Origin of the sequence: Streptomyces sp. NPDC058685, assembly GCF_042714725.1 — a bacterium.
Taxonomy (GTDB): Bacteria; Actinomycetota; Actinomycetes; order Streptomycetales; family Streptomycetaceae; genus Streptomyces.
Genome location: NZ_JBHXSL010000026.1, coordinates 1 through 55,819 on the forward strand (window position 1 = coordinate 1; position 55,819 = coordinate 55,819).

General features: G+C 72.2%; 52 protein-coding genes, 1 other RNA gene and 1 riboswitch (1 of these 54 cut by a window edge). Of the genes, 26 read left to right on the plus strand and 27 right to left on the minus strand.

The window, feature by feature from the left end:
- Positions 1–43 precede the first annotated feature (43 nt).
- Positions 44–994, minus strand: a complete 951-nt coding sequence (locus tag ACFWU3_RS21090; RefSeq protein ID WP_384439561.1) for a BTAD domain-containing putative transcriptional regulator — start codon at positions 992–994, stop codon at positions 44–46.
- A 259-nt stretch (positions 995–1,253) separates the two neighbouring features.
- A complete protein-coding gene (locus tag ACFWU3_RS21095) occupies positions 1,254–1,874 on the minus strand; it encodes a MerR family transcriptional regulator (RefSeq protein ID WP_384439564.1) in 621 nt (206 codons plus the stop codon).
- Positions 1,875–1,960: 86 nt separating this feature from the next.
- Between ACFWU3_RS21095 and ACFWU3_RS21100 the strand changes: the two genes are divergently transcribed.
- Complete coding sequence (locus ACFWU3_RS21100) at positions 1,961–2,386, plus strand: DUF3291 domain-containing protein (RefSeq protein ID WP_384439566.1); 426 nt, start codon at positions 1,961–1,963, stop codon at positions 2,384–2,386.
- Positions 2,387–2,456: 70 nt separating this feature from the next.
- On the opposite strand, the gene ACFWU3_RS21105 is transcribed toward ACFWU3_RS21100, so the two are convergent.
- Together ACFWU3_RS21105 and ACFWU3_RS21110 are read right to left on the minus strand one after the other, a co-directional pair.
- A complete protein-coding gene (locus tag ACFWU3_RS21105; protein WP_384439569.1) occupies positions 2,457–3,128 on the minus strand; it encodes an O-methyltransferase in 672 nt (223 codons plus the stop codon).
- 108 nt (positions 3,129–3,236) lie between these two features.
- On the minus strand, positions 3,237–4,349 hold the full coding sequence (locus tag ACFWU3_RS21110; protein ID WP_384439572.1) for a DUF2330 domain-containing protein: 1,113 nt from the start codon (positions 4,347–4,349) through the stop codon (positions 3,237–3,239).
- Positions 4,350–4,639: 290 nt separating this feature from the next.
- Here ACFWU3_RS21110 and ACFWU3_RS21115 point away from each other — a divergent pair, with 290 nt between their 5' ends.
- Positions 4,640–6,643: a bifunctional glycosyltransferase 87/phosphatase PAP2 family protein gene (locus tag ACFWU3_RS21115; protein ID WP_384439575.1), complete on the plus strand. Its 2,004-nt coding sequence runs from the start codon at positions 4,640–4,642 to the stop codon at positions 6,641–6,643.
- 192 nt (positions 6,644–6,835) lie between these two features.
- Here ACFWU3_RS21115 and ACFWU3_RS21120 read toward each other — a convergent pair whose 3' ends face one another.
- Entirely contained in the window at positions 6,836–8,092 is a 1,257-nt protein-coding gene (locus ACFWU3_RS21120; RefSeq protein WP_384439579.1) for a cytochrome P450, read from the minus strand.
- A 274-nt stretch (positions 8,093–8,366) separates the two neighbouring features.
- On the opposite strand from ACFWU3_RS21120, the gene ACFWU3_RS21125 reads away from it, so the two are divergent.
- Entirely contained in the window at positions 8,367–9,536 is a 1,170-nt protein-coding gene (locus tag ACFWU3_RS21125; protein WP_313946608.1) for a steroid 3-ketoacyl-CoA thiolase, read from the plus strand.
- Positions 9,537–9,548: 12 nt separating this feature from the next.
- Here ACFWU3_RS21125 and ACFWU3_RS21130 read toward each other — a convergent pair whose 3' ends face one another.
- The 6 genes from ACFWU3_RS21130 to ACFWU3_RS21155 all read right to left on the minus strand — a co-directional run bounded on the left by ACFWU3_RS21130 (position 9,549) and on the right by ACFWU3_RS21155 (position 16,888).
- Entirely contained in the window at positions 9,549–10,490 is a 942-nt protein-coding gene (locus ACFWU3_RS21130) for an ECF transporter S component (protein ID WP_384439583.1), read from the minus strand.
- On the minus strand, positions 10,487–12,241 hold the full coding sequence (locus ACFWU3_RS21135) for an ABC transporter ATP-binding protein (RefSeq protein ID WP_384439586.1): 1,755 nt from the start codon (positions 12,239–12,241) through the stop codon (positions 10,487–10,489). Before ACFWU3_RS21135 ends, ACFWU3_RS21130 begins: the two co-directional genes overlap by 4 nt.
- Positions 12,238–13,416: an energy-coupling factor transporter transmembrane component T gene (locus tag ACFWU3_RS21140; protein ID WP_384439589.1), complete on the minus strand. Its 1,179-nt coding sequence runs from the start codon at positions 13,414–13,416 to the stop codon at positions 12,238–12,240. Before ACFWU3_RS21140 ends, ACFWU3_RS21135 begins: the two co-directional genes overlap by 4 nt.
- Positions 13,413–14,081, minus strand: coding sequence for an SCO2322 family protein (locus tag ACFWU3_RS21145; RefSeq protein WP_384439592.1), 669 nt, complete (start codon positions 14,079–14,081; stop codon positions 13,413–13,415). The genes ACFWU3_RS21140 and ACFWU3_RS21145 overlap by 4 nt, the downstream gene beginning before the upstream one ends.
- Positions 14,081–15,346: a prenyltransferase/squalene oxidase repeat-containing protein gene (locus tag ACFWU3_RS21150; protein ID WP_384439595.1), complete on the minus strand. Its 1,266-nt coding sequence runs from the start codon at positions 15,344–15,346 to the stop codon at positions 14,081–14,083. Before ACFWU3_RS21150 ends, ACFWU3_RS21145 begins: the two co-directional genes overlap by 1 nt.
- Positions 15,347–15,476: 130 nt before the next feature.
- A riboswitch (cobalamin riboswitch) is annotated at positions 15,477–15,549 on the minus strand.
- A 304-nt stretch (positions 15,550–15,853) separates the two neighbouring features.
- A complete protein-coding gene (locus ACFWU3_RS21155; RefSeq protein WP_384439598.1) occupies positions 15,854–16,888 on the minus strand; it encodes an MBL fold metallo-hydrolase in 1,035 nt (344 codons plus the stop codon).
- A 236-nt stretch (positions 16,889–17,124) separates the two neighbouring features.
- Here ACFWU3_RS21155 and ACFWU3_RS21160 point away from each other — a divergent pair, with 236 nt between their 5' ends.
- On the plus strand, positions 17,125–18,585 hold the full coding sequence (locus ACFWU3_RS21160) for an aldehyde dehydrogenase (protein WP_384439601.1): 1,461 nt from the start codon (positions 17,125–17,127) through the stop codon (positions 18,583–18,585).
- Positions 18,585–18,818, plus strand: coding sequence for a ferredoxin (locus tag ACFWU3_RS21165; protein WP_384439604.1), 234 nt, complete (start codon positions 18,585–18,587; stop codon positions 18,816–18,818). Before ACFWU3_RS21160 ends, ACFWU3_RS21165 begins: the two co-directional genes overlap by 1 nt.
- A 35-nt stretch (positions 18,819–18,853) precedes the next feature.
- On the opposite strand, the gene ACFWU3_RS21170 is transcribed toward ACFWU3_RS21165, so the two are convergent.
- Positions 18,854–19,474, minus strand: coding sequence for a TetR family transcriptional regulator (locus ACFWU3_RS21170; RefSeq protein ID WP_313946617.1), 621 nt, complete (start codon positions 19,472–19,474; stop codon positions 18,854–18,856).
- A gap of 198 nt (positions 19,475–19,672) precedes the next feature.
- On the opposite strand from ACFWU3_RS21170, the gene ACFWU3_RS21175 reads away from it, so the two are divergent.
- Genes ACFWU3_RS21175 through ACFWU3_RS21185 form a run of 3 tightly spaced genes read left to right on the plus strand, consistent with a single transcriptional unit; the run spans position 19,673 to position 22,847 of the window.
- Positions 19,673–21,028 (plus strand): glycosyltransferase family 4 protein, encoded by a 1,356-nt coding sequence (locus tag ACFWU3_RS21175; RefSeq protein WP_384439607.1) that lies wholly within the window; start codon positions 19,673–19,675, stop codon positions 21,026–21,028.
- Complete coding sequence (locus ACFWU3_RS21180; protein WP_384439610.1) at positions 21,022–21,753, plus strand: methyltransferase domain-containing protein; 732 nt, start codon at positions 21,022–21,024, stop codon at positions 21,751–21,753. The genes ACFWU3_RS21175 and ACFWU3_RS21180 overlap by 7 nt, the downstream gene beginning before the upstream one ends.
- Positions 21,750–22,847 carry a prenyltransferase/squalene oxidase repeat-containing protein gene (locus tag ACFWU3_RS21185; RefSeq protein ID WP_384439613.1) on the plus strand — a complete coding sequence of 366 codons (1,098 nt, stop codon included), beginning with the start codon at positions 21,750–21,752 and terminating at the stop codon, positions 22,845–22,847. Before ACFWU3_RS21180 ends, ACFWU3_RS21185 begins: the two co-directional genes overlap by 4 nt.
- A 42-nt stretch (positions 22,848–22,889) precedes the next feature.
- Here ACFWU3_RS21185 and ACFWU3_RS21190 read toward each other — a convergent pair whose 3' ends face one another.
- The 5 genes from ACFWU3_RS21190 to ACFWU3_RS21210 form a co-directional block, all read right to left on the minus strand.
- Entirely contained in the window at positions 22,890–23,183 is a 294-nt protein-coding gene (locus tag ACFWU3_RS21190; protein ID WP_384439616.1) for a hypothetical protein, read from the minus strand.
- Between the two features lie 91 nt (positions 23,184–23,274).
- On the minus strand, positions 23,275–24,285 hold the full coding sequence (locus ACFWU3_RS21195) for an LLM class F420-dependent oxidoreductase (RefSeq protein WP_384439619.1): 1,011 nt from the start codon (positions 24,283–24,285) through the stop codon (positions 23,275–23,277).
- Positions 24,286–24,393: 108 nt separating this feature from the next.
- Positions 24,394–25,233: a hypothetical protein gene (locus tag ACFWU3_RS21200; RefSeq protein ID WP_384439622.1), complete on the minus strand. Its 840-nt coding sequence runs from the start codon at positions 25,231–25,233 to the stop codon at positions 24,394–24,396.
- A 149-nt stretch (positions 25,234–25,382) separates the two neighbouring features.
- Positions 25,383–26,342, minus strand: a complete 960-nt coding sequence (locus ACFWU3_RS21205) for an N-acetylmuramoyl-L-alanine amidase (protein WP_384439625.1) — start codon at positions 26,340–26,342, stop codon at positions 25,383–25,385.
- A gap of 60 nt (positions 26,343–26,402) precedes the next feature.
- Positions 26,403–27,047, minus strand: a complete 645-nt coding sequence (locus ACFWU3_RS21210; RefSeq protein WP_384439628.1) for a class I SAM-dependent methyltransferase — start codon at positions 27,045–27,047, stop codon at positions 26,403–26,405.
- Positions 27,048–27,175: 128 nt separating this feature from the next.
- Between ACFWU3_RS21210 and ACFWU3_RS21215 the strand changes: the two genes are divergently transcribed.
- The 3 genes from ACFWU3_RS21215 (at position 27,176) to ACFWU3_RS21225 (ending at position 32,063) form a co-directional block, all read left to right on the plus strand.
- Positions 27,176–29,341: an acyl-CoA dehydrogenase gene (locus ACFWU3_RS21215; protein WP_384439631.1), complete on the plus strand. Its 2,166-nt coding sequence runs from the start codon at positions 27,176–27,178 to the stop codon at positions 29,339–29,341.
- Between the two features lie 11 nt (positions 29,342–29,352).
- On the plus strand, positions 29,353–30,543 hold the full coding sequence (locus ACFWU3_RS21220) for a lipid-transfer protein (protein ID WP_384439634.1): 1,191 nt from the start codon (positions 29,353–29,355) through the stop codon (positions 30,541–30,543).
- Between the two features lie 83 nt (positions 30,544–30,626).
- Positions 30,627–32,063 (plus strand): MFS transporter, encoded by a 1,437-nt coding sequence (locus ACFWU3_RS21225; protein ID WP_384439637.1) that lies wholly within the window; start codon positions 30,627–30,629, stop codon positions 32,061–32,063.
- A gap of 52 nt (positions 32,064–32,115) precedes the next feature.
- On the opposite strand, the gene ACFWU3_RS21230 is transcribed toward ACFWU3_RS21225, so the two are convergent.
- Both ACFWU3_RS21230 and ACFWU3_RS21235 read right to left on the minus strand, forming a co-directional pair.
- Positions 32,116–32,748: a response regulator gene (locus ACFWU3_RS21230; protein ID WP_384439808.1), complete on the minus strand. Its 633-nt coding sequence runs from the start codon at positions 32,746–32,748 to the stop codon at positions 32,116–32,118.
- 85 nt (positions 32,749–32,833) lie between these two features.
- Entirely contained in the window at positions 32,834–34,033 is a 1,200-nt protein-coding gene (locus tag ACFWU3_RS21235; protein WP_384439640.1) for a sensor histidine kinase, read from the minus strand.
- 454 nt (positions 34,034–34,487) lie between these two features.
- Here ACFWU3_RS21235 and ACFWU3_RS21240 point away from each other — a divergent pair, with 454 nt between their 5' ends.
- The 3 genes from ACFWU3_RS21240 to ACFWU3_RS21250 are packed head-to-tail and all read left to right on the plus strand — an operon-like array spanning position 34,488 to position 37,456.
- The gene (locus ACFWU3_RS21240) at positions 34,488–35,351 is read left to right on the plus strand and encodes a MaoC/PaaZ C-terminal domain-containing protein (protein ID WP_384439643.1); all 864 of its coding nucleotides are present in this window, start codon (positions 34,488–34,490) and stop codon (positions 35,349–35,351) included.
- A gap of 32 nt (positions 35,352–35,383) precedes the next feature.
- Positions 35,384–36,460 (plus strand): Zn-dependent alcohol dehydrogenase, encoded by a 1,077-nt coding sequence (locus ACFWU3_RS21245; RefSeq protein WP_384439646.1) that lies wholly within the window; start codon positions 35,384–35,386, stop codon positions 36,458–36,460.
- 33 nt (positions 36,461–36,493) lie between these two features.
- The gene (locus tag ACFWU3_RS21250; RefSeq protein ID WP_384439649.1) at positions 36,494–37,456 is read left to right on the plus strand and encodes a 3-oxoacyl-ACP reductase; all 963 of its coding nucleotides are present in this window, start codon (positions 36,494–36,496) and stop codon (positions 37,454–37,456) included.
- A gap of 105 nt (positions 37,457–37,561) precedes the next feature.
- Here ACFWU3_RS21250 and ACFWU3_RS21255 read toward each other — a convergent pair whose 3' ends face one another.
- Positions 37,562–37,720 (minus strand): hypothetical protein, encoded by a 159-nt coding sequence (locus tag ACFWU3_RS21255; protein ID WP_384439652.1) that lies wholly within the window; start codon positions 37,718–37,720, stop codon positions 37,562–37,564.
- Between the two features lie 75 nt (positions 37,721–37,795).
- Positions 37,796–38,941, minus strand: coding sequence for a hypothetical protein (locus ACFWU3_RS21260; RefSeq protein WP_384439655.1), 1,146 nt, complete (start codon positions 38,939–38,941; stop codon positions 37,796–37,798).
- A 223-nt stretch (positions 38,942–39,164) separates the two neighbouring features.
- Between ACFWU3_RS21260 and ACFWU3_RS21265 the strand changes: the two genes are divergently transcribed.
- The 5 genes from ACFWU3_RS21265 (at position 39,165) to ACFWU3_RS21285 (ending at position 44,042) form a co-directional block, all read left to right on the plus strand.
- Complete coding sequence (locus ACFWU3_RS21265) at positions 39,165–40,199, plus strand: ABC transporter substrate-binding protein (RefSeq protein ID WP_384439658.1); 1,035 nt, start codon at positions 39,165–39,167, stop codon at positions 40,197–40,199.
- Between the two features lie 81 nt (positions 40,200–40,280).
- Positions 40,281–41,120 carry a Nif3-like dinuclear metal center hexameric protein gene (locus tag ACFWU3_RS21270; protein WP_384439662.1) on the plus strand — a complete coding sequence of 280 codons (840 nt, stop codon included), beginning with the start codon at positions 40,281–40,283 and terminating at the stop codon, positions 41,118–41,120.
- Complete coding sequence (locus ACFWU3_RS21275; protein WP_384439811.1) at positions 41,117–41,860, plus strand: zinc ribbon domain-containing protein; 744 nt, start codon at positions 41,117–41,119, stop codon at positions 41,858–41,860. Before ACFWU3_RS21270 ends, ACFWU3_RS21275 begins: the two co-directional genes overlap by 4 nt.
- Positions 41,860–43,110 carry a bifunctional RNase H/acid phosphatase gene (locus ACFWU3_RS21280; RefSeq protein ID WP_384439667.1) on the plus strand — a complete coding sequence of 417 codons (1,251 nt, stop codon included), beginning with the start codon at positions 41,860–41,862 and terminating at the stop codon, positions 43,108–43,110. The genes ACFWU3_RS21275 and ACFWU3_RS21280 overlap by 1 nt, the downstream gene beginning before the upstream one ends.
- Positions 43,107–44,042 carry a GNAT family N-acetyltransferase gene (locus ACFWU3_RS21285; protein ID WP_384439669.1) on the plus strand — a complete coding sequence of 312 codons (936 nt, stop codon included), beginning with the start codon at positions 43,107–43,109 and terminating at the stop codon, positions 44,040–44,042. The genes ACFWU3_RS21280 and ACFWU3_RS21285 overlap by 4 nt, the downstream gene beginning before the upstream one ends.
- Before the next feature lie 236 nt (positions 44,043–44,278).
- On the opposite strand, the gene eda is transcribed toward ACFWU3_RS21285, so the two are convergent.
- A complete protein-coding gene (eda, locus tag ACFWU3_RS21290; RefSeq protein WP_384439672.1) occupies positions 44,279–44,896 on the minus strand; it encodes a bifunctional 4-hydroxy-2-oxoglutarate aldolase/2-dehydro-3-deoxy-phosphogluconate aldolase in 618 nt (205 codons plus the stop codon).
- Between the two features lie 74 nt (positions 44,897–44,970).
- Positions 44,971–45,771: a peroxide stress protein YaaA gene (yaaA, locus tag ACFWU3_RS21295; protein WP_384439675.1), complete on the minus strand. Its 801-nt coding sequence runs from the start codon at positions 45,769–45,771 to the stop codon at positions 44,971–44,973.
- Between the two features lie 102 nt (positions 45,772–45,873).
- Between yaaA and ACFWU3_RS21300 the strand changes: the two genes are divergently transcribed.
- On the plus strand, positions 45,874–47,316 hold the full coding sequence (locus ACFWU3_RS21300) for an RNB domain-containing ribonuclease (protein ID WP_384439678.1): 1,443 nt from the start codon (positions 45,874–45,876) through the stop codon (positions 47,314–47,316).
- Here the strand turns inward: ACFWU3_RS21300 and ACFWU3_RS21305 are convergent.
- Entirely contained in the window at positions 47,261–47,896 is a 636-nt protein-coding gene (locus tag ACFWU3_RS21305) for a hypothetical protein (RefSeq protein ID WP_384439681.1), read from the minus strand. The two genes, ACFWU3_RS21300 and ACFWU3_RS21305, sit on opposite strands and share 56 nt — an antisense overlap.
- Positions 47,893–48,675, minus strand: a complete 783-nt coding sequence (locus ACFWU3_RS21310) for a MerR family transcriptional regulator (RefSeq protein ID WP_384439684.1) — start codon at positions 48,673–48,675, stop codon at positions 47,893–47,895. The genes ACFWU3_RS21305 and ACFWU3_RS21310 overlap by 4 nt, the downstream gene beginning before the upstream one ends.
- A gap of 161 nt (positions 48,676–48,836) precedes the next feature.
- Between ACFWU3_RS21310 and rnpB the strand changes: the two genes are divergently transcribed.
- Positions 48,837–49,246, plus strand: an RNA gene (gene rnpB / locus ACFWU3_RS21315) — RNase P RNA component class A.
- A gap of 41 nt (positions 49,247–49,287) precedes the next feature.
- Complete coding sequence (locus tag ACFWU3_RS21320) at positions 49,288–50,163, plus strand: 3'-5' exonuclease (RefSeq protein WP_384439687.1); 876 nt, start codon at positions 49,288–49,290, stop codon at positions 50,161–50,163.
- A gap of 62 nt (positions 50,164–50,225) precedes the next feature.
- Here ACFWU3_RS21320 and ACFWU3_RS21325 read toward each other — a convergent pair whose 3' ends face one another.
- Positions 50,226–50,564, minus strand: coding sequence for a MazG-like family protein (locus ACFWU3_RS21325; RefSeq protein ID WP_384439690.1), 339 nt, complete (start codon positions 50,562–50,564; stop codon positions 50,226–50,228).
- A gap of 166 nt (positions 50,565–50,730) precedes the next feature.
- Between ACFWU3_RS21325 and ACFWU3_RS21330 the strand changes: the two genes are divergently transcribed.
- The 3 genes from ACFWU3_RS21330 to ACFWU3_RS21340 all read left to right on the plus strand — a co-directional run bounded on the left by ACFWU3_RS21330 (position 50,731) and on the right by ACFWU3_RS21340 (position 53,544).
- The gene (locus ACFWU3_RS21330; protein WP_384439693.1) at positions 50,731–51,054 is read left to right on the plus strand and encodes a nuclear transport factor 2 family protein; all 324 of its coding nucleotides are present in this window, start codon (positions 50,731–50,733) and stop codon (positions 51,052–51,054) included.
- A gap of 184 nt (positions 51,055–51,238) precedes the next feature.
- Entirely contained in the window at positions 51,239–52,273 is a 1,035-nt protein-coding gene (locus ACFWU3_RS21335) for an aldo/keto reductase (protein ID WP_384439696.1), read from the plus strand.
- Positions 52,274–52,341: 68 nt separating this feature from the next.
- Entirely contained in the window at positions 52,342–53,544 is a 1,203-nt protein-coding gene (locus ACFWU3_RS21340) for a cytochrome P450 (RefSeq protein ID WP_384439699.1), read from the plus strand.
- Positions 53,545–53,872: 328 nt separating this feature from the next.
- On the opposite strand, the gene ACFWU3_RS21345 is transcribed toward ACFWU3_RS21340, so the two are convergent.
- Entirely contained in the window at positions 53,873–54,625 is a 753-nt protein-coding gene (locus tag ACFWU3_RS21345; protein WP_384439702.1) for an SDR family oxidoreductase, read from the minus strand.
- Between the two features lie 133 nt (positions 54,626–54,758).
- On the opposite strand from ACFWU3_RS21345, the gene ACFWU3_RS21350 reads away from it, so the two are divergent.
- Positions 54,759–55,819 carry the 5' portion of an alkaline phosphatase D family protein gene (locus ACFWU3_RS21350; RefSeq protein ID WP_384439705.1) on the plus strand. 562 nt of this gene lie beyond the right edge of the window, so 1,061 of the gene's 1,623 nt are visible here — the first part of the coding sequence; the start codon lies at positions 54,759–54,761; its stop codon lies off the right edge, out of view.

Below are 55,819 nucleotides of genomic sequence, written 5' to 3' on the forward strand. Positions count from 1 at the left end.
CCGGAGAATCCCTCGCGGATTCTCCGGGGCGTTCTCGCGTCTTTCACACACCACCCGAGTGCAGCGCCTGGCCGCTGAGGAGTTCGGTCAGGAAGCCCATCACCGAGCGTGCCGCCGAGTCCTCCTGTTCGATGCGCTTCACCGTGAAACGCGTCCGTGTGAACTCGCGCGTGCCGGTCGGAGGGGGTTCCGCTTCGAGGCGGGCGCGGGCGTCGGGGGTCTCCGCCTCGGCGCCGTACAGCACGGGGGACTGCACACTGATCTGCTCCAGGCGCGCGGACAGCAGTGGGGTGTGGCCGTGTTCCGCGGTGAGCCGGTGGCGTGCGCGGGTGTAGACGCCGATCGCGTCGCCGCCGCGGCCGGAGCGGCACAGTGCCAGCATCAGCTGGTCGTGGAAGCGCTCGCGCAGCGGATGGGCGGCGGTGACCTCCTCCAGCTCCGGGATGATCCGCCGGTGCCGGCCCGTGCGCAGCGCGGAGTCGAAGAGGATCTCCAGCGCCTGCTGGCGTTCCTCCTCCAGACGGGCGACCAGCGCGGCGCAGACCGGGCCGTGCGGACCGCCCTCCAGGGCGGTGCCGCGCCAGAGGCCGAGGGCGCCGCGCAGGGTGGCGTACGCGCTCTGCGGATCGATCCGGTACATCCGCTGGGCCTGATCCACGGCGAGGCAGAACTGGCCGCTGTCCATCTCCGTGCGGCGGGCCTGGAGCAGGTAGCCGGAGGCGTGGGCCACCAGACGTGGGGTCGCGGCCCGTTCCGGTTCCGCTTCCGCGAGCGCCTTGCGCAGTCCCGACACATGGGCGTTGAGCGTGTTACGGGCCTTCTTCGGCGGCAGCGCGCCCCAGAGTTCGCGTACCAGCCGTTCCCGCGGGACCGGGGAATTCGCGCGGGCGAGCAGTGCGCCCAGCAGCATGCGCTGCTTGGGACTCGTCAGCGGAATGCGCCGGTGCCGTTTCTCGTCGTACAACTCGGGCGCGCCCAGAATTCTGAACTGCATGCTCTTGCCTCCCCGTGCGCGGTGCACGGTATTCACCGTGCTGCATTCAGCACACGAGGAGACCATTCGTAGGACCGGGCGGGCTTGAGTTGCGGCTACTCACTTCACCCCTCCCACTCCGGTGTTCCGCGCCGTATGCGGAGCGGGAGTTCCCCATCGGGGTGAGTACCGATCACTCATGTGTCCGTCACACACACCGTGATGGCATGGACGCACACGTGGGTCCGGTCGATTCCCGGAACGCGGCGGACCGTTCGGGTCAGCCGCGGTGCCGGATCGTCGACTCGGCCTCCTGGGCGAGCCGGCGCAGTGCCAGCAGCGCGGGTTCCAGCAGGAAGGTCAGCAGTACGGCCCGCTCGGCCTTTTCGAGCGGATCGTCCGGTCCCTGGAGCTGGTCGAGATCGAGCACGGCCGTCTTCTCGGCGAGTTCGGCGTACGGGACGAGATCGTGCCAGTCGTAGTCCATGCCGAGGGAGCGCAGCGTGTGGAGAGTCTGGGTGATGACCTGGCGGGCCGGATTGTGCTCGCTGACCTTCCAGCCCATCTCGGAGACCAGCGCCGCCACACCGGAGTGGTCCTCCTCCGCGGCGCCCTCGTCCTTTCCGCCGGCCGGCCACACGCCGAAGACGAGACCCAGCAGCTCATGGGTGTCGGAGTTGCCCTCGGAGATGGTGTCCAGGACGTCCTTGGCGGCGCTCACCGTCAGGCCCCGGACGCCGATGAGGGCCCGGATCAGCCGGAGGCGGCGCACATGCGACTCGCCGTACTCCGCCTGGGTCGCGGCTGTGGCGCGTCCGGGCGGCAGCAGCCCTTCGCGCAGGTAGTACTTGATGGTCGCGGTGGACACTCCGCTGCGGCGGCTCAACTCGGAAATTCTCACCCTGATCCCGCTTCCCACTGGCAATTGGGCAGCACTGCTGTCTAATATAGATACTGCCACTCACCAACTGTGGATGCGAGGATACCGTGCCGACTCTTCCCTGGGCGACGCCGAACCCGGCCCGGCCCGACACCACCGCCTTCGTCATGGCCTCGCGTCTCGACGTGAGGTCCGCCAAGGACGTTCCGCGCTTCTTCCTGAAGTCGCTCTCCGCCTGGGGCCAGGTGCGCAAGGCGCCGGGCGCCCTCGGGGCCTCCCTGGAGGCCCAGCTCCTGAAGGGCGTCTTCTTCACCCTCTCCGCGTGGGAGGACAAGGAAGCCCTCTACACCTACGCGCGGACCGAGCCCCACAAGAGCATCATGACCGGGCTGCGCTCCGTCATGAGCGAGTCCACGTTCACCTTCTGGGAGGTCCCGGTGGCGGAGCTGCCGATCGACTGGAAGGACGCCAAGCGGCGCATCGAGGACCAGGCGCGCACGGACGCCGCGAGCGGCGGCAGCGCCCCGCGCTGACCCACCGACTCCCGGCCCGGGGCCTCCCCCGTCCCCGGGCCGGGGCAATTCCCGGCCGCCGCCGGGCCCGTCAGGAGACGACGCGCGCCAGCAGGAAGCCGTCGTAGCCCTTGGTGCCCACCGTCTGGACCGCCGTGGCGTCCAGCCGCGGCTCGTTCGCCACCAGTTCGTACATACGGCGGGTGCCGGCGATCGCGGGATCGGTGCTGTTCTCGTCCACCACGGCACCGCCGCGTACCGCGTTGTCGACGATGATCACGCTGCCGGGGCGGGACATGGTGAGGGCCCACTCCACGTACTGCGGATTGTTCTTCTTGTCCGCGTCGATGAAGATCAGGTCGAACGGGCCCGCGCCCGGCTCCTTCGCCAGCAGTGGCAGCGTGTCCAGCGCCGCCCCCGTCCGCACCTCGGCGATCTTGTCCAGGCCCGCGCGGGCCAGGTTGGTCCGCGCCACCTCCGCATGCTCGGCGCTGTACTCCAGCGAGATCAGCCTGCCGCCCTCGGGCAGCGCCCTGGCCAGCCAGATCGTGCTGTAGCCGCCCAGTGTCCCGATCTCCAGCACCGTCCGCGCGCCCTGGAGGCGGGCCAGCAGATGCAGCAGCTTGCCCTGGTTCCCGGCGACGGCGATGGCGGGGAGCCCCGCGCTCTCGCTCTCCGTGAGGGCCGCGGCGAGTGCCTCGTCGTCGGGGGCGAGGAGGTCGGTGATGTAGCGGTCGACGGCGTTCCACTGCTCCTGAGTCATACGTCCAACCTATTCCAGGCAGGGACCTTCCCGTCCGGACCAGCTTCCGCAGGAAGGTCGCCCGTCAGGTCTGCTCCCGTCAGGCCCCCGCCCGGTGGGGCGCGGCGCTCAGGACAGCGGCGGCGGCGCGTGAACGGGCGGCGGCGGGATCACCGGCCGACGGCGATGGGCCCGGACCCGCAGAACGACGATCACGGCCACCAGCGCGAGCCCGCCGCCGACGGTCAGCAGCCACGCGGGAACACCGCCGACGGTCAGCAACTCGTCCTCGTACACCACCCGCCGGAAGGGTGTGTCCTGCTCCGCGGCCCGTAGGACGTGGTCCCCGTTGATCCGGTCCGGCCGCGGGAACTCCTGCTCCAGCGCGGTCAGGAACCTCCCGCCGCCGCCCGTGAAAGCGTCGAGGGCCGCGCTCCGCTCCGCCGCGCCGGCGAACAGCACCTCCGGCTCGTCGCCGCCGATGGCGCTCTGCGGCTCCATCCGGTGTGCGGCCAGGACGAACAGCCCGAGCGACTGCGGGTTCTTCGCCAGCCGGGACAGCCGCATCGGATAGACCGGCCGGTCGCTCGCGAAGCGCAGCGTCAGCGGATCCAGCGTGCCGCGCAGCACGGCGTCGTCGGCATCCGGCGCCAGCCGCACCGCCACGTACTCCCACTGCTGCCGCACATACGGGCGCAGCTCGGTCTCCAGCCCGTCCGGCAGCTCGAAACCATTGGTTTTCAGCCAGCTTCGCAGCGCCTCGGGGTCGGTCGCCGTCAACCGGGCGACATCGAAGTCGCCGAGCCTCTCGCGTCCGACGACCCCCACCCCGGGAGCACCGCTGCCCGGTGCCGGCGCACCGGCCGAGTCGCCTGCCGAACCGTCCGAGAGGGGCCAGTCGCCCTCGCGGGGCCAGAAGTGGTGGCGCGTCCTCTCCTCCGGCTCGATCGCCCGCTCCAACTCGTCGAACAGCGCCCGATCACCGAGTTCGACGGTGGCGCGGGTGGGCACGGGCATGATCCACGCGGCCTCGGGAGCGTCCCCGTCGACCGTGAACCGCATCTGGATCCGCTCGACGCGCCCGTCCCAGCTCACGACCGACGTCTCCCGGTCGACGGCCATCCGCGAACCCCGGTCCGGGATCATCGCGCCGCAACCGCAGGCGTACGCCGGGGCGATCAACGATCCGAGCTGGAGCGCGAACAACGCCAGCACCACCAGGACAACGCGCCGTCGCAGCACACCCGCTGAGGCGCCGCGCGTCCGAACCCGCAGGTGTACGCGCCGGTGTTCTTGTATGTTCCCCCGCATACCTCCTCCGACGACGGCCCGCGGCCCGTGGTTCCGGGGTCGGTTGGCGAGATATTCGGTCAAAACAGGGTGACACTCAGGCAAAGAGGGGGTTGCCTGAGTCTCCTTCATGGGGCAGTGCAAGGCTCTACGGACCTGAATCACAGAACGCAGGGGAGGCGCGGCGCGACGTGGCGAACGCGGAGCACAGCGTGCGCGGAAGTGCGACGACGGACTCGAGGATGGGTGCGGCCAGGGCGGCGCTGTGGCTCGTGGCCGCCGTTCTCGCGATACGGCAGGCGACGGCGGTACTGCGTCTGCCACCGGGGGAACGGCTCGTCGACCTGGAGACCTGGATAGGTGAGAACGGGGTCCTGCACGTCAAGGGCTCCTTGTACGACACCGACCGGTTCACCGGCACCCCGTTCGCCGGGCTGGTGCTCAAACCGCTGACCCGCTCCGCCGAGCAGAGCCTCGGTGTCGCCTGGACCTTCGGGACCCTGCTGCTCGTCGTCGGGATAGGACTGGTCGTCGCCCGCGCGCTGCCGGGGCCGGTCTCGCGCCGCAGCGGTCTGCTGGCGGCGCCCATCGCCATCAGCCTGTTGATGCTGTCGCTGCCGGTGCGCAACAGCTTCTATCTCGGGCAGACGAGCATCATCCCGGTCCTCCTCGTGCTGGTCGGCTGTTTCGTCGCCCGCGGTGAGAGATCGTCCGGTGTGCTGATCGGCATCGGCGCGGCCCTTCAGCCCACCGCACTGCTCTTCGCGCCCCTGCTGTGGTTCACCGGACGCAAACAGGCCGCCGTCACCTCGGCGGGGACCTTCACCGCGTTGTCGGCGCTCGCCTGGGCCGCACTGCCCGGCGACTCCTGGACGTACTGGGTCCACCATGTGGCGGGCGCCGGCCTCGGCGCCCGCCCCGACAGCCTCGCCAACCAGTCCCTGCACGGTGCGCTGTTGCGCTTCGGCCTCGAAGGCCCGCTCGAGATCACGCTGTACGCGGCGCTGGCCGCGGCCGTCGTCTGGTTCGGCCTGCGCCGCGCGGTGCGGTACGCCAAGGACGGCCAGCTCCTCCTCGCCGTCGCCCTCACCGGCTGTGTCGCCGTCGCCGTCTCGCCCACCGCCTGGCAGCACCAACTCCTGTGGGTGCTGCTCGCCGTGGTCGGCCGGGTCGGCAAGCGGGCGTCCGACCGGATGCTCTGGCCGGTTCTCGTCATTCTGGCGATGACGCTGCCCGGCAAGATGCTGCTGCCCAACATGGCCGTGACGCACCCGGTGCGCGACAACGCCCTGCTGATCGCGGCGCTCGCCGCCGCCGTCGCGGTGCCGTTCCTGCCGCGCACCTCGCCGTACTTCCGCCGCCCGGTCCCGACCGAGTACGTCTCCCCGGTTCCGTCCCGTTGGAGCCGGATCCCGCTGCTGCCGTTCTGGCGGCGCGTGCTGGCCCGCCCGAACCTGCTCCTCGAACTGCTGGTGATCCGGGTCGGCTACTCCGCCTACTCGCACATCCGCACCGCCGCCACCGGCAGTGTCGGCGCGGCCGAGGAGCACGGCCGGCAGGTCGTCTCCATCGAGCGGGCGCTGCACATCGACATCGAGCTGTGGGCCAACAAGGCCGTGGCGAACGCGGAGTGGGCCGAGTCCTTCTTCAACTTCTACTACACGTCGTTCCACTTCGTGGTGCCGCTGAGCATCCTCGGCATCCTCTACGTCCGCCGCCCCGTCGACTACCGCTGGGCGCGCTCGTCGCTCGCCTTCGCCACGGTCCTCGCCCTGCTGGGCTTCTGGCTCTATCCGCTGGCCCCGCCGCGGCTGATGCCGGGCATGGGCTTCATCGACACGGTGCACGGGCCGCAGGACCTCGCGAACCCCGACTACGGAGCGATGACCGCGGTCACCAACCAGTACGCCGCGATGCCGTCCCTGCACTTCGGCTGGTCGCTCTGGTGCGGACTGGTCGTCGTCGTGCTCGCGCCGAAGCTCTGGATGAAGCTGCTGGGCCTGCTGCACCCGCTGTTCACGGCCGGCGCGATCGTGGCCACGGCGAACCACTGGATTCTGGACGCGGTGGGCGGCGCGGCGGTCGTCGGCGCGGGCTTCGGCCTGACGTACGTGCTCTCGGGACGCCGGAGACTGCTGCCGTCGACGGTGACGGAAACCGCGAGACCGGGGACGGGCCTTCCCAGGGAACGCGCGGAGGAACGCGCGGAACCGGCGGAGTCCGCGGTCCCGGCCGCCCCCAAGTGACGTACGCGGCCGGAGTCGCGCGCACGACGTACGAGATGTGACGTGCGCCCCGAGGTGACGCGCAGCCCGAAGTGGCGCAGGCGAAGTGGCGCAGGCGACGGGAGGCAGGGGCGGGGCGTGGGTGAGGGGCCCCCGCCTCCCGCGTTCGGTGGGCGGATCCCGGGCGCCGGTGCACGGCTCCCGGGGCCTTGGTCAGCCGTGGACGACCTGGAGTTCCTTGATCCCGTTCAGCCAGGCCGAGCGCAGTCTCCGGGGGTCGCCCGCCAGACGCAGGTCCGGCAGCACGTCCGCGATCGCGTTGAAGATCAGGTTGATCTCCATCACCGCCAGCGACTTGCCGAGGCAGAAGTGCGGGCCCCCGCCGCCGAAGCCGAGGTGCGGGTTGGGGTCGCGTGTGATGTCGAACCGCTCGGGTGCGTCGAAGACCTCGGGGTCGTTGTTGGCGGACGAGTAGAAGATCCCGACGCGGTCGCCCTTGCGGATCTGCTGACCGCCGAGTGTGAGGTCCTGGGTCGCGGTGCGCTGGAAAGAGACGACGGGGGTCGCCCAGCGCACGATCTCCTCGGCCGCCGTCTCGGGGCGCTCGCGCTTGTAGAGCTCCCACTGTTCGGGATGGGTGAGGAAGGCGTGCATACCGTGGCTGATGGCGTTGCGTGTGGTCTCGTTTCCGGCCACCGCCAGCAGGATCACGAAGAAGCCGAACTCGTCGTTGGAGAGGTTGCCCTCGTCCTCCGCGGCGACCAGCGTGCTGACGATGTCCTTGGCCGGGCACTCCTTGCGGGCCGCGGCGAGGTTCATCGAGTACGAGACGATCTCCATCGCCGCCTCGGCGCCGATCTCCTCGGTGATGGCGTACTCCGGATCGTCGTACGCCGCCATCTTGTTGGACCAGTCGAAGATCTTCGCCCGGTCCTCCTGCGGCACACCGATGAGTTCGGCGATCGCCTGGAGCGGGAGTTCCACCGCGATCTCGGTGACGAAGTCGAAGCTGCCGTCGCTCTTCGCGCCCGCCCGCGCGCTCTCCACGATGCCGCGGGCCCGCGAGCGCAGGGCGTCCTGGAGGGACCGCACGGCGCGGGGAGTGAAACCGCGCTGGACGATCTGACGCACCCGGGTGTGTTCCGGCGGGTCCATGTTGAGCATGATCAGCTTCTGGACCTCGATCTGGTCACGGCTGATCGACTCGTTGAAGCGGATGACCGCGGTGTTGGTGTTGGACGAGAACAGCTCCGGGTGGGTCGAGACATGCTTCACGTCGGCGTGCCGGGTGACCGCCCAGTACCCCTCGTCCTGGAAACCGGAGATGCCGGCCGGCTGCGCGCACCACCAGACCGGTGCGGTCTGCCGCATCCGGGCGAACTCGGGGTGCGGGACGCGGGCTTGGAGCAGATCGGGGTCGGTGAAGTCGAACCCTGCGGGCAGATGGGGGCAGTCCTTCGGCAGCTTCAACGTCAACTCCAGGGTCTCGCGGCGGGTCCGGCGGCGGTGCCCGGGGCACCAATCTCTGACGACCCATCAGAATTGACCGAAAGCTAGTAACGAGTTCTACAAGTGGCAAGAGCCACGGCGGGAACTGTTGCGCGCCAACTCCGCAGCGGGGGCGTGCAAGGCCCTTGCGTACCGGGGGTAGCACTCATAAGACTTCTCAGAGAACTAGAACGCGTACTAGTTCTCGTGCGACGGCGCCGGGACGCCCCGCACATGTGGAGGAGAGGACGAGCTCATGGCCGCGGAACCCGTCATCGTCGAAGCCGTACGCACTCCCATCGGCAAGCGCGGAGGCGCGCTCGCCAATCTGCATCCCGCCTATCTCCTGGGCGAGACCTACCGTGAACTGCTCGGCCGTACCGGCATCCAGGCCGACTGCGTCGAGCAGATCGTCGGCGGCACGGTCACCCATGCCGGCGAACAGTCCATGAACCCCGCGCGCACCGCGTGGCTGACCATGGGGCTGCCGTACGAGACGGCGGCGACGACCGTGGACTGCCAGTGCGGATCCTCGCAGCAGGCCAGTCACATGGTCGCCAACATGATCGCGGCGGGTGTCATCGACGTCGGCATCAGCTGCGGGGTCGAGGCGATGTCGCGTGTGCCGCTGGGCAGCGGCTCCAAGCACGGCCCGGGCAAGCCGTTCCCCGACGAGTCGAACGTCGATCTGCCCAACCAGTTCGAGGCGGCCGAGCGCATCGCCCGCCACCGCGGACTGTCCCGCGAACGCGTCGACTCGCTCGGGCTGCTGTCGCAGGAACGCGCCCAGGAAGCCTGGGCCGAGGAGCGCTTCAAGCGCGAGACGTTCGCCGTCCAGGTGCCGACGACCGAGGAGGAGCAGGCCGCGGGGCAGGGCATGTGGCGGCTCGTCGACCGTGACGAAGGACTGCGCGACACCAGCATGGAGGCGCTGGCCCGGCTGAAGCCGGTCATGCCGACCGCTGTGCACACCGCGGGCAACTCCTCGCAGATATCGGACGGCTCGGCGGCCATCATGTGGGCGTCGAAGCGGATGGCGAGGGCTCTCAAGCTGAAGCCGCGCGCCCGGATCGTCGCGCAGGCGCTCGTCGGTGCGGACCCCCACTTCCACCTCGACGGCCCCATCGACGCGACCCGCGCGGTGCTGGGCAAGGCGGGGATGTCCCTGCGGGACATCGATCTGGTGGAGGTCAACGAGGCGTTCGCGTCGGTGGTGCTGAGCTGGGCGCAGGTCTTCGAGCAGGACCTGGACAAGGTCAACGTCAACGGTGGCGGCATCGCGCTCGGGCACCCGGTGGGCGCCACGGGCGCCCGGCTGATCACCACGGCGCTGCACGAACTGGAACGGCGTGACCGGGAGTTCGCACTGATCACGATGTGTGCGGGGGGCGCGCTGTCGACGGCGACGATCATCCAGCGGCTGTAGCGGGCGGGACGGTCACCGGGCCGGGGCCCCTCCCGGGGCCCGGCCCGAGCCCGGGTCCGCCGGGCCCTCGGACCCGGCCGGCGCCTGCGACGCGGCCGGTCCCTCGAACGCGGCCGGCGCCTGCGACGCGGCCGGTCCCTCGAATCCGGCCGCACCCTCGAACGCGACCGGCGCCTCGAACGCCGCCCGGCGCGTGGCACGACGCAGCGCCTTGAGGACGGTCGAGCCGATGGCGAGCGTCAGGACGACCGTCAGCGCCGCCCGACCGAGGTCCCAGCCGAACGAGGTCGCCGCGCAGTAGGCCAGAAAGCGCACCAGGTTGTCGTGGACCGGATCGCCCGGCCGGAAGGAGATCCCCGACGACAACCCGCCGATGTACGTCCAGCCCTGAAGGTTCATGATCGTGCCGTAGGCGAACGCGGCGACCGCGCCGTACGCCCCGAGCATCAGCACCTCGGCACGGCCGCGCAGCCGCTCGGCTCCCGGCAGCAGCCCCGCGCCCATCGTGAACCAGCCCATCGACAGCATCTGGAACGGCATCCAGGGCCCGACCCCGCCGGTGAGCAGCGCGGACGCGAACATCGTCACCGAGCCCAGGACGAAGCCGAAGCCCGGCCCCAGCACCCTGCCGCTCAGGACCATCAGGAAGAACATGGGTTCCAGGCCCGCGGTCCCGGCGCCGAGCGGACGCAGCGCCGCCCCGACCGCGGCGAGCACGCCGAGCATGGCCACCGCCTTGGCGTCCATGCCGCTGTCCGCGATCGTCGCGACGACGACGGCCACGAGCAGCGGAAGCAGCGCGGCGAACAGCCAGGGCGCGTCCGCGGAGTGGGCGAGCCCGGACCCGGGGTCGGCGAGCAGCGGCCAGCCGAAGGCGACCACTCCGACCGCGCTCACCAGCGCGAGCGCGAGAACGGAACGGGGGCCCAGCCGGACCGGACGTGCTGTCGTCATCGCAGCGCCTCCCGGACCTCGGAGACGGTCAGCCAGGGCTGCGGAGCGAGGATCTTGGCGACCTGCGGCGCGAAGGCGGGTGACGAGACGACGACGTCGGACGTCGGTCCGTCCGCGACGATCTCGCCGTCGGCCAGGATCACCACCCGGTGCGCCAGTTCCGCCGCCAGCTCCACGTCGTGCGTGGCCAGCACGATGCCGTGCCCCTCGCGCGCCAGACCCCGGAGCACACCGACGAGCCGGGCCTTCGCCGCGTAGTCCAACCCGCGGGTCGGCTCGTCGAGAAGCAGCAGCGGCGGACGCCCGGTGAGGACGACGGCCAGCGCGAGCGCGAGCCGCTGCCCCTCGGACAGATCGCGCGGATGCGTTCCGTCCTGCACGCCGGGCAGCAGCTCGCCGACCAGCGCCCGACAGGAGCCCGGCTCGGCGCCCGCGTCGGCGTCGGCGGCCGCGCACTCGGCGGCGACCGTGTCCGCGTACAGCAGGTCGCGCGGCTCCTGCGGCACGAGCCCGACCTGCCGGATGAGCTCGCGAGGGCTGGTCCGGTGCGGGGTGAGACCGCCGACCAGGACGCTGCCCGAGGCGGGTTCGACCATGCCGACGAGGGCGGAGAGGAGGGTCGACTTCCCGGCGCCGTTGCGCCCCATCAGCGCGACGGTCTCGCCGGCGCCGACCGTGATGCCGACTCCGCGCAGCGCCTCCACGCGCCCGCGGCGCACGCCGAGCCGGGTGGTGACGGCGAGGTGGTCCGCCGGCCCCGTCCGCACCGGTCCCGTCGCGCGGCTCGCGGACGCGCCCCTCACCGGGAGGAACTTCCGGCGCCCGGAAGGCCGGTCGGTGGCGGAAGCCCGGTCCGTACCGGAAGCGCGGTCCGGGACCGAGGCGCGGTCGGCACCCCGATCGCCCACGTCCGGTCCGGTCCTCGTGGGGGAGAGGTCCGCCAGACGCTCCCGGAGGCCGGACGCCCTGCGCCGGGCGTCCCGTACGGACAGCGGCAGTGGGTCCCAGCCAGCGAGCCGTCCGAGGCCCACCACGGGCGGGTACACCGGCGACGCCGCCATCACCCCGGCCGGTTCACCGATCACGGGAGCCATGCCGGGACCGGGCAGCAGGACGACCTGGTCCGCGTACTGCACCACCCGCTCCAGCCGGTGCTCGGCCATCAGCACCGTGGTGCCGAGGTCGTGCACCAGCCGCTGGAGGACCGCCAGCACCTCTTCCGCCGCGGCCGGGTCCAGCGCGGACGTCGGCTCGTCGAGGATCAGCACGCGCGGGTGCGGGGTGAGCACCGAGCCGATCGCGACCCGTTGCTGCTGCCCTCCGGAGAGCGTGGCGATCGGCCGGTCGCGCAGCTCCGCCAGGCCGAGCAGATCGAGCGTCTCCTCTACCCTCCGGCGCATCACCTCGGGCGCGAGACCGAGCGACTCCATGCCGTACGCCAGCTCGTCCTCGACCGTGTCGGTGACGAAGTGGGCCAGGGGGTCCTGGCCCACCGTGCCGACGAGGTCCGCCAGTTCGCGCGGCTTGTGCGTGCGGGTGTCACGGCCGCCGACGGTGACACGACCGCGCAGGGTGCCGCCGGTGAAGTGGGGCACCAGTCCGGACACTGCGCCCAGCAGTGTCGACTTGCCGACCCCCGACGGACCGACGAGGAGCACCAGCTCCCCTTCGGGAACGGTCAGATCGACGTCGCTGATCGCGGGCGACGCGGCATCGCCGTAGGTCACCGACACGTTGTCGAAGCGGATCACGGGGTCGACTCCTTGGATGCCTCGGGGACGGGCGCGACGAACGCCGGCAGCAGTCCGATCAGGATGCCGACCGCGGGCCACAACGGCAGGGTGGGCGCGGTCAGCGGCACGACGCCCGGGTGCAGCGCCTGGGGGTCCCAGCTGCCCGCGCGGATCATCAACGCCGCGACGGCCACGCCCGATCCGGCCACCAGCCAGGACCGCGGGCCGAACCGGTCGGGGCGGTAGCGGCTGCGGACGGAGCGCCGGCCGCCGAGCCACAGTCCTGCCAGCGCGGCGCCCAGCCCGCCGACGAGAACGGGCAGTCCGTACGCGGCGCCCTCCGCGGCCAGCAGCCCGTACGTGCCCGCGCAGACTCCGAGGAGCCCGCCGAGCGTGAGGACGGTGGTCGTACGGCGGACGGCGGGCGGGACCTGGGCGCTGCGCCCGTACCCCCGCGCGTCCATCGACGCGGCGACCGCGACCGAACGCTCCAGCGCACCCTCCAGGACGGGCAGTCCGATCTGCGCGATCGCCCTGATCCCGCCGGTGGGGCGGCCGCGCAGCCGGCGGGCGGTGCGCAGCCGGACGACGTCGGACACCATGTTCGGCGCGAAGGTCATCGCGACGACGACGGCGACACCGGCCTCGTACAGCGCGGCAGGCAGCGACTTGAGCAGCCGGGCCGGATTGGCGAGAGCGTTGGCGGCGCCGACGCAGATGAGGAGCGTGGCCAGCTTCGCGCCGTCGTACAGCGCGAACACGATCTGCTCGGCCGAGACCCGGCCGCCGATCCGGATGCCGCGGACCCAGTCGGGAAGCGGGACTTCGGGAAGCGTGAGCAGCACATGCGTACCGGGGATGGGGGAGCCGAGCACCACGGAGAAGAGGACACGGACGGCGATGACGACAAGACCCAGCTTGACGAACGCGCCGTAGGAACGGGCCCAGGGCGCGTCCGTGCGCCGGGCGGCGACGACATAGCCGGCCACGCCCACGAGCAGCCCGAGGAGCAGGGGGTTCGTGGTCCGCGACGCGGCGGTGGCGAGCCCGAGGGCCCACAGCCACCAGGCCCCGGCGTGCAGCGAGTTGCCGCGGTGCGCCTCGGGCGCGCGCAGCCGGTGCCACGGGGACCGGTGTCCCCGTGCTCCCGCGCCGTCCGCCGGTTCGCGCCGCACGCCGGTGTCCGTCCTCATCCGCGCCGGCGCCGGGACTGCCACACCGCCGCGGCTGCCAGCAGCCCGATCGCCGCCAGGCCCGCCACCAGTCCGAGCGACGGACCGCCGTCCGAGCCGGCCGAGCCCTCGGAGGCAGCCGCCGTCGCGGAGGCGGCGGGTGCCGAGGAGGCGGCCGGAGCCGCGATCTGCTCGCCGCAGCCCGACACCGGATAGCCCGAGATCCCGCACAGCAGCGCCTGGTTGTTGTACCGCAGGGGCTTCGCCACCGACGCCAGCGCCTCCGCCGTCGTCGCGTCGGGTGCCACCCGGGCGCACGCGGCCCGCAGCGCGGGAGGTGCCTCGCCCTTCGGCGCGTCCTGCGGGGTGCCGGGGTCGATGACCAGCGCGATCCGCTTCGTGCCCGCCTTCGGGGCCGTGCCTGCGCAGATCGCCGCGAAGTCCGGCGCCTTCCGCGGTCGCGCCGAGTCCGAGCTGTCCTCGCTCACGGAGAACCGGAAGCCGTTGACCGCGCCGTCGTCGGGGCGCGCCGTCGCCGGTCCCTCGGTGGCGTACGCCCAGGTCCCGTCACCGGCGCCCTGCCAGAACGACCAGTAGCGGTAGCCCGCCGCATGGGCGGGCCCCGCGCCCAGCACCGTCAGCGCGGTGCCGAGCGCGAGGACCAGGGCGAGCAGTCGCGCCCGCATCACTGCTTCTTGCGGCGGCCGCTGAACAGGATGCCCACGCCGACGCTGGCCACGAAGAACGCGCCGACGATCCACCACACGCCGATGCCGGAGTCGTCCTTGCCGTCCTTCTCGGACGCGTCGGACGACCCCGTCGACCCCGACGAATCGGACTTCTCGGCGCCGGACGCCTGCGGAGCGGGCCCGGTCGCGTTCAGCTGCTCCACGAGGTCGGCGCCACCGAACTCCTGCGGGTCCGCGCCGAAGGCGTGGGCGGCGAGGATCAGCTGCGCGTACGCCGCCGGTCCCGACGCCTTCGCCCAGGCCGCCGCGTTCTTCTCCAGCCACGTCATCGTGTCGGCGGCCTGGTCGAAGTGGCCGGCGGCGGACAGGGCCGTCACCGCGTCCGCCGTGTTGCCGAAGTCGGGCTGCGGGGCAGGGTTCTCGGCCCCGGGCATCGGCGCCGAGTCGAGGTGACCGGTCTTCTTCAGCGCGGTCACGAGGTACGCGGCACCGTTCTGCGCGGCCTGCTCCGGCGTGGCCCCGGCGCCGCAGGCGGCGGGCGCCACCGGCTTCGGACCCTCGACCGCGAGGCCCTTGCCGAGCGCGCCCAGCACGCCCGCCGCCGTGGAGTCGGCGACTATGCCGGGCTGCTTCACCTGGAACACGAACGCGCCGGCGTCCTTGCCGGTGCAGGGCTTCGCGAAGGTCAGCAGAGCGTCGTACGGCGACTTCCCGCTCTTCGCCTTCACCGCGGCCGGCTTCTCGCCCACCGACGCGAGCGCGCCGATCACGACGGAGGTGGAGTTGGCGTCACTCGCGCCGCCGGGGTTGTAGCCCCAGCCGCCGTCCGCGTTCTGCACCGACTTCAGCCACGCGACGGACTTCTTCACCGCGGCGTCCTGGCCGCCGAGCGCGGCGAGAGCCTGGACGGCGGCAGCGGTGGCGTTGGAGTCCAGCGGGAGCTTGGCGTCGCACGGCTTGGAGGCGTCCGCGCGGTACGAGGGGAAGGCGCCGCTCGCGCACTGCTGGCCGGTCAGCCAGTCGACCGCCTTGGTGGCGGGCTTCACCTTCACCGTGTCCTGCGCGAGCAGGGCCAGCGACTGGCGCCAGACGCCGTCGTAGGCCGGGTCGGTCGTGCCGTAGAGACCGGAGGGCAGGACGGTGGACGGCGACGGCTTGGGGGCGGGAGCCGCGAAGGCTGCCGGTGCGGCGGCCGCGACGACGGCCATGCCGAGAACGGCGGATGCGGCGACCGCCGCGGTGGTGCGGCGAACGGGGGTCATGGCGGGCGGGCCTCTCCTGCGGGAGAGCCGGGCACGGGCACACGTGGGCACCAGGGCTCCGGCTCCGTATTCCTCGACGGTGCCGGCCACCGGCGGTTGCCGGGGCACGAGCCGGTCACGGCCGCGTACGGGGCAGTCCGGCTCACCGCCGGCGACGGCGGTTCACGGTTGCGGGTCAGCGCCGGATTTGCACCGGCTTCCCCCCGTACGGGTGTGATGACGACTCGCTCACTGTACCGGCCGGTCACCAGGGCCCCTCCGGGCGGATCCCGCCCATGGCGGTGGGGCCCGCGCGGGGGAGCGGGGGCGGGACTCTCCGGAGCGGGCGGCCCGGTCCGCGGGGGACGGGCGGCGGGTCGACCGGTGCCGTCCGCCGGGGCGGTCGGCGCGGCTCGGTCCGGGGCCGGGCGGTGAGGTGAGTCGTACGACCCGGGCCGGGCGGTGAGGTGAGTCGTACGACCGGGGCCGGGCGGTGAGGTGAGCCCTGCGCCCCGGGCCCGGCGCCGGTCAGAGAGCGACGTACGTCGTGGGCGTCCCGGACAGCACCTCCGCGCGCCCGAGCTTCACCAGTCGGCGCAGATGCGCCTCGGCCTCCGAGACGGCGATGTTCCGCGAGCCGTAGGGGATCTCCTCCCACGGCCGGTTCCACTCCATCCGCTCGGCGGTCTGCCACGGCGTGAGCGGTTCGGCGAGCAGGTCGAGCAGCCCGGTGAGGCGCTCCTCGTGATGGCCGAGCAACTCCCGTACGCGGCCGGGGGCGTCGGCGAACGCGTGCTGGTGCGCGGGCAGCACCTCGGCGGGCGCGAGCCGGCCGATGCGCTCCAGGGAGTCGAGGTAGTCGCCCAGCGGGTCGGTGACCGTGGCGTCGTCGGGGTCCTCGTAGAGCCCGATGTGCGGGGTGATCCCGGGCAGCAGATGGTCCCCGGAGAACAGCCGCCCGTGACCCGGCAGTCCGGCCGGGTGGTCCTCCTCCAGATGCAGACAGACATGGCCGGGTGTGTGGCCGGGGGTCCAGATCGCCCGCAGCTGCCGGTCCCTCAGGTCCAGCAGCTCGCCCGGCACGATCTCCCGGTCGGGCAGGGCGGCCCGCAGCCCCGGCAGCGTCCGCATCCGCCCCTGCTCCCGGGCTGCCCGCAGGGGCGCGACGTGCTCGTCGGGCGCACCGGCCCGGCTGAGCTTGTCGGCGAGGTAGTCGAGCCACCGGGCGGGCTCGGCGTCCCGGGTCCGGCGTACGACGTCGGCGTCCGCCGCGTGCATCGCGATCCAGGCCCCGGACGCCTCGCGGACCTGCCCGGAGAGGCCGTGGTGGTCGGGGTGGTGGTGGGTGACGACCACCCCGTGGATGTCGGTGATCCGCACCCCGAGCGAGTCCAGTCCCGCTGCGAGGGCGTCCCAGGAGGAGGGGTCGTCCCATCCGGTGTCGACGAGGACGGGCCCGCGGCCGGTGTCGAGGAGATGGACGAGTGTGTGACCGAGAGGGTTGTCCGGGATGGGCACCTCGATGGACCAGACGCCGCCGCGGTGGTCGATCACCTGGGGCATGGGGGCCTCGTCTCTGTCCGGCGGCAGGGCCACGCCCTCCCACTATAACTAGAACGGGTTCCAATGGTCGCCCAAGTCGACCGGTTTCCCGTGGGGTTGAGGGCACGCCTTCCCCGGGATCGGGGGTGCGCTGCCACCGGCGGGCTTCTTCGTCACCGCCATTGCTCCCCATAACTAGAACTGATATCAGTTCTGAAACAGTGTCAGAAACAGCCCGGGTGCAGGAGGCAGCAGCCATGACCGAGCTCGTGGAACACGGAAAGCTGTTCATCGGCGGCGAGTTGGCCGATCCCGCCGGCGGCGGGACCATCGAGGTCGTCTCACCCCACACCGAGCAGGTCATCGGCCGGGTCCCGCACGCGTCGCGCGCCGACGTCGACCGCGCCGTGGCCGCCGCGCGCAGGGCCTTCGACGAGGGCCCCTGGCCGCGCGCGACGCTGGAGGAGCGCATCGCCGTCGTGAGCCGCATCAAGGACGCGATCGCCGTACGGCACGAGGAGATCGCGCGCTCCATCAGCTCGCAGAACGGCTCCCCGTACTCCTGGAGCGTCCTCGCCCAGGCGCTCGGCGCCATGATGGTCTGGGACTCGGCGATCGCCGTCGCGCGGGACTTCGTCTACGAGGAGACGCGGGCCGGAGCGCTCGGGCCGATCCTCGTGACGCGCGAGCCCGTCGGCGTGGTGGCGGCCGTCGTGCCGTGGAACGTCCCGCAGTTCACCGCCGCCGCCAAGCTGGGCCCGGCGCTGCTTGCCGGATGCACCGTCGTGCTCAAGCCCTCGCCCGAGTCGCCGCTCGACTCCTACATCCTCGCCGAGATGGCCCAGGAGGCGGGTCTGCCGGAGGGCGTGCTGTCGATCCTGCCCGCCGACCGCGAGGTCAGCGAGTACCTCGTCGGGCACCCCGGCATCGACAAGGTCTCGTTCACCGGTTCCGTGGCGGCCGGCAAGCGCGTCATGGAGGTCGCGGCACGTCATCTCACCCGCGTCACCCTGGAGCTCGGCGGCAAGTCGGCGGCCGTGATCCTCCCCGACGCCGACCTCGACACCACGATCGCCGGGATCGTCCCGGCCGCGTGGATGAACAACGGCCAGGCCTGTGTGGCCCAGACCCGCATCCTCGCGCCGCGCAGCCGCTACGACGAGATCGCCGAGGCGCTCACGGCCGCGGCCGCCGCCCTGGTGGTCGGCGACCCGCTCGACCCGGCCACCCAGGTCGGCCCGCTCGTGGCCCGGCGCCAGCAGCAGCGCTCCCTCGACTACATCCGGATCGGGCAGGAGGAAGGTGCCAAGATCCTCACCGGCGGCGGCCGCCCGGCGGCGCTGGAGAGGGGCTGGTACGTGGAGCCGACGCTGTTCGGCGGCGTCGACAACTCCATGCGGATCGCCCGCGAGGAGATCTTCGGCCCGGTCATCTGCCTGCTGCCGTACGGCGACGAGACGGAGGCCGCGAAGATCGCCAACGACTCCGACTACGGGCTGAGCGGCAGCGTGTGGACCTCCGACGTCGCACGGGGCATCGACTTCGCCCGCCGGGTCCGGACGGGCACGTACAACGTCAACACCTTCAGCCTCGACATGCTCGGCCCCTTCGGCGGCTACAAGGACTCCGGTGTGGGCCGGGAGTTCGGCCCCGAGGGGCTCAGCGAGTACCTGGAGCACAAGATGATCCACCTGCCGGCCGGGCACGGGGGCGTCTGATGGGGGACCGCTGGCACGTCGAGGTCGACCGGAGCGTCTGCATCGGCTCGGGCCTGTGCGTCGGCAACGCCCCGGAGGGCTTCCGCCTCGACTCGGCGCGCCAGTCGCACGCCCGCGACACGGACACCGACGCGAACGAGCGGATCCTGGCGGCCGCGGAGTGCTGCCCGGTCGAGGCGATCGCGATCACGCTGCTGGACAGCGGGGAGCCGGTCTTCCCCCCGGAGGAGTAGCCGGCCCGGCCGCGGTTCGAGGCCGGTACGGGTGATCAGTGACCGCGCCGTGGATCCGTCAGGTCGATCAGTCTGCACACCGTCTCGATGTCGATCTTGACCTGGGCGATCGAGGCCCGGCCCGAGAGCCAGGTGATCAGTGCCGAGTGCCAGGTGTGCTCGATCACCCGGACCGCGGAGAGCTGTTCCGGGGTCGGGTTCTCCAGGCCCATCGCGTCCAGGATGATCGCCGTCGTCTGGCGCGAGACCGTGTCGACCTCGGGGCTGACGCTGCGGTCCGCGAAGGTCAGCGCCCGCACCATCGCGTCCGCGAGGTGCGGCTCGCGCTGGAGGGCGCGGAAGGCCCGCATCAGGGTCTCCGCGACCCGGTCGGCGGCGTTCTCCCCGGCCGGGGGGCGTTTGCGCAGCGTCGTGTGCATGTGCTGGAGCTGGTCCTGCATCGTGGCGACCAGCAGATGGATCTTGGAGGGGAAGTAGCGGTACAGCGTGCCGAGGGCCACCCCGGCGGCCTCGGCGACCTCGCGCATCTGCACCGCGTCGAAGCCGCCCCGGCTGGCGAGCTGGGCGCTGGCGTGCAGGATGCGACGGCGGCGCGCCTCCTGGCGCTCCGTCAGGGGCGGCGACGCCGGCCCCGCCGGCTTGGCTTCGGCTGTCATGGGTCCCGTTCCACGCGCGACTTCGGATCGCACAGCATGGCAGCGGTCCCGTCGTGGCGCGAATCACCTGATCCGGCTCTTACGGCGGTGCTACCAGCCGGTAGATTCGAAGCTCCTCGAACGATCAAGTCTGAAACTTGTTCTAGATTAGCGCGAGCGGTTACGCTCCGGCGAAAACGCATGAGAAGGGGGCCGTGAGTGACCGCTGAGGCCATCGAGGTCGGCCCTCGTCCGGGGCCGTCCGGCGGCGGTGACGCACCGCTGCGCATCGCGCTCCTCACCTACAAGGGCAACCCCTTCTGCGGCGGCCAGGGTGTCTATGTGCGCCACCTCTCGCGCGAGCTCGCCCGCCTCGGGCACAGCGTCGAGGTGATCGGCGCCCAGCCCTACCCCGTGCTCGACGAGGGCGTGCCGCTCACCGAGCTCCCGAGCCTCGACCTGTACCGCAGCCCGGACCCGTTCCGCACGCCCCGCCGCGGCGAGTACCGCGACTGGGTCGACGCCGTCGAGGTCGCGACCATGTGGACCGGCGGCTTCCCCGAACCGCTCACCTTCTCGCTGCGCGCCCGCCGCCATCTGCTCGCGCGCCGGGGTGAGTTCGACGTCGTGCACGACAACCAGACGCTCGGTTACGGACTGCTGGGCGACCTCGGCGCACCGCTCGTCACCACCATCCACCACCCGATCACGGTGGACCGGCAGCTGGAGCTGGACGCCGCGGACGGCCGCCGTCGCCGCCTCTCCGTACGCCGCTGGTACGGCTTCACCCGTATGCAGAAGCGCGTCGCTCGCCGGCTGCCGTCCGTCCTCACCGTGTCCGGCACCTCGCAGCAGGAGATCATCGAGCACCTCGGCGTGCGACGTGACCGCATCGAGGTCGTCCACATCGGCGCCGACACCGACCTTTTCTCGCCGAATCCCGCCGTCGCCGAGGTGCCCGGGCGCATCGTGACCACCTCCAGCGCCGACGTGCCCCTCAAGGGCCTCGTCCACCTGGTGGAGGCGCTGGCGAAGCTGCGCACCGAGCACCCCGCGGCCCATCTCGTCGTCGTCGGCAAGCGCGCCGAGGACGGGCCGGTCGCCCAGCTGATCGAGCGCTACGGCCTCCAGGACGCCGTGGAGTTCGTCAAGGGCATCACGGACGCCGAACTCGTCGACCTCGTGCGCAGCGCGCAGGTCGCCTGTGTGCCGTCGCTGTACGAGGGCTTCTCACTGCCCGCGGCCGAGGCGATGGCCACCGGAACGCCGCTGGTCGCCACCACGGGCGGCGCGATCCCCGAGGTCGCGGGCCCCGACGGCGAGAGCTGTCTCGCGGTGCCGCCCGCAGACGCGGGCGCGCTGGCGGCGGCGCTGGGCAGACTGCTCGGCGACCCCGAGCTGAGAGCGCGTCTCGGTGCCGGCGGCCGCGAGCGGGTGCTGTCCCGTTTCACCTGGGCCAGAGCGGCACAGGGCACGGCCGAGCGCTACCGCGAGGCCATCGCCATGGGCCGTTCCACGGCCAAGGAACCAGGCCGCCCCGCGGCCCCAGTGGTGGGGAGCAACCACTCATGCTGACCGTCGACTTCTCCCGCTTCCCGCTCGCCGCGGGCGACCGGGTCCTGGACCTCGGATGCGGTGCCGGCCGGCATGCGTTCGAGTGCTACCGGCGTGGCGCGCAGGTCGTGGCGCTCGACCAGAACGGCGAGGAGATCCGCGAGGTCGCCAAGTGGTTCGCCGCCATGAAGGAGGCCGGCGAGGCCCCTCAGGGCGCGACGGCCACCGCCATGGAGGGCGACGCACTCAACCTCCCCTTCCCCGACGAGTCGTTCGACGTCGTGATCATCTCCGAGGTGATGGAGCACATCCCCGACGACAAGGGCGTGCTCGCGGAGATGGTGCGGGTGCTCAGGCCCGGCGGACGCATCGCGATCACGGTGCCGCGCTACGGCCCCGAGAAGATCTGCTGGGCCCTCAGCGACGCCTACCACGAGGTCGAGGGCGGGCACATCCGCATCTACCGGGCCGACGAACTGCTCGACAGGATCAAAGAGGCCGGTCTGGAGCCGTACGGCACCCACCACGCCCACGCCCTGCACAGCCCCTACTGGTGGCTCAAGTGCGCGTTCGGCGTCGACAACGACAAGGCCCTGCCGGTCAAGGCGTACCACCAGTTGCTCGTCTGGGACATCATGAAGAAGCCGCTGGCCACCCGGCTCGCCGAACAGGCGCTGAACCCGCTGATCGGCAAGAGTTTCGTGGCCTACGCGACCAAGCCGCACCACCCGGAGGTCGGGGCGTGACTGTGCCCAGGCGCAGCCACGGCCGTACCGAACACCTGGTCCTGCCCGGGGTGCTCACCGCCGAACAGGCCGCCGAGACCGTTGCCGGGATCGTCGCCGTCCAGCGCGAGGACGGGGCGATTCCCTGGTTCCGCGGGCACCACCTGGACCCGTGGGACCACACCGAGGCCGCGATGGCGCTGGACGCGGCGGGCGAGCACGAGGCCGCGTCCCTCGCCTACGACTGGCTGCTGCGGCACCAGAACGAGGACGGCTCCTGGTACGCGGCGTACCACGACGGGGACGCCACCCTGGCGACCGACCGCGGCCGGGAGACCAACTTCGTCGCCTATGTCGCCGTCGGTGTCTGGCACCACTTCCTGGCGACCGGCGACGAGGCGTTCCTCGACCGGATGTGGCCGTGCGTCCAGGCGGCGATCGAGTTCGTCCTGCGGCTCCAGCAGCCCGGCGGGCAGATCGGCTGGAAGCGCGAGGCCGCCGAGGACGGCGGCGCGGCGGTCAACGACGCACTGCTGACCGGCAGTTCGTCCGTGCACCACGCACTGCGCTGCGCCCTGGCGATCGCCGAGGAGCGCGAGGAGCCGCAGCCCGACTGGGAGCTGGCGGCGGGCGCTCTGGCACACGCCATCCGCTGTCACCCCGAGCGCTTCCTCGACAAGAGCCGCTACTCGATGGACTGGTACTACCCGGTGCTCGGCGGCGCGCTGACCGGAGTGGAGGCGTCGGAGCGCATCGAGAAGCACTGGGACGACTTCGTCGTGCCGGGGCTCGGGGTGCGCTGTGTGCTGCCGAACCCGTGGGTGACCGGCGGCGAGAGCTGCGAACTCGCCCTGGCCCTGTGGGTCATGGGCGAGTCCGACCGTGCGCTGGAGATCCTTCAGGCCGTAGGCCATCTGCGGGCCGAGGGCGGTATGTACTGGACGGGGTACGTCTTCGAGGGGAGCCCGGCCGTGTGGCCGGAGGAGCTCACCACCTGGACGGCGGGCTCCCTGCTCCTCGCGGTGGCCGCGCTCGGGGGGGACGAGGCGACCACCGCTGTCTTCGGAGGAGAGCGCCTGCCGCGGGGGCTGGCTCCCGACTGCTGCACGGCGTAGGGCCTGTTGAGCGGGCCCTGTCCGTACGGTGTGCTGGTGGTACTAGTGGCGGCGCAGCCTGCCGGCCACGGCATGGCCGACAAAGAGGTAGACCACGGCTGCGAGGCCGTATCCGGCGACGACGCGTGCCCACGCCTCGTCGAAGGTGAACAGGTCGTAGGACCAGCCGGCGAGCCAGTGGGCCGCGTCCTGGACGAAGTTGACCAGGTCGTTGGCGCGGTTGGCGTCCAGCAGGTACATCAGGATCCACAGGCCCAGGATGAAGGCCATGACATCCGCGACGATCGCTATGACCGTCCCGGCCTGGTTGCTTCCAGTGCGATGACGAGGACTCATAGCCCTCGGATTGCCGCTTGTGCCCGTGTGAAACCCACCGTTTCTCGAACACGTGGCGCAGCAGGTCCCCGCAGGACGGCAGAAGCCCTTGCTACAGGGCGAGTTCGGCGAGAACGCGCATGGTGTGCGGATCCGGGGCGGTCACGAGCAGATCGGTGACCGGTCCGGACCGCCACGCCTCCAGGCGTTCCGCGATCCGTGCGCGCGGCCCCACGAGCGAGATCTCGTCGGCGAAGGAGTCCGGCACCGCGTGCACCGCCTCCTCGCGCCGTCCCTCCGCGAACAGCCGCTGGACCTCACGGGCCTCGCCCTCGTAGCCCATGCGCGCCATCAGATCGGCGTGGAAGTTGCGGGCCGCGTGGCCCATGCCGCCGATGTAGAAGCCGAGCATCATCTTGACCGGCAGCAGGCCCTCCGCGAGGTCGTCGCAGACCTGGGCGCGCGCCATCGGCGCGATGACGAAGCCGTCGGGCAGATCCGTGAGCGAGGCCTTGTACACGTCGGTCCGCAGCGGGGACCAGTACAGCGGCAGCCAGCCGTCGGCGATCCGGGTGGTCTGCGCGATGTTCTTCGGCCCCTCGGCCCCGAGCAGCAGGGGCAGCGAGGCGCGCAGCGGATGCGTGATGGGCTTCAGCGGTTTGCCGAGACCGGTGGCGCCGTCGCCGCGGTAGGGGTGCGCGTGGAAGCGCCCGTCGAGTTCAACGGGGGCCTCGCGCCGCAGGACTTGGCGGATGACGTCGATGTACTCGCGGGTCGCGGTGAGCGGGCTGCTCGGGAAAGGGCGGCCGTACCACCCCTCGACGACCTGCGGTCCCGACAGACCGAGGCCGAGCATCATCCGCCCGCCGGAGAGATGGTCCAGGGTGAGCGCGTGCATCGCGGTCGCGGTGGGGGTGCGCGCGGCCATCTGCGCCACCGCCGTCCCGAGCCGGATGCGCGAGGTGTGCGCGGCGATCCAGGTGAGCGGGGTGAAGGCGTCGGAGCCCCATGCCTCGGACGTCCACACCGAGTCGTAGCCCAGGCGCTCGGCCTCACGGGCGAGTTCGAGATGGCCGGGGTCGGGGCCGCGGCCCCAGTAGCCGAGAGCAAGTCCGAGTCGCATACCAGACACCCTCCGGAGCCTCGTCCAACGTCTGACGGTGCGTCAGAATACGCCGACGGCCCCCCGCCCGGGAAGGGCGGGGGGCCGTCGGTCGGACCGGCGGGCGGATCAGCCGCGCTGGATGCCCGAGGTGTCCTGGAGCACGCCGCGGCGGCCGTCCTGCGTCTGGGCGATCAGGCCGGGACCGCGCTGCTCGACCGCGAGGTACCAGGTGCCCGGCGCGAGTTCCGCGATCGGGGTCGGCGAACCGTCCTCGCCGTACAGCGGACGGGCCACCGGCACCGCGAACCAGAACGGCGTGAACTCGGCACCGGACTTCTGCGGCGCGGCCGGACCGGGCTGGGGCTGCCCCGCCTGCGGCTGACCGGGCTGGGGCTGGCCGCCGTAGGGCTGCTGGGGCTGACCGGGCTGACCGGGCTGCACGCCGTACGGCTGCTGCTGGGCGCCCGGGTAGCCGTAACCACCCTGCGGCTGGCCGCCGTAGGGGGCGGGGGCGGGACGGGGGGCACCCATGAGCGGGGCCCGGAAAGCGGGCACGATCAGCGAGCACACGGCGCCTGCCGCGAGCACGAGAGCGGCGATGAAGCCGAGGATCAGGCCCACGCCCGCATCCACGCTCTCGCCGAAGTCCAGCGGGCCCGCCGGGTCGAAGATCGCGCCGATCGCGGTCCACGCGGTGAAGACCGCCACCGCGACGCCGACCTGGCCGAGGTCCAGCCCGATGACCTTCGGCGGCTGGGGCAGCGCGTGCGAGAGAGCGATCAGCGCCGCGGCGATGATGCCGGCCAGGTAGACACCCAGGAGCAGGGTCCCGTTGTCCCAGGCGGTCGGCACGTCGTCACAGTTGTTGCCCGAGCAGTCGAATGTGTCGAGGAACGAGGCGATGAACAGCAACACCGCTGCTCCGATCACCACGCCGTCGCCTCGAGTGAGGGAGCGGATGTTCACGTGAAAAGTCCTTCGTCGGTCGTCTCATCGGGGCGGTCGTCGCTGCCGCCGGTTCGGCGGTGTGCACAACGCGGAGCTCGGGGGTGACTCCCCATCGTAGGGATGAATCTATCGTCTGGCCGATCCGGTCGTCTGCCCGGTATCGGGACTTACCTCGTGAGGTAGCTGCCGATGCCGTCCGCGATTCCCTGCGCCGCCTTCTGGCGCCAGCCGGAGCTTGTCAGAAGTGCCGCGTCCTGTGCGTCACGCATATTGCCGCATTCGATGAACACTTTGGGCACGGTGGACAGATTGAGACCGCCGAGATCCTTGCGCACGTCCAACGCCGTACCGTCGCCGACGTAGTTGGAGGGTGCGCTTCCGGTCGCCCGGACGAACTTCCCGGCAATGCGCTCGCCGAGGTCACGGGACGGGCCGACGATCGCCGTGGTGTCCGCGCCGCCCGCGCTGACCAGGGCGGGAAGGATCACATGGAAGCCGCGGTTGCCCGCGGCCGAGCCGTCGGCGTGGACGGAGACGACCGCGTCCGCCTTCGCCTTGTTGCCGATCCTGGCCCGCTCGTCGACGCAGGGACCGAACGCCCGGTCGTTTTCGTGGGTGAATTCGACCGTTGCGCCCTGCTTTTCCAGCAGAGTGCGAAGACGTTGTGAAACATCACGTGTGAATGCGGCTTCGGTGTAGCCGTCATTGGTGGACGTACCCGTTGTGTCGCATTCCTTGCGATTGGTTCCGATGTCCACGAGCTTGTTGATCTCGGACGTGTGCTTGAAGTTGCCGGGATTGTGTCCGGGGTCGACGACCACGACCTTTCCGGCGAGCGGTCCTGCCCCGCCGCCCTTCGGCGGCGCGGAGGGGGCCGGGGCGGGCGCCGAGGTGGCCGGCGGCGTCGGCGAGGGGGAGTCGGAGGCGTCCGGCCCCGGCTTGCCCGCGGTGGTCTGCCCGCTCGGCAGCGGCAGCACCTTCGGCGGTTCGCTGTCGTCCGGACCGCTCATCGCCAGCCAGACCAGCCAGCCCGCCAGGGCGCTCGGCACCAGAGCGGCGATCACGACGGTGAGGGTGCCGCGGCCGCGGCGCGGGTGCGGGGTGTGCTGGTTCTCGTCGTACGACACCTTCGCGATGCTAGTGCCTCTCCCGGCAGACATTGCCGGTCGCGGCACTGGCCGGGCCGGTCAGCTTCCCGGTCCGGTACGCCGCAGGACGCGCAGGGAGTCGGTCACCGAGACCTCGGTGAACGCGCCGGACGCGAGTGCCCGCAGATACACGCGGTACGGGGCCTGGCCGCCGTCCGCGGGGTCCGGGAACACATCGTGGATCACCAGCAGTCCGCCGTCGGCCACATGGGGCGCCCAGCCGTCGTAGTCGCCCCCGGCGTGCTCGTCGGTGTGGCCGCCGTCGATGAAGACGAGGCCGAGCGGGGTGTTCCAGATACGGGCCACCTGGGGCGAGCGGCCGACGACGGCGACGACGTACTCCTCCAGGCCCGCGTGGAAGAGCGTGCGGCGGAAGGAGGGCAGCGTGTCCATCCGCCCCACCTCGGGGTCGACCAGCTCCGGGTCGTGATACTCCCACCCCGGCTGCTGCTCCTCGCTGCCCCGGTGGTGATCGACGGTGACGGCCGTCGTGCCCGCCTCGCGGGCGGCATCGGCGAGCAGGATCGTCGAGCGCCCGCAGTACGTGCCCACCTCCAGGAGGGGCAGTGCCAGCGCAGCGGCCTCGGCCGCGGCCGCGTACAGCGCGAGGCCCTCGTTCAGGGGCATGAAGCCCGTGGCGGCCTCGAAGGCGGCGAGGGTCTTCGGCGCGGGAGCGGCGGCCATGGGCGGATTCCTCCAGGTCGTACGGGTGTCCGGGTCCGCCCATGGTGCCGTACGGCGGGGGAGGTGGCCGACAGGAACCCCGGTATCTGACCTACCGTCAGATTGAAACGTGTTCTAGTCTGCCGCTCATGGGCATCGGAATCACGCACGAAGAACGGGAGCTGGCCGCCTCCGTGCGCGGCTGGCTGGCGCGCGCCGTGCCTCCCGGGGAGGTGCGCAAGCTGCTCGACGTGCCCTCCGGCGGACTCGGCAGGCCCGGGCACTGGGACGGTGCGGCGGGCCAGGGGCTCCTCGGTGTGCATCTGCCCGAGGAGCAGGGCGGGGGCGGCGGTTCCCTGGTCGACCTGGCCGTCGTCCTGGAGGAGGCCGGCCGCGCCCTGCTCCCCGGGCCGTACGTGATGAACGCACTCGCCGCCGAAGTGCTCGTCCGCGCGGGCCGGCACGACCTCGTCCGCGCGCTCGCCGACGGCCGCCGCATCGCCTCCGTCGCCCTCGGCGCCGGCACCCTCACCGCCCTCCCGGACGGCGACGGAGCACTGCGGCTCGACGGCTGCGCCCCGCCCGTCCTCGCCGGGGCGCAGGCCGATCTCCTGCTGCTCGCCGCGGAGTCGGGGCACGGCACGGTGTGGACGGCGGTGGACACGCAGACCCTCGCCGTACGCGCCCACGACAGCGCCGACCCGACCCGGCCGACCGCCGACGTGGCGGCGCGCCACGTCCTCGTCCCCCGGCAGCGCGTCCTGGACGTCCCCGGACCGCTCGTGGGCGACCTCGCGGCCGTGCTCCTCGCGGCCGAGGCCTGCGGAGTGGCCTCCCGCGCCCTGGAGACCGCCGTCGAGCACGCGACCGTGCGCGAACAGTTCGGCCGGCCCATCGGGCAGTTCCAGGGGATCAAGCACCTGTGTGCCGACATGCTCGTCCGCCTCGAACAGGCGCGGGCCCTCACCTGGGACGCGGCCCGTGCCGCACGGGACGAGCCCGAGGCGCTCGGGCTGGTCGCCGCACTCGCCGCCGCCACCGCGCTGGACGCCGCGTACACCTGCGCCAAGGACTGCATCCAGATCCTCGGCGGCATCGGCTTCACCTGGGAGCACGACGCGCATCTGTATCTGCGCCGCGCACTCGTGGCGCGCCAGCTGCTCGGGCCGGGCGACACCCACCGGCAGCGGGCCGTGCGCCTGGCCGCCGGCGGGGTACGGCGCGCACTGCGCCTCGAACTGCCCGCAGAGGCCCGGGCCCACCGCGACGACGTACGCGGGGCCGTCGAGGCGGTCCGTGGGCTCTCCCCGTCTGCCGTCCGCCGCGCCCTCGCCCCCACCGGCCTCGCCGCCCCGCATCTGCCCCCGCCGTACGGACGGGGCGCGGGCCCGGTGCAGCAGCTCGCCGTGCAGCAGGAACTGGCCGACGCGGGCGTGGTGATCAGCGGACTGTCCGTCGCGGCCTGGGTGGTTCCCTCCCTGCTCGCGTACGGCACCGACGCCCAGAAGGAGCGTTATCTGCCGCCGACGCTGCGCGGCGACCTCCGGTGGTGCCAGCTCTTCAGCGAACCCGGTGCCGGATCGGACCTGGCGTCGCTGCGGACGAAGGCCGAGCGGGTCGAGGGCGGATGGCGCGTCACCGGCCAGAAGGTGTGGACGAGTGCCGCCGGGCGGGCCGACCACGGCATCCTGCTGGCCCGTACGGACCCCACGGCGCCCAAGCACCGGGGCCTGACCTATTTCGTCGTCGACATGAAGAACACCGACGGCATCGACATCCGCCCGCTGAAGGAGATCACCGGCGACTCCCTCTTCAACGAGGTGTGGTTCGACGGCGCGTTGCTGCCGGACGACGCCGTCGTCGGTGCCGTGAACGACGGCTGGCGCGTCGCGCGCAACACCCTCGGCAACGAACGCGTCCACATGGCGGACCAGCTGACCTTCGGCACCGGCCTCGAAGCCCTGCTGGCCCGCGCGTCCGGCCTCGACGACACGTATCGCAGCCGCCTCGGCGCGCTGGCCGCCGAGGCGCACGCACTCGGCTGCCTCGCCCTGCGGACGACGATGCGCCAGGTGTCCGGACTCGAACCGGGCGCGGGCGCCTCCGTAACCAAACTCGTCCAGACCCTGCACCAGCAGAAGACCGCCGAACTGGCCCTGGAACTCCTCGGACCCGACGGCTCGGTCTGCGAGGGGCCGGGGGAGGCGGCGGTGCGCGAACTGCTGATGTCGCGCTGCCTGACCATCGCCGGCGGCACCACACAGGTCCAGCTCAACGTCGTCGCCGAGCGCATCCTCGGCCTCCCCCGGGACTGAAGGAGCACGCTGTGAAGAGCTACATCGTCGGCGTCGGTATGACGAAGTTCGAGAAGCCCGGCACCCGCGACCGGCAGTACTGGGACATGGCCCAGGAGGCGGGCACCAAGGCCCTCGCCGATGCCGAGGTCGCCTACGAGGACGTCGAACAGGTCCCCGTCGGCCACTGCTTCCAGGCGTCGACCGCCGCCCAGCGCGCGGTCTACGCGATCGGACTCACCGGCGTCCCCGTCTACAACGTCAACAACAACTGCGCCACCGGCTCCACGGCCCTGATGATGGCGCGGCAGTTCGTCGAGGGCGGCATCAGCGACTGCGTCCTCGCCCTCGGCTTCGAGAAGATGGCCCGTGGCGCGCTCGGGGCCGGGGCGGACGGCGCGGACTTCGCGTCCTCGCCCGTCGCGCGGCACTACGGGATCATGGCCGCGGGCCACGGCTTCGAGGCGACACCGCCCACCGCGCAGATCTTCGGCAACGCCGCACGGGAACACATGGAGCGCCACGGCACCACCGAGCGGCAGCTCGCCGCCGTCGCCGCCAAGAACCACCGGCACTCCGCCGACAATCCCAACGCCCAGTTCCAGGACGTCTGGTCCACCGACGAGATCCTCGCCGCGCGCACCGTCCACCGCCCGCTGACCAAGCTCCAGTGCTCACCCACCTCGGACGGCGCGGCAGCGGCCGTGGTCGTCTCCGAGCGGTTCGTCGTCCGGCACGGACTGCACGCGAGGGCCGTGGAGATAGCGGGTCAGGCCATGACCACCGACACCGAGGAGTCCTTCGCCTCCGGTTCCTGCATCGACGTCGTCGGCAAGCCGATGTCCCGGGCCGCCGCCCGCCTCGCCTACGAACGGTCCGGACTCGGGATCGAGGACGTCGACGTCGTCGAACTGCACGACTGCTTCTCCGTCAACGAGCTGCTCACCTACGAGGCGCTCGGCATGTGCCCGGACGGCGAGTCCGGAAAGCTGGTGGAGAGCGGCGCGACCACCCACGGCGGGCGGTGGGTGGTGAATCCGTCCGGCGGGCTGATCTCCAAGGGGCACCCCCTGGGCGCCACCGGTCTCGCGCAGGCCGCCGAGCTGACGTGGCAGCTGCGGGGCGAGGCGGGCCGGCGCCAGGTCGAGGGGGCGCGGGTGGGGCTCGCCCACAACATCGGCCTGGGCGGGGCGGCGGTGGTCACCCTGCTGCGCAAGCCCTAGCCACATCGACAGGGGCCTAGGTCTCCCGGCACGGGGCGCGTACATCTTTATCCGGATGTACGGACCGCACCTCGGCTGAGACCATGACGGCCATGGTCCACGCCCGCTCAGACGCCCCCGAATCCCTCATACCCGCGCCCGCCCGGACCGCCCGCACCTGGCTGGTGGTGCTCACCGCGTGTGCCGGGCAGTTCCTCGTCGTGCTCGACGTGTCCGTCGTCAACGTCGCGCTGCCCTCGATGCGCGCCGACCTCGGGCTCTCCACGACCGGGCTCCAGTGGGTGCTCAACGCGTACTCCATCGCCTTCGCCGGGTTCATGCTGCTCGGCGGGCGGGCCGCGGACATCTTCGGCCGCAAGCGCACCTTCCTCGTCGGACTCGGCCTGTTCACCGCCGCGTCCCTCGCGGGCGGACTCGCCCAGGAGGGCTGGCAGTTGCTCGCCGCCCGGGCGGTGCAGGGGCTGGGCGCGGCCGTGCTCGCCCCGGCGACCCTGACCATCGTGACGGCCGCCGTGCCACCGGGCCCCGCCCGCACCCGGGCGATCGGCACCTGGTCGGCGGTCGGAGCCGCGGGTGGCGCCGCCGGCGGTCTCGTCGGGGGAGTCCTCACCGATCTGCTGTCCTGGCGCTGGGTGTTGCTGATCAATGTGCCGGTCGGTGCGCTGGTACTGCTCGGCGCGGCCGTCTGGCTGACCGAGAGCAGGAACGGCGCGGCCCGCCGCCTCGACCTGCCGGGCGCGGTCCTCGTCACGGGCGGCCTCGCCTCGGTGGCGTACGGCATCGTGCAGACGGAGGAATCGGGCTGGACCGCATCCGCCACTCTGCTGCCCCTGCTCGGCGGCCTGGCACTCCTCGGGCTCTTCGTCGCCGTCGAGGCGCGGACCAAGGCACCGCTGATGCCGCTGAAGGTGTTCCGGTCCCGAGCGGTCTCGGCCGCCAACGTGACCATGATGGTCTGCGGTTCGGCGTCCTTCTCCATGTGGTTCTTCATGACGGTGTACGCGCAGAACGTGCTGGGGTACACCCCGCTGGAAGCGGGCCTCGCGCTGATCCCCAGCTCGGTGAGCGTGATCGTCGGCTCCAAGCTCGCACCCCGCTTCATGGCGCGGGCGGGAGCCACCAACGTCGCCGTCATCGGTGCGCTGATCGCCGCGACCGGCTTCGGCTGGCAGTCCATGATGACGGCCGACGGAAGCTACGCGACCTCCATCCTCGGACCCGGCATCCTGATGATGACGGGCGTCGGCCTCGCGGCGACCCCGCTCGCCGCCCTGGCCACCGCGGGTGCCGAGCCGTCGGACGCCGGTCTGGTCTCGGGTCTGATCAACACCTCGCGCACGATGGGCGGCGCGCTGGGCCTCGCCGTGCTGTCCACGGTCGCGGCGGCGCGCACCGGAGGCGGCACCGGGCCGAGCGACCTGGCCGCCGGTTACGCGCTCGCCTTCCGTACGGGAGCGGGCGTGCTGGTGACCGGAGCGGTGCTGATGCTGCTCCTGCTGCCGCGCCGGGTGGAGCCGTAGTGCGGCCGTCGGCGCCTGCCGGCGTACGAGGAGCCCCCGTGCGCCGGGGAGTTCACAGCCAGCCCTGCCGGCGCGCGGCCCGCACCGCCTCCATGCGGTTGCGGGTGGCCGTCTTGCCGATCGCGGACGAGAGGTAGTTGCGGACGGTCGACTCCGACAGATGCAGGGTGCCCGCGATGTCGGCGACCGTCGCACCGTCCACCGACGCGTTGAGCACGTCCTGCTCCCGTGCCGTGAGCGGATTGGGTCCCGCGCTCAGCGCGGCGGCGGCGAGCACCGGGTCGATGACGGTCTCCCCGGTCAGCACCCGGCGGATCGCCGACGCCAGTTCCTCCACCGGCCCGTCCTTGACGAGGAAGCCCGCCGCGCCGGCCTCCATCGCCCGTCGCAGATACCCGGGCCGCGCGAACGTCGTCAGGATCAGCACCCTGCAGTCGGGCACCTCGTCCCGCAGGTCGGCCGCCGCGTCGAGACCGCTGCGACCGGGCAACTCGATGTCCAGCAGCGCCACATCGGGCCGCCACTCCAGGGCCGCCCGGACGATCTCGTCGCCGCGGCCGACCTGGGCCACCACGTTCAGGTCCGGCTCCATGCCAAGCAGCAGCGCGAGAGCGCCCCGCAGCATGCCCTGGTCCTCGGCGAGAAGCACGCGGACGGACTTGGACGGACGGTGGTCCCGCGGCATCTCTTCCACTCCGTCATCGTATGTCCGACCAGCGCGAACGCCTCCTGTGCGACGCACCTGGCCCTGCGCGTGGACGCGGCCCGGTTCAGAGCGCGGGGGCAGGGCTCTCGTCCTGCACCGGGAGTCGGGCGTGGACGCGGAATCCCGCACCGGCCGGGCCGGCCTCCAGGGTGCCGCCCACCGCGGCCAGGCGTTCGGCGAGCCCTCTGAGCCCGGTGCCCTCCGTCTCCGGGAGCGTGCCGACAGGAGCCCCGATGCCGTCGTCGGCGATCGTCAGCTCGACCTGCTCCGCCGCGGCGGTGAGGGTGATCTCGCAGCTGGTCGCGCCGCTGTGGCGTACGGCGTTGGTCACCGCCTCCCGCACCACCCAGCCGAGCAGCGCCGCGGTCTCCGGTTCCGGCGGTGGCCCCGACTGGCGTACCACCGCTTCGACGCCTGCCGCGCTCAGCGCCGAGCGGGCCCGGTCCAGTTCGGCTCCGAAGCTGCCCCGGCGATAACCCGTCACCGCCTCGCGGATCTCGGTCAGCGCCTGGCGGCCCACCGACTCGATGTCCGAGATCTGTGCCAGCGCCGCGTCCATGTCCCGTGATCCCAGCCGCCTCGCGGCCTCCGACTTCACGACGATCACCGACAGGGTGTGGCCGAGCAGATCGTGCAGATCGCGGGAGAAGCGCAGCCGTTCCTTCTCGACGGCGGTGCGGGCCAGTTCCTGCCGGGTGTCGCGCAGTTCCCGCACCGTCTCGGACAGGGCCAGGATCGCCGCGGTCACCATCCCGGAGATGAGGGTCCCGTACGCGACGCTGATCGCGCCCCAGCCGTCCCGCAGCCCCGCCACCAGAGCGGCGGCGACCGTCAGGCCGAGGACCACCACACCGACCCGGGGACCGCGCATCACGGCGCCCGTCGCCAGGCCCAGCAGCGGGAAGAAGTACAGCCACTCGCCGCCGTAGCCCCCCGCCAGGGCGAAGGTGACCGCGGCGAGCGCGAGCAGCAGCAGACGGGTCGTCGCCGTCTCCCGCAGCCGTCGGTCGAAGGCACGGAAGACGAGGGAGATGTACAGCGAGTTGAAGACCAGCACTCCGATGGCGCCGATCCACGGATTGGGCGTCTCGCCGCGCACGAGGTTGGCGATGGCGCCCATCCCCATCAGCAGCCAGGGCAGCATGGTGAATCCGCTCGGTGGGCCGATGCCGTCCCGCGCCGGTCCGCGCCTCTGTGACGGCCGCCGCTTCCGCAGGCCGATCCTGTGGCGTGTGCCGCACCCGCCGTCCGCTGTCTTCGTCATGAGGACGACGCTACGGAGAGGACGCGCTTCCCGGCAGACACAGGTGTACGGACCCGGCGGTGACAAATGTCCCGGGCGCGGGCGAGTGCCGGGCGCGGGCGCGGGCGAGTGCCGGGGGCGGACGCGGACGAGTGCCGGGGCGGACCCGGGAGGCCGTCCGAGCACGGACCCGAGCCCCGGCCCGGACCCGAGCCCGCCCGACCCGGCCGGTCGGCGGCCGGGGGCGGCACCCTCTCCGGCGACCCGCCCGCACTTCTGACTACCCGTCAATTCCCGTCCCCGGTCTGCTGTCCACACTCTTCACATGTCCTGTGGCCTGCGTTATACATAGGGGCCACCGGCCCTAGAACGCGTTCTAGAACGGGGCGCCGGGCCGGTCCCACGCGACCTCGGTGCGGCCGACGGTGCGGACGGCCGTGCCGAGGTCTTCCCCTCCTCAAGGAGCCAGAGCCTCATGCCCATCGATCCCGCGAAGGCCGTCGCCGCGGAGCCCCGCAGCGCCGAGATCAGCTGGGACCGCAAGGACGTCCAGCTCTACCACCTCGGCCTCGGCGCCGGCGTTCCCGCGACCGACCCCGCCGAGCTGCGCTACACCCTGGAGTCGAGGCTGCACGTCCTGCCGAGCTTCGCCACCGTCGCGGGCGCGGGCAAGGGCGTCGTCGGCGGGCTCACCGGACCCGGACTCGACATCGACCTCGCGTCCGTCCTGCACGGCGGACAGACGGTCCGGCTGCACCGGCCGATTCCGCCCGGCGGGACGGCCCTCTCCACGACACGGGTCGCCGCCGTGTACGACAAGGGCAAGGCGGCGGTCCTCGTCCTGCGCACCGATGCGGCCGACGACGACGGCCCGCTGTGGACGAACGACTCGCAGATCTTCGTACGCGGCGAAGGCGGCTTCGGCGGGGACCGAGGCCCCTCGTCCCGCAGCGAACCGCCCGCGCGTGAACCGGACAAGACCGTCGAGAAGCGGATCCGTGAGGACCAGGCCCTGCTCTACCGTCTGTCCGGCGACCTCAACCCCCTGCACGCGGACCCGGAGTTCGCCGCGCGCGCCGGATTCGACCGCCCCATCCTGCATGGCCTGTGCTCGTACGGCATGACGCTCAAGGCCGTCGTCGACACCCTGCTCGACGGGGACGTGACCCGGGTCCGCTCGTACACCACTCGCTTCGCCGGGATCGTCTTCCCCGGCGAGACCCTGCGCATCAGGATGTGGCGCCGCACCGAGGGCACCGAAGGCATCCGGGTGTCGGTCACGGCCGTCGAGCGCGACGACGCTCCCGTACTGGCCGACACCACCGTCGAGCACGACTGACCGGACACGACACGAACCGAGGGAGCCGCACCGTGCGCGCAGCCGTACTGCACGAGACAGGGCAGGACAAGCTCGAAGTACTCGACGACGTCGAGGCGGTGGGCTTCGGCCCCGGCAAGGTCAGGATCCGGATCCGGGCCACCGGGCTCTGCCATTCCGACATCTCCGCGATGAACGGCGTCCTGCCGCAGCCCGCGCCGTTCGTCCCCGGCCACGAGGGCGCCGGCGAGATCGTCGACGTCGGCGACGGGGTGGGCGGGCTGAAGCAGGGCGACCGGGTGCTGCTGTGCTGGCTGCCCGCCTGCGGCATCTGTCCCTCCTGCAAGCGCGGGCAGACCGAACTGTGCCTCGCGGGCTTCCTGAACGCGGGCACCCCCAACTTCAAGCGTCCTGGTGGCGATGTCTTCGGCTTCGCGGGGACCGGCACCTTCACCGAGGAGGTCGTCGTCGACGCGGCCTGCGCGGTGCCGATACCCGACGACGTGCCGTTCGACATCGCCGCGCTGATCGGCTGCGGAGTGACCACCGGACTCGGCGCGGCGATCAACACCGCCGATGTGGAGGCCGGTTCGTCGGTCGCCGTCATCGGCTGCGGCGGCGTCGGCATCTCCGCCATCCAGGGCGCGCGGCTCAAGGGAGCGGCGCAGATCGTCGCGGTCGACCCGGTCGCCACCCGTCGCGAGGCGGCCCTGAGATTCGGCGCCACGGAGGCGGTCTCGCCCGACGAACTCGGCGACGCCAAGCAGCGGATCACCGCGGGCGAGGGCTTCGACTACGTCTTCGAGGTCGTCGGCAAGTCGGCCACCGCACGCACGGCCTACGAGACGACCCGGCGCGGCGGCACCCTGTGCATCGTCGGCGCGGGCGCCATGGACGACTTCCTCCAGCTCAACATGTTCGAGCTGTTCTTCGACGAGAAGCGCATCCTGCCCTCCATGTACGGCGGCGGTGACGTGCTCACCTCCTACGAGCGGGCGATCGCGCTGTGGCGGGCGGGCCGCATCGACCTCGAAGGGCTGATCACCCACCGGGTGCCGCTCGCGGAGATCAACGACGCACTGGCCCAGATGCGTACCGGTGAGGCGCTGCGCACCTGTATCGAGATCTGACACCGCCGGTATCCCCTACGGGAAAGGAACCCGATGTCTCTGCCACTCGACGGCCTGTCCGCGATCGTCACCGGGGCGGCCCGCGGGCTCGGCCGCGCGGAGGCGCTCGAACTGGCCCGCCTCGGCGCGGGCGTCGTCGTCAACGACTACGGACGCCCGGGCCGGGACGGCTCCGGGGAGGCCTCGGCGACGCCCGCGGAGGAGGTCGCCGAGGAGATCCGCGCGGCGGGCGGTTCGGCCGTCGCCCACCACGGCGACATCGCCGACTTCGACCGGGCCCGCGAGCTGGTCGACCTGGCCGTCGCCACCTACGGGAAGCTGGATGTCCTGGTCAACAACGCGGGCATCCTGCGGGACCGGATGATCTTCTCGATGTCCGAGAGCGAATGGGACTCGGTGATCCGCGTCCATCTCAAGGGTCACTTCAACATGACCCACTTCGCATCGGTCCACTGGCGTACACGCTCCAAGTCCGCGGGTGCGCCGGTCTACGGACGGATCGTCAACACCTCGTCGGAGGCGTTCCTCGCGGGCTCCGCGGGCCAGCCCAACTACGCGGCGGCCAAGGGGGGCATCGTCGGCCTGACGACCTCGTCCGCGCTGGCCCTCGCCAAGTACGGGGTCACGGCCAACGCGATCTGCCCGCGGGCCAGGACGCGGATGACCCAGGACGTCTTCGCGGGCTTCGAGGAGCCGCAGGACGGCGGACTCGACCCGCTGGCGCCGGAGCATGTGGCACCGCTGGTCGGCTATCTCGCCTCACCGGCGGCGGCCGGGGTCAGCGGTCAGCTGCTCGTCGTGCACGGCGGGATGGTGGCGGTCGTGGAACGCCCCAAGGTCTCGGCGCAGTTCGACACCGCGAAGGAGAGTTTCAGCTTCGACGAGCTGGACGCGCTGCTGACGCCGTTCTACGCGGACCGCAGCGCGCACGAGACGTTCGCGGCGTCGGAGGTGCTCGGCCTCAAACGCGGCCGGGCCGGCCAGAACCTGTCCTGAGGTGTTCCGGCCGGGCAAGGTGTCCGGCCGGATGCCGTGCTCGTACGCCGGCGGGGAACGCGGCCCCGCCGGCGCGCGGGCACGAGGGGCGCGGGCCCCGGTGGTTCAGTTGGTGCGGCCGTCCTGCTCGGGGCGGCGGTGCTTGCCGTGCGCGGGCGACGCGTAGTCCTCCGTGCGCGCCGCACCCCCTCGGTGCTTACCGGCACCCCCGGCCTCCGCCTCCTGCGGACGCGTGTCGTTGGTGTCGGTTCGGGCTTCAGACATGTGGGAAATTCCCCCGTTGAGATCGCTGACATACGTGTCCGGCCGGTGCGGTGTCACCCACACCGGCCGCAGAGTTTATCCAGGGACCGGACGGCCGGTGAGAGGCGCCTGCTGCAAAGGAACGGGCTTGCACACAACGGGAGTCCCGGAGCCGCCGGACGGTTCCCCACCTGCGTGTTCCGCTTGTGCCGGTTCGGTGACCACCTCGTGCGCGAAGACCTCCGAAGCGTCGATCCGCGCCAGCGCGCAGGCCACGGTTCCGGTCGTGTACGGGAGTTGCAGCACCCCCTCCCGGTTCCACATTCCCGAGCCCGCCAGCCACCCTTCCGGCGCGGCCAGTTGATGCAGCCGCCGGCCCGCGGGACGCCAGACGCCGAGCCAGCTCCCCGCCGCGCCGTCGATGCGCAGCCCCACCGCACAGCTCTCCGGCATCAGGACCTGCCCGGGCTGCACGGCGAACGGCGTCACCGCGCAGTCGGCGAGCCGCAGGCACTCCGGGAAGCGCACCGGGCGCAGGCTGCCGAGGACACCCCATCCCAGCCGGTCGTGCCCCGCCGCGTCGGACCGGATCAGCAGCAGTCCGCTGTCCGGGTCCGCCAGCAGCACCCGGTCGTTGCTGTCCTCCGTGATCTGGAGCAGCGGTGTCACCTCACCGCCGCGCTCCAGGTCCACCGCGACCGCCTTCACCGGCGCTCCGGACCGCTGCGTGTCCAGGGCGAGCATCCGTCCCGCACGGTCCAGCCACACCCCGCCGGTGCAGCGGCCCGGCACCTCGGCGACATGCTCCGGGCCGAAGGCGCCGCCCGCCACCAGCCAGATCGCGGTCGAGTGCTCACCGGGCGCGAGGGCGTAGGCGCAGCTGCCGTCCGGCGACGGCGGAAGCATGGTCAGCTCGTCGGTCTCGACACCGCCGAGCGGCAGTTCGCCCGTACCGGGACCGGTCGGGTACAGCAGCGAGAAGGCGTGCCGGTCCTCCACCCGCCGCCGGACGAGCACACGCCCGTCGCTCAGCGGATGCACGTCCGTGTCGCGTTCCTCGGGCTGGTCCAGGGGCAGTGGCACGGCGTAGGGCTCGGGACCGTCGAGCGTCCAGCGCTCGGGGTACAGGGCCTCTCCCTCGCCGGCCAGCCGGGCCGCGTAGGAGCCGTCCACCGCGATCGTGATTCCCGTACTCCCCACCGCACCGTCCTCCGGAGCGGCCTCGATGGCACAGGCTGTCATCGGCACGTCACCTCCGGTCACGAAGCTAGGTTTCGTACGTCCTGCCGAACAACACGAGCCCTGTGTCTTCACACATAAGGGTGTTGATGCAACGGTTCTCCTGAGGTGGGCGAGGTGAGTGTGCTCGGCAGGTACTCCAGCCGTACCGGGGGAGCCGATGACATCCGCGGAAACGGCCGTGCTTAAAGTCAGGCATCCCTGAGTACCGGATCTGGAGCACGTCATGTCCCTACGCCGCCGCGGCACAGCCGCAGCCATCGCCTGCGCCGCCGCGCTCACCCTCGCCGCCTGCGGAAGCGGTGACACCGCGGGGAGCCCGTCCGGCAAGGCCGACGCCGACGGCAAGAAGGCCGTCGCCCAGGGCGGCAAGGGCTTCGGCGACGCCGCGACGAAGACCGCCGCGATGGGGACGGACGCGAAGCCGGGACAGTTCCCGCGCACCATCACCCACGCCCTCGGAAAGACCGAGCTCAAGGCGGCTCCCCAGCGCGTCGTGGTCCTCGACGTCGGCGAGCTCGACAACGTTGCCTCGCTGGGCGTCAAGCCCGTCGGCTACGCGCCCACCGAGGGCGACGAGGGCATACCGGCGTACCTCGCGAAGGCGGCGGGCAAGCCCGCGAACGTCGGCACGATCAACAGCCTCAACCTGGAGGCGATCGCGGGCCTCAAGCCCGATCTGATCCTCGGCAGCCAGCTGCGCGCCGCCGACAAGTACAAGGAGCTCTCGCAGATCGCTCCGACCGTCTTCTCCATCCGCCCGGGCTTCACCTGGAAGGAGAACTACCTCCTCAACGCCGCGGCGCTGGACAGGACGGCCGCCGCGAAGGAGAAGCTCGCCGCGTACGAGAAGAAGGCCGATCTGCTCGGCACCGACATCGGCGCGACCAAGCCGACCGTCTCGATGGTCCGCTACATGCCCGGCAAGATCCGGCTGTACGCCCAGGCGTCCTTCATCGGCACGATCCTGAAGGACACCGGCCTGCCGCGGCCGAAGAACCAGCAGATCGAGGATCTCGCCGTCGAGATCAGCCCCGAGAAGATCGATGACGCCGACGCCGACTGGATCTTCACCGGGGTCTACGGCGACCCGAAGACGACCAAGCGGGACACCGCACGGTCGAACCCGCTGTGGAAGAACCTCGAAGCGGTCAAGGCCGGCCGGGCCAAGGATGTACCGGACGAGACGTGGTATCTCGGTCTCGGTGTGACCGCCGCCGACCGTGTGCTGGACGATCTGCGCGGCTTCCTCGTCCGGTAGGCCCCGTCCCGGACGGGGCCCGGGAGCATCGTGGCCGGATGCCCAGACCGGCGGGGCGCCGAGCGCGGGTAACCTGTTTCCGTGCCCCGTCTGTCTGAAGTCATCACCGCCCTCGACGTCCTCTGGCCTCCCGAGCGCGCGGAGGAGTGGGACGCGGTCGGTACGGTCTGCGGCGACCCCGGTGCGGAGGTCCGACGCGTGCTGTTCGCCGTCGACCCCGTCCAGGCGGTCGCCGACGAGGCGATCTCGCTCGGCGCCCAGCTGATCGTCACCCATCACCCGCTCTATCTGCGCGGGACCACGACCGTGGCGGCCGGCCACTTCAAGGGCCGGGTCGTGCACACGCTGATCAAGAACGACATCGCGCTGCACGTCGCGCACACCAACGCGGACACCGCCGATCCCGGTGTCTCCGACGCCCTCGCCGGCGCGCTCGACCTCCGCGTCGTCCGGCCCCTGGTGCCGGACCCGACGGACACCTCGGGCCGCCGGGGCCTCGGCCGCATCTGCGAACTGGACCAGCCCGAGACGCTCGGCGCGTTCGCCGAACGGGCGGCCAAGAGGCTGCCCGGCACCGCCCAGGGAATCCGCGTCGCGGGTGACACGGACGCGACCGTGCGCACGGTCGCGGTGAGCGGCGGCTCCGGCGACAGTCTCTTCGACGCCGTCCGCGCCGCGGGCGTGGACGTCTTCCTCACCTCCGACCTCCGTCACCACCCGGTGTCCGAGGCCACCCAGCAGTCCCCTCTCGGACTGGTGGACGCCGCGCACTGGGCCACCGAGTGGCCCTGGTGCGAGCAGGCCGCCGCCCAGCTCGACGAGATCTCCGACCGGCACGGCTGGGACCTGCGGGTCCATGTGTCGCGCACGGTGACCGATCCCTGGACCTCCCAACACTCTTCTCCTGGAGCCCCCAACTGAACGCCGCGCCCGCCGACCAGATCCGACTCCTCGACGTCCAGGCCCTCGACGCCCGTCTGTCGCGGCTCGCGCACCGGCGCAAGTCGCTCCCCGAGCACGCCGAGATCGAATCGCTCACCAAGGACCTCACGCAGCTGCGCGACCTGCTGGTCGCCGCGCAGACCGAGGAGAGCGACACCGCCCGCGAGCAGACCAAGGCGGAGCAGGACGTCGACCAGGTCCGCCAGCGCGCCGTCCGTGACCAGCAGCGTCTGGACTCGGGCGCGGTCACCTCGCCCAAGGACCTGGAGAACCTCCAGCGCGAGATCGTCTCCCTCGCCAAGCGCCAGGGTGACCTGGAGGACGTCGTCCTCGAGGTCATGGAGCGCCGGGAGTCCGCGCAGGAACGTGTCGCCGAACTGACCGAGCGGGTCTCCTCCGTCCAGGCCAAGGCCGACGACGCGACCGCCCGCCGGGACGCGGCCGAGCAGGAACTCGACGCCGAGACCGCGACGGTGACCAAGGAGCGCGAGGTCCTCTCGGCCACCGTGCCCGCCGACCTGCTGAAGCTGTACGAGAAGCTCCGCGTCCAGCAGGGCGGGGTGGGCGCCGCCCGCCTCTTCCAGCGCCGCTGCGAGGGCTGCCAGCTCGAACTGAACATCACCGAGGTCAACGAGGTGCGCGCCGCGTCCCCCGACACGGTGCTGCGCTGCGAGAACTGCCGCCGCATCCTGGTCCGCACCTCCGAGTCGGGTCTCTGATGCCGCGGTTCGTCGTCGAGGCGGACGGTGGCTCCCGGGGCAACCCGGGCCCGGCGGGGTACGGCGCCGTCGTCATCGACGCCGCCAGCGGTGAGACGCTCGCCGAGGCGGCCGAGTACATCGGCGTCGCGACGAACAACGTCGCCGAGTACAAGGGCCTGGTCGCCGGACTGAAGGCCGCGTACGCGCTCGCGCCCGACGCGTCCGTCCACGTCCGGATGGACTCCAAGCTGGTCGTCGAGCAGATGTCCGGCCGCTGGAAGATCAAGCACCCCGACATGAAGCCGCTGGCCGCCCAGGCGGCCAAGGTCTTCCCCGCGGCCCAGGTGACGTACGAGTGGATCCCGCGCGAGAAGAACAAGCACGCGGACCGGCTCGCCAACGAGGCGATGGACGCGGGCAAGCAGGGCAGGCAGTGGGAGCCGTCCCGCTCCACCGCCGAGTTCACCACCCGGGACGACACGGCGGCCCGGGTCGTCGGTGACGCGACGGCGGGTGCGGCGAAGGCCCGTGCCGCACTGTCCGGCGGCGGCCGGGGCGATGCCGGGCTCCTGCCGGGCACCGAGAACGCCGGCGAGTCCGGTCCGACGGCCGAGAAGCCCGCCTCGCAGGGCTGGGGCGCCGACCTCGGCACCCCCACCACCTTCGTCCTGCTGCGCCACGGCGAGACCGCCCTCACGCCGGAGAAGCGCTTCTCCGGCAGCGGCGACCACGAGCTCTCGCCCGCCGGCCTGCGCCAGGCCGAAGCGGCCGCCGCGTCCCTCGCCGCCCGCGGCACGATCCAGGAGATCGTCAGCTCCCCGCTGAAGCGCTGCCGGCAGACCGCGGAGGCGATCGCGGCCCGGCTCGGGCTCGACGTCCGTATCGAGGACGGCCTGCGCGAGACGGACTTCGGCGCCTGGGAGGGACTCACCTTCGGTGAGGTCCAGGAGCGCTACGGCGACGACCTCACGGCCTGGCTCGCCTCGGCGAAGGTGGCACCGACCGGCGGCGGCGAGAGCTTCGCGACCGTCGCACGCCGGGTCGCCGCGACCCGCGACACGATGCTGACCCAGTCGGGGGGCCGCACGGTCCTGGTGGTCACGCATGTCACCCCGATCAAGACGCTGGTCCGGCTGGCGCTGGGCGCACCGCCGGAGTCCCTGTTCCGGATGGAGCTCTCGGCGGCGTCCCTGTCGGCCGTGGCCTACTACGCGGACGGCAACGCGTCGCTGCGGCTGCTGAACGACACGTCCCACCTGCGCGCGTGACCTGGCAACTCACCGGCGACGTCGAGGAGTTCCAGCGGGTCGCGGGGCCGTACCTGGCGGCCGACCCCGTCGGCACCACCGCGCTGATCACCGTCAGCGAGACGGTCCGGCGGCACGGCCCGTCGGTGTACGGGGCCGGCGGCCCGCCGCCCCGCTTCGGCTGGTGGCGCGCGGACCCCTCGGCCCCGGTCGAGGCCGCCTTCGTCCAGACCCCGCCGCACGCACCGGTGTTCGGGACCCTCGACCCGGGGCACGCCCGGTCGCTGGCCCGGGCGCTGCGGACGGCCGGCGGCGATGTGCCGGTCAGCGGGGTCAGGGGCGCGGACGGCGGTGCGCAGGCGTTCGCCGACGAGTGGGCCGGACCCGGCTCCTGGTCGGTCGTCTGCCGGCTGCGGCTGTACCGGCTGGGTGAGCTGACCCCGCCCGAGCCGCCCGGCCGTGCCCGGCGGGCGTGCGCCGGCGATGTGCCGCTGGTCGCTGCCTGGATGCGCGGTTTCGCCGCCGACATCGGCGGTGACGCGGACGCCGATCAGACGGCCAACGCCGCCCGGCGGATCGCCGACGGCTGTCTGTGGCTGTGGGAGGTCGAGGAGCGGCCCGTCTCCATGGCGTCCCGCTCCCCGGTGCTGGTCGGCCAGTCGCGCGTCTCGCCCGTCTACACTCCGGCCGGGTTCCGCGGCCGGGGTTATGCCGGAGCCGTGACCGCGGCGGTCAGCCGGGCGGCCATCGAGGACGGGGCCGAACTGGTCCTGCTCTTCGCCGATGTGGACAACCCGACGAGCAGTGCCCTCTATCAGCGGATCGGCTACCGGCCCGTCAGGGACCACGTCGACCTGGCGTTCGGCCAGGACATGTCGGCGGCGTCTCGTCCGGTGCGCGACGCCCTGCCTCCCCGTAGCCCTTCGGGCTCGGGGCGCGCCCCCACCCCGTAGCCCCTCGGGCACGGGAGGCGCCCCACCTCGTAGCCCTCGGGCACGGGAGGCGCCCCCCTCGTAGCCCTCGGGCATGGGAGGCGGCGTCCACACGGCGTTGCCGGTAGGCCCGAGCAGCTCCGCCACGAGGGCGCACGGGCGTCTTGCGATCGCACGCACCGGACGCCGAGAACCCCGCCCTCCGGGCGGACGACGACATGGTGCGGACCCTGAACTGTGCGGACCCTGCCTGGCCCTCAGCCGCGCAGCGCGGCCGCCCCGGCGGCCAGCGCCTCGATACGCCCCCAGTCCTTCGCGGCGAGCGCGTCCGCCGGAAGCATCCATGTGCCGCCCACACAGCCGACGTTCGGCAGCGCCAGATAGGCGGGCGCCGAGGCGAGCGAGATGCCGCCCGTCGGGCAGAAGCGGGCCTGCGGAAGCGGCCCGGCGAGGGACCGCAGATAGCCCGTCCCGCCCGCGGCCTCGGCCGGGAAGAACTTCATCTCGTCGACCCCGCGCTCCAGCAGCGCCACCACCTCCGAGGTGGTGGAGACGCCCGGCAGGAACGGCACACCCGACCGCTGCATCGCCTCCAGCAGCGTCGGCGTCCAGCCCGGGCTCACCAGGAACCGGGCCCCGGCGGCCACCGCCGCGTCCACGCCGTCCGCGGAGATCACCGTTCCCGCGCCGACGACCGCGTCCGGCACCTCGTCGGCGATCGCGCGGACGGCGTCCAGCGCGGCGGGCGTCCGGAGCGTCACCTCGATGGTGGGCAGTCCGCCCGCCACGAGCGCCCGCGCGAGCGGTACGGCATCGGCGGCGTCCTCGATCACGACGACGGGAACGACGGGCGCGAGGTCCAGCAGGGAGGTCATGCGGCCATCCTGCCCCGATGCCCACACCCTGCGCAACGAGCGTTGCGCAGGGTGCAATGAAAGGTGGTGGGGGATCAGTGGATCTGCGTGACCACCACGTCCAGCGACCACGGCCGGCCCGCCCGCGCGGGAGGCTCGGCCTCCACCACGTACCCCAGGTCCCGCAGCGCCTCCACCAGCTCGGCCGGGCCCTTCGGCCTGGCACCCGTCACCAGCAGGTCCCGCACCAGCCGGCCCTTCGTGGCCTTGTTGAAGTGGCTGACCACGGACCGCTTCTCGACCCCGTCGACCAGCTGCGAGTGCAGGACCCGCACCGTCGCCGTACGCCCGGCCACCTCACCCTTCGGCTTCCAGGCCGCCGCGTACGCGGACGAGCGCAGATCCAGGACGAGACCGCTGCCCGCCGCCTCCGGCAGCACGGAGTCCATGGGCGCGCGCCAGTGCGTCCCCAGCGCGCCGAGACCGGGCAGCTTCACGCCCATCGAGCAGCGGTACGGGGGAATCCGGTCGCCGATCCGCACCGCGCCCCACAGCCCCGAGAACACCAGCAGCGACGCGCGCGCCCGGCGCCGGGCGTCCGGCTCCAGCGTCCCGAGCCCCAGAGCGTCGTACAGCACACCGGTGTAGAGCTCGCCCGCCGGCCGGGCCCCCGCGGTCCTCAGCTGCACGTTCTTCGCGATCTCACCGCGCAGGCCCTCGCTCAGCCCGAGGACCTCCCGCGCCTTGTCCTCGTCGGCCGCGCACAGCTCGACGAGCTCGTCCAGCACCGCGGCGCGGGCGTCGGCCAGACCGGGCAGCGACAGTGACTCGGGCTTCAGCGGAGCCCCGCGACCGGAAGCGGCCTTACCCTCCGACGGCGGCAACAGCACGAGCACGGCAAGTCTCCTTCGTACGTACGGGGGCGGGGGGTGCGGCCCCCGCGCCAGCCTACGGTCATCCGGGGTGCCGTCCGTCGCCCACCGCCATACGCTCGGTCCATGCCCCGCCGCCCTCTGCACATCACCGGCGCAGCCGAGGCTCCGCTGCGGGCCGCCCTGCGCGAGCTGCGCATCACCCTCGGGGTCCCGGGCGAATTCCCGCCCGACGTGCTCGCGGAGGCGGAGTCGGCCGCCGCGGCGCCCGCGCTGCCGGACACCGAGGCGACCGATCTCCCCCTGTTCACCGTCGACCCCCCGGACTCGGCCGACCTGGACCAGGCGATGCATCTCGCCCGCCGGCGCGACGGCTTCCGGGTGCACTACGCCATCGCCGATGTCGCCGCCTTCGTGAAGCCCGGCGGCGCGCTCGACGCGGAGGCCCACCGCCGCGTGCAGACCCTGTACTTCCCCGACGGGAAGGTGCCGCTGCACCCGGCCGTGCTCTCCGAGGGCGTGGCGAGTCTGCTGCCCGGCCGCAGCGTGCCCGCGCTGCTGTGGCGGATCGACCTCGACGCCGAGGGCCGTACCGTCGCCACGGATGTGCGCAGGGCGCTCGTCCGCAGCCGGGCGAAGCTGGACTACGAGGGGGCGCAGCGGCAGATCGACGACGGCACCGCCGAGGAGCCCCTCGCGCTGCTGAGGACCGTCGGCCTGCTGCGCGAGGAGCTGGAACGCGAACGCGGCGGAATCTCCCTCGGTGTCCCCGAGCAGGAGATCACCGAGCGGAACGGCGCCTACTTCCTCCACTACCGCGCCCCGCGGCCGGCCGACGGCTGGAACGCCCAGATCTCCCTGCTCACCGGCATGGCCGCCGCCGATCTCATGACCGCGTCCGGCACCGGCATCCTGCGCACCCTGCCCACCGCACCCGACGGCGCGGTGGCACGGCTGCGCCGCTCCGCGAGGGCCCTGCACATCGACTGGCCCCACCATGTCTCGTACGCCGACGTCGTACGGTCCCTCGACCCGGGCAATGCCTCGCACGCTGCCTTTCTGCACGAGTGCACCACCCTGCTGCGCGGCGCCGGCTACACCGTCTTCACCGGCGGCGAACTGCCCGCGCACGCCGTCCATGCGGCCGTCGCCGCCGTCTACACGCACTGCACCGCACCGCTGCGCAGACTCGTGGACCGCTACGCCGGCGAGCTGTGTCTGGCCCTCAGCGCCGGGCAGGGCGTGCCGGAGTGGGTGCTCGCCGCGCTGGACGACCTCCCCCGGGAGATGGCGGACGGCGGGCGGCGGGCCAACACCGTGGAGCGTGAGTGCGTCGACATCATCGAGGCGGCCCTGCTGAAGGACCGGATCGGCGAGGTCTTCGAGGGCGTCGTGGTGGATGTGAAGGAGCACGAACCCGCCGTCGGCACGGTCCAGGTGGAGGAACCGGCCGTGGTGGCCAGGGTCGAGGGCGGCGGCCCGCTGCCGCTGGGCGAGCGGCTGCGGGTGCGGCTCATCCAGGCGGAACCGGGCTCGGCGAAGGTGCGGTTCGCTCCGGCGCGGGCCTGAGCGCGGCCACCAGGGCCCTGGGATCGTCGGCGTTGAACCGGACGGTGTGCGCGGTGCCGACTCTGCCGAGCGGCCGGACGAAGGTGACGGGCGCGGCCAGCCGCACGGTCACGGTCGTCTGGCCTCCGACGGGCAGTTCCAGCGTGCCGTCGTCGCGCGCCGTGCCCCGACTGCCGTCCGGGTAGCGGCGGTCGACGCCGGCCCGGACGATCTGCTCCGCGGGAATCCGCAGGTCGAACAGGGCCCCGTAGCGGATGCGCAGTGATCCGTCCGCCTCCACCACATGCGGCCGGGTGACACAGGCCGCGTGGAAACCGATCAGCTGGACCACGCCGTAGACATCGATGAACAGCGTGATGGCGTGCACCAGCGGCCAGGGGATCAGCACCGCCAGGGCCACGGTCTCGACGATCGCCACGAAGACGAATCCGTAGAGCATCGCGGTCTGCGGCTCGGTGTACTTGGCGGCGTACCGGGCCGTCCGCACCCCGTCCCGCCGGCGCAGCACCCACAGCGCCAGGCTGCGCGGGGCGCGCACCTCGTGCACGGCCAGACGGCGGAGAACGGTGGCGGATCTCATCGAAGCTCCTCGGCACGGGCGGACAGGGTGGCCAGCATCTGCCGTACGACGGCGGCCTGCGCGGGCGAGAAGTCGGCGAGGAACGCCTCGCCGAACGACCCCTTGCTCTCCTCGAAGCCCTCGCCGCTCTCGTTCATCAGCGCGATCAACTCGTCGGGCATACAGGCGGCGAGCTCCTCGCCGAGCGGCCGGACGCGTGGGTCGTCACCGTCCGCGTCGGCGAGTTCGTCGAGGCGTTCGTACAACTCCTGGACCCGGGCGGAGAATTCGGCGTCGTCGGCGAGCGGCTGCATCGCGGCGAACAGCCGCTCCCGGTCCTTCGGCTCGACCATGGTGTCCAGCAGGGCCAGATGGGCGCGGTCCTTGGCGGCGGCGGGGGAGTCGGTGGCGGTGAGCGAGCCGAGCAGCCGGGCCAGTTCGGGGGAGACCGGCCCCTCCGCGGGCAGGGTGCCGTCCTTCGCCTGCCGGATCAGCTCGGCGAGACGGGCGCGCCGCTCGACGATGGCGCTCTCCTGCTGCGCCAGATCGGCGTCGAGTTCCGCCAGCACCTCGGCGAGTTCGCGGCCGGCGTCGTCGGCGAGCACGTCGCGGACCTCGGCCAGCCCGAGACCGAGCTCGGTGAGCCGGCGGACACGGGCGAGCAGCACGGCGTGCTGGAGCCCGTAGTCGCGGTAGCCGTTGGGTCGGCGTTCGGGCTCGGGCAGCAGGCCGAGATGGTGGTAGTGGCGGACGGTACGGGGGGTGACGCCCGCGAGTGCGGCGATCTCTCCGATCCTCATGCGGCCAGTAGAAACCATGACGTTGCGGCAGGGTCAAGGCTCGCCCGCGGGGCCCTGTCCGCCTGCGCCGGAGGCCGGCCCGGACGCGCCCCGCGGTCCGGGCCCACGGCTCCACGGCGTTCCCGCCCGCCGGTGCCGGGTAGCATGGTCGCCACGGCAGACGAGCCGGGCGGACGGCCGCGTGGGGATCCTCGGATCCTCCCGAGGAACGTCCGGGCTCCACAGGGCAAGGTGGTGGCTAACGGCCACCCGGGGTGACCCGCGGGACAGTGCCACAGAAAACAGACCGCCGGGGACCTCGGTCCTCGGTAAGGGTGAAACGGTGGTGTAAGAGACCACCAGTGCCCAGGGTGACCTGGGCAGCTAGGTAAACCCCACCTGGAGCAAGGTCAAGAGGGAGCGCCTGTAGCGATACGAGGTGCTCCTGCGCGGACGTTCGAGGGCTGCCCGCCCGAGTCCGCGGGTAGACCGCACGAGGCCGGCGGCAACGCCGGCCCTAGATGGATGGCCGTCGCCCCGACGACCGCGAGGTCCCGGGGCACAGAACCCGGCGTACAGCCCGACTCGTCTGCCGCCTCCGCGGGGGGAGCTGCGACGAGTGAAGGCGGCCCCGTGAACCCGACGGCGCGGACGAACCACTACGAGGGCCCGTGCGCCGTGTGCGGCGCGACCGTTCCCGCGGAAACCGGCGTCGTGCTGCCCGGGAGTCACGGCGGCTGGGAGGTCTACCACCCCGAGCACGCCCGCGAGCCGGGTCCGCCGCCCCGGGGCACGCACCCCGGCTGGCACCACCGCCGTCTGATGTCCCTGGACATCGCGGCGACCGGCCCGCGCACCGGCGTCGACCGCATCCTCGCCGTCGCCCTGCGCGTCTCGGACGGTCCGGACCGGGACTGGCTGATCGACCCCGGGCCGGGACTCGCCCTCGATCCGCGGACCACGCACGGCATCACCCTGGACCGGGCCCGTGCGGACGGTCTCCCGCCGGAGCGGGTGCTGGACGAGACGGCCGACGCGGTCGCCGCGCATCTGGCCACCAGAGAGCTGCTCGTGGTCTGGCACGCGCCGTACGTCCTGACCTTCGTGGAGTCCGAACTGCTGCGCCACGGGCTGCGACCGCTCGCCGAGCGCTGCCCGGCGGGGCTGTTCCCGCTCTGCGACCCGCTGGTCGTCGACCGGCACGTCGACCGGTACCGCGGCGGCGGCCGGTCCCTGCGCAAGGTCACGGCCTGGTACGGCGTCCCGCACGAGAACCCCGGCGACCCGGGCAGCGACGCCCAGGCCGCGCTGGTGCTGGCCGAGGTCCTCGGCGCCTGCCACCCCTCGCTGGGGCGGTTGTCGCGTGCGGCGCTGCACCACGAGCAGACGCTGTGGCGGGAGCGCCAGGCGAGTGACGCGGAGGCGTACCACCCGGACAGGAAGCAGGACCACCGCTGGCCGCTGGCCACGGTCGAGGCGCTGCCGTGGGAGCCCCCGCCGGGCGGCTGAGCCGGTACCGGCGTCGGTCCTGCGGTCCGTGGCGCCGGCCAGCGACCTGACGACGGCCGCCGTCAGGAAGAGAGTGAGCGCGCCGTGACCTTGCGCAGATGCGCGCCGAACACCTCGGGTGCGTCCGGGGTCAGTGTGCGCAGGGCGACCATGGCGGTGAGGACCACGTCGCACAGCTCGGACTCGACGTCCCGCCAGGTGTGGGTGTGGCCCTTGCGGGGATTCTGGCCGGTCGCGCCGACCACCGCCTGGGCGACCTCGCCCACCTCCTCCGAGAGCTTCAGTATGCGCAGCAGCACCTCCTGTTGCGCGGGAAGGGTCCGGTTCTCGTCCAGCCAGGTGTTGAGGCGGTCGACCGTGTCCCAGATGGGGTCGAGCGTGGCGTCCAGGGTGTGGTCCATGCGCGCTAGCCTCCCACGCCGCGGGGCCCCGCAGGGGGCGCGCGGGTGGAGCAGGCCGACAGGTGGGGGCGGACGCGGAGGTGTAGGCATGAAGAGGACCGCGCCCCCGGCGCACACCGGTACCGATACGGGCCGCAGGCCCGTCCCGCACCCGAAGGAGACCTCCGTGACCATCTCCGTGGACAAGCTCACCGAACCCGCCGTCCGTGCCTTCGTCGGCGCCCTCAACTCCGGTGACCGGGACAGATTCCGGACCACCCTGGCGCCCGGCGCGACGATGTCCGACGACGGCAACGACCGTGACATCGACGAGTGGACGGGGCGTGAGGTCTTCGACTCGCGTGGCCACATGGAGGTCGAGTCGCAGTCGGCGGACGGTCTCTCCCTCGTCGCCCGCTACCGCAACGACACCTGGGGCGAGATGCGGACGTCGTGGAAGTTCAGCGTCGAGGGCGGCAGGGTCGCCCGCTTCGAGACCGGTCAGGCCTGAGCGCGGGACCGGCCGGCGGTACCGGGCGCTTGGGGCCGGTCGGGCCGGTCAGGTATCGGGCACGTCGGGCCGGTCAGCCGTTCGTCCGCAGGTCGACGACGGCCCGGATTGCCCCGGGTGCCCGCTCGCCCGGCGGTCGCGGGCCTTGTCCTGGTGTGCACTCCAACTCGTAGCCTCCTGCGCCATGGACGCAACGGATGCAGTACGGACGGCCGGCACCAGGACACTGGGACGCGCCGGCGGGATCGAGGTCAGCGCGCTCGGGTTCGGGTGCTGGGCCATCGGCGGTGAGTGGCAGGACGGCGAGGGCAACCCGCTCGGCTGGGGAGCGGTCGACGACGACGAGTCCGTCGCCGCCGTGCGCCGCGCCCTGGACCTGGGCGTCACCTTCTTCGACACGGCCGACACCTACGGCGCGGGGCACAGCGAACGGGTGCTCGGCCGGGCGCTCGCGGGCCGCCGCGACGAGGTGGTGCTCGCGACCAAGTGGGGCAACCGGTTCGACGAGGCGACGCGCACCCTGACCGGGAGCGACGCCGATCCCGGGTATGTGCGCCGGGCGCTCACCGGCTCGCTGACCCGGCTCGGCACCGACCGGATCGACCTCTACCAACTGCACCTCTCCGACGCTCCGCTCGATGTGGCGGCGGAACTGCGGGACGCCTGCGAGGAGTTGGTCACCGAGGGGCTGATCCGGGCGTACGCCTGGAGCACCGACGACCCGGGACGTGCCGCCGTCTTCGCCGAGGGCCCGCACTGCGCGGCCGTGCAGCACGCCTGCAACGTGCTGGAGGACGCGCCGGTGATGCTCGCGCTCTGCGAGGAACGCGGTCTGGCGAGCATCAACCGCAGCCCGCTGGCCATGGGACTGCTCACCGGGAAGCACGGTTCCGGCAGCCGCGGCGCAGCGGGGGACATCCGGGCGACACCGCCGTCCTGGCTGCGCTGGTTCGGCGCGGGTGGGGTTCCCGAGCCCGAGTGGCTGGCGCGGGTCGACGCCGTACGCGACATCCTCACCTCCGGCGGCCGCACCCTCGCCCAGGGGGCGCTCGGCTGGCTGTGGGCGCGCAGCCCGCGGACCGTGCCGATCCCCGGCTTCAGGACCGTCGTCCAGGCGGAGGAGAACGCCGGCGCGCTGGCGTACGGCCCGCTGCGGCCGGAGCAGATGGACGAGATCGACAGGCTCCTCTCCCGCACACAGGACCGACCGCAGGATTGACGGGCCGTCAGATCTGTGGGTTCCTCGGGGTGTACCGCCACTGCGACGACATCCCGGGGAGCCCGGTCATGATCGATCTGCTCGAGGACACGTGGGCGCGCGAGGTTCCGCACCGGCAGTTCGCCCTGCTGCGCCGCGAGGATCCGGTGCACTGGCACGAAGTCCCGGACAACCAGGGCTTCTTCGCGCTCACCCGGCACGAGGACATCGTCGCCGCGAGCCGTGACCCCGAGCTGTGGTCGGTGGAGCTCGGCTCGTTCTTCATCCGGGACCAGACTCCCGAGGCGTTGGAGAGTCTCGGCCTCACCCTGGTCGGGATGGACCCGCCCAAGCACACCCGCTACCGGCGCCTGGTGAGCTCCGCGTTCTCGCCGCGCATGGTCCGCAAGCTCACCGACGACATCCAGCGCCGGGCAGAGGTGCTGGCGTCGACGGTTTCGGCGAAGGGGTACGAGTCGGAGTTCGTCCAGGAGATCGCGGCCCGCCTTCCGTTGCAGATCATCTGCGAGATGATCGGCGTCCCGGCCACGGACGAGGACCGCATCTTCGACTGGAGCAACCGGATGGTCGGCCACCAGGATCCGGACTTCCGTACGTCCCCCGAGGACGGGCAGAACGCGGCCGCGGAGATCTACGCCTACTGCGACGATCTGGCGGCCGTCCGCCGCGGGTCACCGCGCGACGACATCATGAGCGCGCTGGTCCACGCGGAGGTCGAGGGGGAGCGGCTGAGCACCCACGAGATCGACATGTTCTTCGTGACGCTCGTCGTGGCCGGCAACGAGACCACCCGCAACCTGCTGGCGGGCACGATGCTCACGCTCGTCGAACAGCCGGCGGCTCGGGCCGAGTTGGCCGCGGGGATCGACGACGACGCGCTGTGGGCGACGGCGACGGAGGAACTGCTGCGCTGGAACGGCTCGATCCACAACTTCCGGCGTACGGCGACCCGCGACACCGAGGTACGCGGCGTACCGGTCAAGGCCGGGCAGAAGGCGGTGCTGTACTACACCTCCGCCAACCGGGACGAGGCGGTCTTCGAGGAGCCGGACACCTTCGACATCCGCCGGACCCCGAACGAGCATCTGACCTTCGGCGGCGGCGGGCCGCACTTCTGTCTCGGCGCGGGTCTGGCCAGGACCCAGATCAAGGCCCTGACGCGGGAGCTGCTGCGCCGGCACCCGGAGGTGGAGCTGACCGGGGAGCCGCGGCGGATGCGGTCGGACTTCATCAACGGGATCAAGTACCTGCCGGTGCGGTTCGGAGGGTGAGCCCCCGGGGTAGCGGTCTACCGCGGCGACCGGTACAAGTTCGTGGCCCGGCTGCGGCGGCCGACCGACTGACCCTCCGGCAGTACGGCGCCCCGGCAGCACGCCCCGGAGGCCGCGACTCCGGGCCGCGGTTCCGGCCGCCCTCCGGGCGGCCCGGGCGCGGGCGGAGTACTCGCACGCGACCCGGAGCCGGAGCACCCGCACGCACCCCGGAGCACCCGCACCCGCTCCGAGGCACCCGCCCCGGAGCACCCGCACCCGCCCCGAGGCACCCGCCCCGGAGCACCCGCACCCGCCCCGAGGCACCCGCCCCGGAGCGTCCGCTCCCTCAGCCCCGCCCGATGTACGGCATCGCCGTCGCCATCACCGTCGCGAACTGCACGTTCGCGGCGAGCGGCAGCTCCGCCATGTGGAGCACCGTCCGTGCCACGTCCGCCGCGTCCATCACCGGCTCCACGACCACCTCGCCGTTCGCCTGGAGAATCCCCGACCGCATGCGCTGCGTCATCTCGGTGGCCGCGTTGCCGATGTCGATCTGGCCGCAGGCGATCGCGTGGGGGCGGCCGTCGAGCGACAGGGACTTCGTCAGACCGGTCATCGCGTGCTTGGTGGCGGTGTAGGGGGCGGAGTCCGGGCGCGGGACGTGCGCCGAGATCGAGCCGTTGTTGATGATCCGCCCGCCCTGCGGGGACTGGTCCTTCATCACCCGGAACGCGGCCTGCGCGCACAGGAACGCGCCGGTGAGATTGACGTCCACCACCGTGCGCCAGTCCTCGTACGAGAGGTCCTCGAAGCGGACGCCCCGAGGGCCCGACACCCCCGCGTTGTTGAAGAGCAGGTCGACACGCCCGAAATGCTGACAAACCGTGGCAAAGAGCGTGGTGACATCGGTCGGTGACGTCACATCAGTGGGAACACACAGGACATTCCCACCCGCCAGCGACGCCGTTTCCTCCAGAGCCTCAGCCCTTCTGCCCGCCACCGCGACCGACCATCCCGCCTCGGCCAGCGTCAGCGCGACGCTCCGGCCGATGCCGGAACCCGCTCCCGTCACCACCGCAATCCTCGTCCCAGTGTTCATGGACGCGCAGCGTAGCCGCGTACCTGTACGGGGAACTCATCCGACCGACATACGGATGTTGTGTACTCGACAACGCAGAGTCGTCGGCCCCTACTCCAATGCGGAAGGACAACATCCGTCATGGGAGGGGCACATGAGACCCGCATCGCACGCACCCGAGCTCCGGGCCGCCGCCCAGCACATCGGCCGCCGCAGGTTTCTCACCGTGACCGGTGCCGCCGCGGCGCTCGCGTTCGCCGTCGACCTGCCCGGCACCGCCCACGCGGCCGCACTGGACTCCAGGAAGATCACCGAGGACCCCTTCACGCTGGGCGTCGCGTCCGGGGACCCGCAGCCCGGCTCCGTCCTGCTGTGGACCCGTCTCGCCCCCCGTCCCTACGAGCCCGACGGCGGACTGCCCCGCGGCACGTTCACCGTGCGCTGGGAGATCGCCCACGACTCCCGTTTCGCGCGCATCGCACGGCGCGGCTCGGTCACCGCTCACCCCGAGTTCCACCACAGCCTGCACGTCGAGGCCGGCGGGCTCGACAACGACCGTCCCTACTACTACCGCTTCCGCACCGGCACCTGGATCAGCCCGGTCGGCCGCACCCGCACCGCACCCGCCCGTTCCGCGCGCATCGGCGAGCTGAAGATCGCCGCGGTGTCCTGCCAGGCGTACCACGACGGCTACTTCACCGCGTACCGGCATCTCGCCGCGGAGGAGCTCGACGCCGTGTTCCACCTCGGCGACTACCTCTACGAGTACGCCGTGAACGCCGTCGGCGGCGCCCGCAACTACACCGACCGCCGGCTGCCCGCCCACTTCAACCGGGAGACGGTCACGCTCGAGGACTACCGGATGCGCTACGGCCTCTACAAGTCGGACCCCGACCTGATGGCCGCCCACGCCGCGCACCCCTTCGTCCTGACCTGGGACGACCACGAGACCGAGAACAACTACGCCGACGAGACACCCGAGAACGACGTCCCGCCGGAGGAGTTCCTGCTCCGCCGCGCCGCCGCCTACCGGGCGTACTGGGAGAACCAGCCGCTGCGCAGGCCCCAGCAGCCCAAGGGGCCCGACATGCAGCTCTACCGGCGGCTGCACTTCGGCCGGCTCGCCCAGTTCGACATCCTCGACACCCGCCAGTACCGCTCCGACCAGGCGTACGGCGACGGCTGGAAGGTGCCGGGACCGGAGTCCGAGGACCC

Bases quoted from the DNA above. Each gene is read 5' to 3' on its own strand.
- ACFWU3_RS21195 (WP_384439619.1), bottom strand. From the start codon at position 24,285: ATGCGACTCGGACTTGCTCTCGGCTACTGGGGCCGCGGCCCCGACCCC.
- ACFWU3_RS21250 (WP_384439649.1), top strand. From the start codon at position 36,494: ATGTCTCTGCCACTCGACGGCCTGTCCGCGATCGTCACCGGGGCGGCC.
- ACFWU3_RS21090 (WP_384439561.1), bottom strand. From the start codon at position 994: ATGCAGTTCAGAATTCTGGGCGCGCCCGAGTTGTACGACGAGAAACGG.
- ACFWU3_RS21160 (WP_384439601.1), top strand. From the start codon at position 17,125: ATGACCGAGCTCGTGGAACACGGAAAGCTGTTCATCGGCGGCGAGTTG.
- ACFWU3_RS21225 (WP_384439637.1), top strand. From the start codon at position 30,627: ATGACGGCCATGGTCCACGCCCGCTCAGACGCCCCCGAATCCCTCATA.
- ACFWU3_RS21155 (WP_384439598.1), bottom strand. From the start codon at position 16,888: ATGCCCCAGGTGATCGACCACCGCGGCGGCGTCTGGTCCATCGAGGTG.
- ACFWU3_RS21310 (WP_384439684.1), bottom strand. From the start codon at position 48,675: ATGAGGATCGGAGAGATCGCCGCACTCGCGGGCGTCACCCCCCGTACC.
- ACFWU3_RS21190 (WP_384439616.1), bottom strand. From the start codon at position 23,183: ATGAGTCCTCGTCATCGCACTGGAAGCAACCAGGCCGGGACGGTCATA.
- ACFWU3_RS21300 (WP_384439678.1), top strand. From the start codon at position 45,874: ATGCCCCGCCGCCCTCTGCACATCACCGGCGCAGCCGAGGCTCCGCTG.
- ACFWU3_RS21150 (WP_384439595.1), bottom strand. From the start codon at position 15,346: ATGACCCCCGTTCGCCGCACCACCGCGGCGGTCGCCGCATCCGCCGTT.
- ACFWU3_RS21325 (WP_384439690.1), bottom strand. From the start codon at position 50,564: ATGGACCACACCCTGGACGCCACGCTCGACCCCATCTGGGACACGGTC.
- ACFWU3_RS21265 (WP_384439658.1), top strand. From the start codon at position 39,165: ATGTCCCTACGCCGCCGCGGCACAGCCGCAGCCATCGCCTGCGCCGCC.
- ACFWU3_RS21170 (WP_313946617.1), bottom strand. From the start codon at position 19,474: ATGACAGCCGAAGCCAAGCCGGCGGGGCCGGCGTCGCCGCCCCTGACG.
- ACFWU3_RS21340 (WP_384439699.1), top strand. From the start codon at position 52,342: ATGATCGATCTGCTCGAGGACACGTGGGCGCGCGAGGTTCCGCACCGG.
- ACFWU3_RS21255 (WP_384439652.1), bottom strand. From the start codon at position 37,720: ATGTCTGAAGCCCGAACCGACACCAACGACACGCGTCCGCAGGAGGCG.
- ACFWU3_RS21260 (WP_384439655.1), bottom strand. From the start codon at position 38,941: ATGACAGCCTGTGCCATCGAGGCCGCTCCGGAGGACGGTGCGGTGGGG.
- ACFWU3_RS21130 (WP_384439583.1), bottom strand. From the start codon at position 10,490: ATGACGACAGCACGTCCGGTCCGGCTGGGCCCCCGTTCCGTTCTCGCG.
- ACFWU3_RS21210 (WP_384439628.1), bottom strand. From the start codon at position 27,047: ATGGCCGCCGCTCCCGCGCCGAAGACCCTCGCCGCCTTCGAGGCCGCC.
- ACFWU3_RS21215 (WP_384439631.1), top strand. From the start codon at position 27,176: ATGGGCATCGGAATCACGCACGAAGAACGGGAGCTGGCCGCCTCCGTG.
- ACFWU3_RS21280 (WP_384439667.1), top strand. From the start codon at position 41,860: ATGCCGCGGTTCGTCGTCGAGGCGGACGGTGGCTCCCGGGGCAACCCG.
- ACFWU3_RS21145 (WP_384439592.1), bottom strand. From the start codon at position 14,081: ATGCGGGCGCGACTGCTCGCCCTGGTCCTCGCGCTCGGCACCGCGCTG.
- ACFWU3_RS21105 (WP_384439569.1), bottom strand. From the start codon at position 3,128: ATGACTCAGGAGCAGTGGAACGCCGTCGACCGCTACATCACCGACCTC.
- ACFWU3_RS21305 (WP_384439681.1), bottom strand. From the start codon at position 47,896: ATGAGATCCGCCACCGTTCTCCGCCGTCTGGCCGTGCACGAGGTGCGC.
- ACFWU3_RS21335 (WP_384439696.1), top strand. From the start codon at position 51,239: ATGGACGCAACGGATGCAGTACGGACGGCCGGCACCAGGACACTGGGA.
- ACFWU3_RS21235 (WP_384439640.1), bottom strand. From the start codon at position 34,033: ATGACGAAGACAGCGGACGGCGGGTGCGGCACACGCCACAGGATCGGC.
- ACFWU3_RS21125 (WP_313946608.1), top strand. From the start codon at position 8,367: ATGGCCGCGGAACCCGTCATCGTCGAAGCCGTACGCACTCCCATCGGC.
- ACFWU3_RS21345 (WP_384439702.1), bottom strand. From the start codon at position 54,625: ATGAACACTGGGACGAGGATTGCGGTGGTGACGGGAGCGGGTTCCGGC.
- ACFWU3_RS21180 (WP_384439610.1), top strand. From the start codon at position 21,022: ATGCTGACCGTCGACTTCTCCCGCTTCCCGCTCGCCGCGGGCGACCGG.
- ACFWU3_RS21115 (WP_384439575.1), top strand. From the start codon at position 4,640: ATGGGTGCGGCCAGGGCGGCGCTGTGGCTCGTGGCCGCCGTTCTCGCG.
- eda (WP_384439672.1), bottom strand. From the start codon at position 44,896: ATGACCTCCCTGCTGGACCTCGCGCCCGTCGTTCCCGTCGTCGTGATC.
- ACFWU3_RS21240 (WP_384439643.1), top strand. From the start codon at position 34,488: ATGCCCATCGATCCCGCGAAGGCCGTCGCCGCGGAGCCCCGCAGCGCC.
- ACFWU3_RS21140 (WP_384439589.1), bottom strand. From the start codon at position 13,416: ATGAGGACGGACACCGGCGTGCGGCGCGAACCGGCGGACGGCGCGGGA.
- ACFWU3_RS21165 (WP_384439604.1), top strand. From the start codon at position 18,585: ATGGGGGACCGCTGGCACGTCGAGGTCGACCGGAGCGTCTGCATCGGC.
- ACFWU3_RS21230 (WP_384439808.1), bottom strand. From the start codon at position 32,748: ATGCCGCGGGACCACCGTCCGTCCAAGTCCGTCCGCGTGCTTCTCGCC.